At 43.6% G+C, this 47,013-nt stretch carries 40 protein-coding genes (1 of these 40 cut by a window edge); 14 read left to right on the top strand and 26 right to left on the bottom strand.

Annotated features, from left to right (window positions below):
- Nucleotides 1-230: 230 nt before the first annotated feature.
- The gene (locus MWG72_RS08510) at nt 231-587 is read right to left on the bottom strand and encodes a hypothetical protein (protein WP_005251954.1); all 357 of its coding nucleotides are present in this window, start codon (nt 585-587) and stop codon (nt 231-233) included.
- 777 nt (nt 588-1,364) lie between these two features.
- Between MWG72_RS08510 and MWG72_RS08505 the strand changes: the two genes are divergently transcribed.
- A complete protein-coding gene (locus MWG72_RS08505) occupies nt 1,365-2,564 on the top strand; it encodes a PilT/PilU family type 4a pilus ATPase (RefSeq protein ID WP_247143765.1) in 1,200 nt (399 codons plus the stop codon).
- A 78-nt stretch (nt 2,565-2,642) separates the two neighbouring features.
- Here the strand turns inward: MWG72_RS08505 and MWG72_RS08500 are convergent, their stop codons facing one another.
- The 10 genes from MWG72_RS08500 to MWG72_RS08455 form a co-directional block, all read right to left on the bottom strand.
- Nucleotides 2,643-3,818, bottom strand: coding sequence for an MFS transporter (locus tag MWG72_RS08500; protein WP_247143763.1), 1,176 nt, complete (start codon nt 3,816-3,818; stop codon nt 2,643-2,645).
- Nucleotides 3,819-4,058: 240 nt separating this feature from the next.
- On the bottom strand, nt 4,059-4,433 hold the full coding sequence (gene gcvH, locus MWG72_RS08495; protein ID WP_004731147.1) for a glycine cleavage system protein GcvH: 375 nt from the start codon (nt 4,431-4,433) through the stop codon (nt 4,059-4,061).
- Nucleotides 4,434-4,515: 82 nt separating this feature from the next.
- The gene (locus tag MWG72_RS08490) at nt 4,516-5,544 is read right to left on the bottom strand and encodes an AraC family transcriptional regulator (RefSeq protein WP_004280421.1); all 1,029 of its coding nucleotides are present in this window, start codon (nt 5,542-5,544) and stop codon (nt 4,516-4,518) included.
- 449 nt (nt 5,545-5,993) lie between these two features.
- Nucleotides 5,994-7,847, bottom strand: coding sequence for an ABC transporter ATP-binding protein (locus MWG72_RS08485; RefSeq protein ID WP_247143762.1), 1,854 nt, complete (start codon nt 7,845-7,847; stop codon nt 5,994-5,996).
- Nucleotides 7,848-8,073: 226 nt separating this feature from the next.
- Nucleotides 8,074-9,327: a mechanosensitive ion channel family protein gene (locus MWG72_RS08480; protein ID WP_034619144.1), complete on the bottom strand. Its 1,254-nt coding sequence runs from the start codon at nt 9,325-9,327 to the stop codon at nt 8,074-8,076.
- A 187-nt stretch (nt 9,328-9,514) separates the two neighbouring features.
- On the bottom strand, nt 9,515-10,051 hold the full coding sequence (locus MWG72_RS08475; RefSeq protein ID WP_216986065.1) for a DUF2058 domain-containing protein: 537 nt from the start codon (nt 10,049-10,051) through the stop codon (nt 9,515-9,517).
- Nucleotides 10,052-10,066: 15 nt separating this feature from the next.
- A complete protein-coding gene (locus MWG72_RS08470) occupies nt 10,067-10,741 on the bottom strand; it encodes a YoaK family protein (protein WP_247143761.1) in 675 nt (224 codons plus the stop codon).
- 42 nt (nt 10,742-10,783) lie between these two features.
- Nucleotides 10,784-11,980 carry a serine/threonine transporter SstT gene (gene sstT, locus MWG72_RS08465; protein ID WP_247143760.1) on the bottom strand — a complete coding sequence of 399 codons (1,197 nt, stop codon included), beginning with the start codon at nt 11,978-11,980 and terminating at the stop codon, nt 10,784-10,786.
- A gap of 326 nt (nt 11,981-12,306) precedes the next feature.
- Nucleotides 12,307-14,055 (bottom strand): SulP family inorganic anion transporter, encoded by a 1,749-nt coding sequence (locus tag MWG72_RS08460; RefSeq protein ID WP_247143758.1) that lies wholly within the window; start codon nt 14,053-14,055, stop codon nt 12,307-12,309.
- Between the two features lie 229 nt (nt 14,056-14,284).
- Nucleotides 14,285-14,602 carry an ArsR/SmtB family transcription factor gene (locus tag MWG72_RS08455; RefSeq protein ID WP_005266304.1) on the bottom strand — a complete coding sequence of 106 codons (318 nt, stop codon included), beginning with the start codon at nt 14,600-14,602 and terminating at the stop codon, nt 14,285-14,287.
- A 281-nt stretch (nt 14,603-14,883) separates the two neighbouring features.
- Between MWG72_RS08455 and cysK the strand changes: the two genes are divergently transcribed.
- The 4 genes from cysK to MWG72_RS08435 all read left to right on the top strand — a co-directional run bounded on the left by cysK (nt 14,884) and on the right by MWG72_RS08435 (nt 19,448).
- Nucleotides 14,884-15,882, top strand: a complete 999-nt coding sequence (gene cysK / locus MWG72_RS08450) for a cysteine synthase A (protein ID WP_247143757.1) — start codon at nt 14,884-14,886, stop codon at nt 15,880-15,882.
- A gap of 186 nt (nt 15,883-16,068) precedes the next feature.
- Nucleotides 16,069-18,768, top strand: coding sequence for a heavy metal translocating P-type ATPase (locus tag MWG72_RS08445; RefSeq protein ID WP_247143766.1), 2,700 nt, complete (start codon nt 16,069-16,071; stop codon nt 18,766-18,768).
- Complete coding sequence (gene cueR / locus MWG72_RS08440; protein ID WP_180086967.1) at nt 18,765-19,175, top strand: Cu(I)-responsive transcriptional regulator; 411 nt, start codon at nt 18,765-18,767, stop codon at nt 19,173-19,175. The genes MWG72_RS08445 and cueR overlap by 4 nt, the downstream gene beginning before the upstream one ends.
- 78 nt (nt 19,176-19,253) lie before the next feature.
- Nucleotides 19,254-19,448, top strand: a complete 195-nt coding sequence (locus MWG72_RS08435) for a heavy-metal-associated domain-containing protein (RefSeq protein WP_180086968.1) — start codon at nt 19,254-19,256, stop codon at nt 19,446-19,448.
- 94 nt (nt 19,449-19,542) lie between these two features.
- Here MWG72_RS08435 and MWG72_RS08430 read toward each other — a convergent pair whose 3' ends face one another.
- Nucleotides 19,543-20,148 (bottom strand): TetR/AcrR family transcriptional regulator, encoded by a 606-nt coding sequence (locus MWG72_RS08430; RefSeq protein WP_180086969.1) that lies wholly within the window; start codon nt 20,146-20,148, stop codon nt 19,543-19,545.
- 499 nt (nt 20,149-20,647) lie between these two features.
- Between MWG72_RS08430 and MWG72_RS08425 the strand changes: the two genes are divergently transcribed.
- Together MWG72_RS08425 and MWG72_RS08420 are read left to right on the top strand one after the other, a co-directional pair.
- A complete protein-coding gene (locus tag MWG72_RS08425; protein WP_247143756.1) occupies nt 20,648-22,429 on the top strand; it encodes an acyl-CoA dehydrogenase C-terminal domain-containing protein in 1,782 nt (593 codons plus the stop codon).
- Between the two features lie 83 nt (nt 22,430-22,512).
- Complete coding sequence (locus MWG72_RS08420; protein WP_247143755.1) at nt 22,513-23,682, top strand: thiolase family protein; 1,170 nt, start codon at nt 22,513-22,515, stop codon at nt 23,680-23,682.
- A 190-nt stretch (nt 23,683-23,872) separates the two neighbouring features.
- Here the strand turns inward: MWG72_RS08420 and MWG72_RS08415 are convergent, their stop codons facing one another.
- Nucleotides 23,873-24,940, bottom strand: a complete 1,068-nt coding sequence (locus MWG72_RS08415) for a zinc-binding metallopeptidase family protein (protein ID WP_004731123.1) — start codon at nt 24,938-24,940, stop codon at nt 23,873-23,875.
- Nucleotides 24,941-25,346: 406 nt separating this feature from the next.
- Between MWG72_RS08415 and MWG72_RS08410 the strand changes: the two genes are divergently transcribed.
- Together MWG72_RS08410 and MWG72_RS08405 are read left to right on the top strand one after the other, a co-directional pair.
- Entirely contained in the window at nt 25,347-25,793 is a 447-nt protein-coding gene (locus MWG72_RS08410) for a GNAT family N-acetyltransferase (protein ID WP_247143753.1), read from the top strand.
- 477 nt (nt 25,794-26,270) lie between these two features.
- Nucleotides 26,271-27,158, top strand: a complete 888-nt coding sequence (locus tag MWG72_RS08405; RefSeq protein ID WP_005100202.1) for a DMT family transporter — start codon at nt 26,271-26,273, stop codon at nt 27,156-27,158.
- A gap of 64 nt (nt 27,159-27,222) precedes the next feature.
- On the opposite strand, the gene pcaD is transcribed toward MWG72_RS08405, so the two are convergent.
- The 12 genes from pcaD to MWG72_RS08345 all read right to left on the bottom strand — a co-directional run bounded on the left by pcaD (nt 27,223) and on the right by MWG72_RS08345 (nt 38,426).
- The gene (pcaD, locus tag MWG72_RS08400) at nt 27,223-28,002 is read right to left on the bottom strand and encodes a 3-oxoadipate enol-lactonase (RefSeq protein ID WP_247143752.1); all 780 of its coding nucleotides are present in this window, start codon (nt 28,000-28,002) and stop codon (nt 27,223-27,225) included.
- 68 nt (nt 28,003-28,070) lie between these two features.
- Nucleotides 28,071-29,276 (bottom strand): 3-oxoadipyl-CoA thiolase, encoded by a 1,206-nt coding sequence (pcaF, locus tag MWG72_RS08395; protein ID WP_004731114.1) that lies wholly within the window; start codon nt 29,274-29,276, stop codon nt 28,071-28,073.
- A 136-nt stretch (nt 29,277-29,412) separates the two neighbouring features.
- Nucleotides 29,413-30,069: a 3-oxoacid CoA-transferase subunit B gene (locus MWG72_RS08390; protein WP_005246228.1), complete on the bottom strand. Its 657-nt coding sequence runs from the start codon at nt 30,067-30,069 to the stop codon at nt 29,413-29,415.
- 19 nt (nt 30,070-30,088) lie between these two features.
- Nucleotides 30,089-30,760 carry a 3-oxoacid CoA-transferase subunit A gene (locus MWG72_RS08385; protein WP_004647044.1) on the bottom strand — a complete coding sequence of 224 codons (672 nt, stop codon included), beginning with the start codon at nt 30,758-30,760 and terminating at the stop codon, nt 30,089-30,091.
- A gap of 37 nt (nt 30,761-30,797) precedes the next feature.
- Entirely contained in the window at nt 30,798-32,018 is a 1,221-nt protein-coding gene (gene benE, locus MWG72_RS08380) for a benzoate/H(+) symporter BenE (protein WP_005251919.1), read from the bottom strand.
- Between the two features lie 58 nt (nt 32,019-32,076).
- Nucleotides 32,077-32,862 (bottom strand): benzoate diol dehydrogenase BenD, encoded by a 786-nt coding sequence (gene benD, locus MWG72_RS08375; RefSeq protein WP_004731107.1) that lies wholly within the window; start codon nt 32,860-32,862, stop codon nt 32,077-32,079.
- 17 nt (nt 32,863-32,879) lie between these two features.
- The gene (benC, locus tag MWG72_RS08370) at nt 32,880-33,896 is read right to left on the bottom strand and encodes a benzoate 1,2-dioxygenase electron transfer component BenC (RefSeq protein WP_247143751.1); all 1,017 of its coding nucleotides are present in this window, start codon (nt 33,894-33,896) and stop codon (nt 32,880-32,882) included.
- Between the two features lie 93 nt (nt 33,897-33,989).
- Nucleotides 33,990-34,481, bottom strand: a complete 492-nt coding sequence (gene benB, locus MWG72_RS08365; protein ID WP_247143750.1) for a benzoate 1,2-dioxygenase small subunit — start codon at nt 34,479-34,481, stop codon at nt 33,990-33,992.
- Nucleotides 34,478-35,866, bottom strand: coding sequence for a benzoate 1,2-dioxygenase large subunit (gene benA / locus MWG72_RS08360; protein ID WP_247143749.1), 1,389 nt, complete (start codon nt 35,864-35,866; stop codon nt 34,478-34,480). Before benA ends, benB begins: the two co-directional genes overlap by 4 nt.
- Before the next feature lie 71 nt (nt 35,867-35,937).
- Nucleotides 35,938-36,858: a catechol 1,2-dioxygenase gene (gene catA, locus MWG72_RS08355; RefSeq protein ID WP_005100210.1), complete on the bottom strand. Its 921-nt coding sequence runs from the start codon at nt 36,856-36,858 to the stop codon at nt 35,938-35,940.
- Nucleotides 36,859-37,012: 154 nt separating this feature from the next.
- Nucleotides 37,013-37,303: a muconolactone Delta-isomerase gene (catC, locus tag MWG72_RS08350; protein ID WP_004647036.1), complete on the bottom strand. Its 291-nt coding sequence runs from the start codon at nt 37,301-37,303 to the stop codon at nt 37,013-37,015.
- Between the two features lie 13 nt (nt 37,304-37,316).
- On the bottom strand, nt 37,317-38,426 hold the full coding sequence (locus MWG72_RS08345) for a muconate/chloromuconate family cycloisomerase (RefSeq protein WP_004647035.1): 1,110 nt from the start codon (nt 38,424-38,426) through the stop codon (nt 37,317-37,319).
- Between the two features lie 115 nt (nt 38,427-38,541).
- Here MWG72_RS08345 and MWG72_RS08340 point away from each other — a divergent pair, with 115 nt between their 5' ends.
- The 3 genes from MWG72_RS08340 (at nt 38,542) to MWG72_RS08330 (ending at nt 42,484) form a co-directional block, all read left to right on the top strand.
- Nucleotides 38,542-39,453 (top strand): LysR family transcriptional regulator, encoded by a 912-nt coding sequence (locus MWG72_RS08340; RefSeq protein ID WP_247143748.1) that lies wholly within the window; start codon nt 38,542-38,544, stop codon nt 39,451-39,453.
- Between the two features lie 229 nt (nt 39,454-39,682).
- Entirely contained in the window at nt 39,683-41,056 is a 1,374-nt protein-coding gene (locus tag MWG72_RS08335) for an MFS transporter (protein ID WP_005246252.1), read from the top strand.
- A gap of 108 nt (nt 41,057-41,164) precedes the next feature.
- Nucleotides 41,165-42,484: a DcaP family trimeric outer membrane transporter gene (locus MWG72_RS08330; protein WP_247143747.1), complete on the top strand. Its 1,320-nt coding sequence runs from the start codon at nt 41,165-41,167 to the stop codon at nt 42,482-42,484.
- A gap of 48 nt (nt 42,485-42,532) precedes the next feature.
- Here the strand turns inward: MWG72_RS08330 and MWG72_RS08325 are convergent, their stop codons facing one another.
- On the bottom strand, nt 42,533-43,954 hold the full coding sequence (locus MWG72_RS08325) for an aminotransferase-like domain-containing protein (protein WP_247143746.1): 1,422 nt from the start codon (nt 43,952-43,954) through the stop codon (nt 42,533-42,535).
- A gap of 379 nt (nt 43,955-44,333) precedes the next feature.
- Between MWG72_RS08325 and MWG72_RS08320 the strand changes: the two genes are divergently transcribed.
- Nucleotides 44,334-45,971: a long-chain-fatty-acid--CoA ligase gene (locus MWG72_RS08320; protein ID WP_247143744.1), complete on the top strand. Its 1,638-nt coding sequence runs from the start codon at nt 44,334-44,336 to the stop codon at nt 45,969-45,971.
- A 298-nt stretch (nt 45,972-46,269) separates the two neighbouring features.
- Nucleotides 46,270-47,013: the 5' portion of a flavin reductase family protein gene (locus MWG72_RS08315; protein WP_247143742.1), read on the top strand. It continues 279 nt past the right edge of the window; the window shows 744 of its 1,023 coding nt (coding positions 1-744); its start codon is at nt 46,270-46,272; the stop codon falls past the right edge of the window.

Here is a 47,013-nt window from a genome sequence, read left to right as displayed (position 1 = left end):
CAGCAGCACGGACCTGGGTAATACGATGATCTCTAACGTCTTGCAGAACTGCAAGACGTTGAATTTCTTTATCAGACATAGTGATCAGCATTTATATTTTATATCCAGTCCATGGTGATAAAAACCATCATAAACCAGACATTTTTATTGGTGAGAATATAGACACTTTAAATGGGTTCTAACAAGGGCCTTTCGTATAATCGCCATTATGTTAAATGGCACTAAGCATATTAATTTTGTCTATATTTACGATTATCAAATATGTTCATAAATATTAATGTAAAGAATACCATGAGGGCATATTGCAAACTAAAAGCAATAGCAGAAATATAAGGATGTGCGAAACTGTTTAAGTAGGTAAGAGTATCGCCTTTGCGCCATTCTTTATATGGTGGGAGAGGCTCATCATTAATAATAAACCAAGTCAGGTTCATTAGGCCTAAAGTAAAACAGAAAAATACAATGCCAAGCCAGCCATTGATAGACTGCTGGTTCTTATTTAATGTTGCATAATGCTGACGTATTTGTCTTACATATTTGGCTGGTAGTGGGTGTCTTAAATAATTAATAACAATAAGCCCAATCACGAAAAAATTACATATTGCAAAATAGTCATTTAGAAACTTATGTTGGCTTGAAATCGAAGAGTCAATTGTGGTCGGAAATAAGCCCTGAAATGAGAAATCAAAACTGACTATGACTAATGCGATTACAGTGGGTACAAGATAAAAATAATAAAATGGTGCTGTAACATCTAAATAATATAAAAAAGCTGATTTTTTTTCATAGTTTTTGGTGATTTCGTTTAAGTTTTCCTAAAATTAACATAATACACGTTATACGAAATTCTCTATTTTATTTTATATAAATCATATTTTTATAATCAAATAAAAAGCCTAACTTAGCTGAATCGGGCTTTTTTAATAATTTACCAAGTTTCACGCCTGTTATTTGAGCAAAGTTCCACGATTTTGTTCAATTTTCATAAACATTATCCTATTTTTCATAATTCATTATTACATCTAATAGAACCGAAATTGGTACATAAAAAATAGGGGAGTTGGTAATCATAAAGAAAGAAAAATAACATTCTATATGTCGCAAATGACAAATAATGAATCGTCTAACAGAATTCAACCTTTAAAATTACAATCCTATTTTTTTGGCAGAGTTGCTTTAAAAAGCTTGAATACTTCTACTTAATTTAATTTTTATTGAAGTAGGTCACATAAATATTAAAAAATATTTTCTTTATAAATCAAATATATTTGAGCATATTTATAAAACGCTGCACAATCAAATTAAAATATTTGGCATAAATCTAAGATCAAGGTTTGTGCAGTTGTGCATTTCCGGGGGAAAAGATGTTCACGGCAGAATTGTTGGACGAAGCAAAAAAATTCATGCATCACATGCTGACTAAAGTGGTGGAATATGGCGGTTCAGATTTATTTATTACGGCTGATTTTCCACCGAGTATTAAACATCAAGGCTTAATGAAACCTTTTGGACAGCAGGAACTCACAGCTGAAAAAACCAAGCTGTTTGCCTACAGTCTGATGAATGATAAACAGCGTAAAGAATTTGAAACTGAACTTGAGTGCAATTTTGCCATCACCGTGCCAGGTGTTTCCCGTTTTCGGGTCAATGTGTTTGTACAACAACTTAATGTTGGCATGGTGATTCGTACCATTACTGCAGAAATTCCAAATTTCCAGAAGCTGAAATTACCGGAATCTCTGAAACATGTGATTATGGAAAAACGTGGACTGGTATTGGTAGTCGGAGGAACAGGTTCCGGTAAATCAACTTCACTCGCAGCCATGATTGACTATCGAAATGAAAATTCAGCCGGGCATATCATTACCGTAGAAGATCCGGTTGAATATGTGCACAAGCATAAAAAATCCATGATTACTCATCGTGAAGTCGGAGTGGACTGCCATTCCTGGCATAATGCGCTGAAAAATACCTTGCGTCAGGCACCAGATGTGATTCTGATCGGCGAAATTCGCGATACTGAAACTATGGAACATGCGATTGCTTTTGCGGAAACTGGCCATTTGTGTTTGGGAACTCTGCATTCCAATAATGCCAACCAGACTTTGGATCGGATTATCAACTTCTTCCCTGAAGAACGCCGGAATCAGTTGTTGATGGATTTGTCATCCAATATGAAGGCAATTATTTCACAGCGTCTGATTCGGACTCAAGATGGTAAAGGCCGTCGGGCAGCGATTGAAATCATGCTGAATACGCCTTTGATTTCCGACCTGATCCTGAAAGGCGAGTTTCATGAGCTGAAAGCCATTATGGCTAAATCCCGTGAACTGGGCATGCAGACTTTTGACCAAGCCTTATTTGATCTGTATAACCAAGGCGCCATTTCCTATGAAGAAGCTTTGCGTAATGCCGATTCTACCAATGAGTTACGCCTGCAGATCAAGCTGAAAAGTAACCGACAGGACAGTACTGCACCAGCTAGTGAAGCAACCCAATTCACCATGATGCAAGATCCAAAAGCGGATGAGAAAGAAGCAGAGAATACTTCGGTGTCAGAATAAACATTTACTCAAAAAATCACAGGCAGAATTTTCTGCCTGTTTTTTTTATTGATCTTATTTATTATTCAATCCATAAAACTAGACGGTTTTACGTTGCACCACCAGCTTAAAATAAATAATACTGCTTAAGGTTAAAATACCGCATAGTATAAAAGCAAATTGATAACTGTAAGCTGCAATGATGGCACCAATCAGCAGTGAACCGATGGCAATCCCCAGATCATAAAAAGTATAAAAAGTTGAGGTTGCATAGCCAATTCGATGCTTGGGCGCACGTTGAATCGCCAAGGTTTGAATACACGGTTGCACACTGCCAAAGCCCACGCCAACCATGACTGCAGCCAGCATGAATCCCCATAAGGTCTGAATCTGGCTAAGTAAAAATAAACCCAAACTAAAAGCCAGCAATGCCGGATAAATCACATACTGCGGACCTTTACGATCATAAATTTTTCCGGTGATCGGCCGTAGGCTCATCATGGAAATGGCGAAAACCACAAAGAATAAACCCGCATAGGCCATTAAATCCTTGCTGGCTGCAAATGGCGCGATAAAGGACATAATGCTGGCATAAGAAAATGAAATTAGCATAGCCAGTACCGCGACAGGCAGCACTTTCTTTTCCACAAAATCATTCAGCTCAAGCGATGTTTTGTTGTTGGTATTTTCGATGATTTTTTCAGGCTCTTTGACCGGAATCAAAAAACAGAAGGCAAATCCAATAAAAACCAAGGTGATCAACAGCATGCTGACCTGAAAATAAGACCAGTGTTCAATCAGGCTCAAGCCTATAAATGGACCTAAAACAATCCCCAGATTAACCGACATGACAAAATAGCCCATGCCTTCGCCTTTACGTTGCTCCGGAATAAACTGGTTCACCACAGGCACACAAACTGTAGTCAAGATACTGAACCAGATGCCGTGTAAGAAACGGATGATAAACAGAATCGTGAGCTGATCTGCCAACAGATAAGTAAGTGAAAATAAGCTAAAGAACACTTCAGAAATAATCAGGGTTTTACGCACCCCGAATTTTTCGATAATTAAACCGCTAAAAGGTCGCACTGCAATGGCAGACACCATAAACAAGGTCATGGCCAGACCTGCCTGAGTCAGGTTGCCGCCTAATTCTTTTAAGATGTATATTGGCAAAATTGTGGTTTGTGCAAAATAGAAAATAAATAAAAATAGGTTGTTGGCCAAACAAAGCACAAATGACTTGGTCCATAGTGGCGCTGCAATGGCGTTCATGATTTTCCTAAAATGATATGCTGTAAGACGCTGGGCTCAGCATGGGAAATTATTGTTATAAATAAGCGCGAGCTATCTAGGAGCGAAGGAGATATGAGCAAGACTTTAAGAAAAATAAGTGAAAAATACAATGATATTTCATGATAAATGCATGAAATTTAATTTGAACTAGGAAATGCAACGCTTGATCTTTAATAAAAAAATCAGCCCGGAGGCTGATTTTTTTAAAGTTAAAAGGGCTTAGAGGCCAGCTTCATATTCTGTATTGGAAAGCAGCTTTTCGACATCTGCCATATTGTCTGGCTTGATTTTATAGATCCAGCCTTTGCCGTATGGGTCATCATTAATAAAATCAGGATCATCTTCAAGATCAGGATTGATTTCAACCACTACACCAGACACCGGCGCATGAATATCAGAAGCTGTTTTTACTGATTCAACCACGCCAGCTTGTTCGCCTGCAGTGATATGTGAAGCAAGATCTGGTGCTTCGACATAAACCAAATCACCTAACGCATCCTGTGCATGGTCGGAAATACCGGTCACAACAAGATCACCCTCAATGCGCACCCATTCATGTGTACTTGCGTACTTTAATTCTGCAGGATGATTCATTGATAACTCCTTAAAAATCTTAAGATCATTTTTGACATGTTTTATACATTCTTTTTAAGAAAAACAAAAGGCTTATGCTCCCTTATAAATAAGGATCTTTGCGCCAGTTGCTCGGGCTGCGACCACTCCAGCGTTTAAACGCCCGGCTAAAATTGGCGACATCACTATAGCCCAGTTCATCGGCAATCTGTTCCAGAGTGAAATCTGTCCGGGACAATAACGAGGTGGCATGCCGGTAACGCACTTCATCGACCAGGGTAGAAAATGAGGTGCCTTCAGCGGCGAGTTGACGTTTTAAGGTGCGGTCAGACATGTGTAAGCGATCCGCCACACTTTCAATACTCAGATAATGCTGCTCGGCATGGGTCAAGATATCTCGGACGCGCATCGCAATCCGATGCCGTTCGCCCAAGGCAGAAAGTTCCGTTTCACACTGGTTAATCGCAATCTGGCTGGCAATCGGATCGGCGTGCACCAGCTTATTCATCAGGTAACTTTTATCAAAGCTCAGAATTAAATGCGGTTGTTCAAAACGGAACTGATGCGTTGGAAACTTCGCCATAAAGCGTTCAAAACCTTCCGGCTTCTTAAAATCGAAGTCGATTTCTCCCGTGGCATCGGTAACGCCTGTAATGGCTTTGGCCATACTGATCAGACCAATCATCAAGGCAATGGAAATTTCGGTGCGCAGCGGTTCAAGCTGAATATCGGTTTGCAGCTGTACCGTGGCTTTGGCACCAAAAGTCGAGAAAAACAGTTGCAGGAAGGGTAAACGAAGTTGAATAAATCGATTCGCCAGTACCAGCGCATCGGTAATATTATTCGCCGTCATAATCGCATAGCCAATAAAGCCATGAATCGAGATCCGCATCTGTGTGCCGAGATGATAACCCAAGGTCGGCTCTCCGGTCAGTTTCAGGGCATATTTGACCAGTTCGTTGGCGACAGGGGTTGGAATACGAAAATCAGGATCTGCCAACTGTTCACTGGTCAGGCTAAAAGGTTGGAAAAGCGATTCATTGTTATAACCCCAGCGGGAAATGACATCGAGAAGCAGGAGACCGTAAACACCTGGAATTCCTTGGTCTTGGCGTGGAGCAATTGTTTTCATGCGCGATCCGTTGCACTCATTCAAATTTTTTTATTTATAAATAGATATTGGCATGAAGCCGCCAAATTTTTCATTAAAATTGTTGGACAAAATTTTGGCGATTGTGACTCTGCCACTGGCAGATTAGCCTGAATTCAGCATTAAAATCAATTTAAACCACATAATTTTATTGATGAAATTAAAATTATTTTATTGAACCGGACACATCTCTGCATTGGCTAACTAAGGACAAGGAAATTGCTTAAGCATTGAATAGGACTTCTTCAGAGAGCTTTCAGAACTAGAGAGTTATGTCATTTCATTAAAATACCAGATAGATGGCAACTTGCTGTTCATCTGTAGAGAAAATTTTAAAAAGAGAGGTCTGGCAAAGTTTTCCTTTTTCCAGACCTGTTCAATATTAAGGACGAGCAAATGATCAGAAGTTTTGAAATCTTCTACAGATCATATTATTCATGATCTTTTGATGCTTTGACCTGTTGCTGAATCAGCATGCCGCCAGTTTGACGCTGCCAAAGCTGGGCATAGATACCATTCAATGCCACCAGTTCATCATGCGTGCCTTGCTCGGCGATTCGACCCTGATCCAGTACAATCAGACGATCCATCTGGGCAATGGTCGACAAGCGATGCGCAATGGCAATCACGGTTTTACCTTGCATTAAGTCGTCCAGACTGTTCTGAATGGCGGCTTCGACTTCAGAATCCAGCGCACTGGTCGCTTCATCCAGAATCAGAATCGGCGCATCTTTCAGGAATACACGTGCAATTGCAATTCGCTGACGCTGTCCGCCGGAAAGTTTCACGCCACGTTCACCGACATAGGCTTCATAGCCTTTTTTGCCACGCAAATCCGTCAGATTGGGAATAAACTCTTCCGCTTTGGCTTTACGTACGGCTTCAAACATTTCTTCATCAGTCGCATCTGGACGACCATATTTAATGTTTTCCGCGACAGTGCGATGTAGCAGTGAAGTATCTTGAGTCACTAATGCAATGTTCTTGCGCAAACTGTCCTGAGTGACCTCATCAATATCCTGACCATCGATTAAGATACGACCCTGATTGATATGATAAAAATGCAGCAACAGTTGAATCAAGGTAGATTTCCCGGCACCTGAACGGCCGACAATACCAATTTTTTCACCTGGGCGAATGGTCAGATTAAACTGATCAATCACGTTTTTATCATTATAGGCAAAGCTGACATTTTCGAATTTAATTTCACCGTGATTGAGCTGTAGCTCTTTGGCACCCGGTTTATCTTCAATGGCAATTTTGCGGCCTAAAGTTTTCATACCATCCTGAATGGTACCGACATTTTCAAACAGGGCAGAGGTCTGCCACATCATAAATTCGGCAATACTGTTCAGTTTCAGTACCATTGCTGTAGTTGCAGCAATAATGCCCAGCTCGGCCTGACCTTCCATCCACAACCAGATCGCAGTACCCAGTACGCCGCCATATAACACTACACTCAGCAGTAAAATACTGATTTCGTATTGGGCACCCAGACGCATCTGTTTATATACCGTTACCATAAATTCCTGCATAGAGGTCTTGGCATACTGACTTTCACGGCCGGCATGAGCAAACAGCTTCACGGTCTGAATATTGGTATAGGCATCCGTAATACGCCCGGTCATGACGGCACGGGCATCCGCTTGAGCATTGGAAATTTTGCTCAAACGTGGAATGAAATAACACGCTGCACAGATAAACAAGGCTAGCCAGACCATCAATGGAATGATCAGCAAGGGTGAAATCGCACCCAAAACAATATTGATGGTGATGAAATAAATCAGCACATAAGCCAGCATGTCACCCAGAATGACCCAGAATTCGCGCACTGCCAGAGCGGTTTGCATGACTTTGGCAGATAATCGTCCGGCAAAATCATTGTGGAAAAAATCCAGGCTTTGTTTCATCAGTAGATTATGAAAGCGCCAGCGTAAACGCATCGGGAAATTACTGTACAAAATTTGATGCTTGATCAGGGATTGTGCACTGGCGAAAAAAATATTGGCCAGCAGAACAATACTCAGCAAGGTTAAATTACTGGTATGTTGCTCCAGAAAAGTATCTGGTTGGCTTTTACTCAGCCAGTTCACCAGCTCACCAATTTTTGAATACAGTAAGGCTTCTAAGCTGGCAGCCCCGGCGGTACAAAGCACCAGAATCAGCAAATAACGGCGGACTCCATAGGCTGCCTGCCAGACAAATGGAAAAAACTTGGTCGGTAAAGGTTGGTTCAGATTTTTGGTGGGATAGGGGTCAACCAGTCTTTCAAGCCATCGAAACATTATCATACTCTTATCATGCATTTTGCTTTTCGGGAATTATAAAGGATTCTGTTTTTTTAAGCCCGTAATTGGGTGAAATTGCCATAAAATGATTCAATCAATTAAAACTTAGATTATAAAAATTAAACTAAAGCCAGATTTATGCCAGTGAGGTTTTAAACATCTCATCAAATAAAAAAGCCTGAAATGCAGCAACACCTCAGGCTTGGTATTGGATGACTTGTGTTTAAGTAATAATAGAAGACGGTTGAGTAAATGCCTCTTTTAAATCAAGACCTGAAGGCGCTTGATAGACCTTTAATCCAAATTCCGGAATAATCGCCAGCAGATGATCCATGATATCCGACTGGATATTTTCATACTCCACCCAGGCGGTGGTATTAGTAAAGGCATAAATCTCTAATGGTAAACCCTCACTGGTTGGCTGCAATTGGCGCACCATCAGGGAATGATTTTTACTAATGCCCGAATGCTGTTGTAGATAAAACTCTACATAGGCACGGAAAGTTCCCAGATTGGTGAGACGGCGCTGGTTATATTGCGAATGATGGCTCAGTTGCAGATTAAATTGTTCCAGTTCCTCTGACTTGGTATTTAAGTATTGATCCAACAGAATAAAATTTTTCAGCTTGTTCTGTTCTTCAGCCGACATAAAATGCACGCTGCTTTGATCAATATGAATCGAGCGCTTGATCCGGCGTGCACCGGCTTCCTGCATGCCACGCCAGTTTTTAAAGGTGTCCGTCACCAGTTTATTGGTCGGAATCGTGGTCACTGTTTTATCAAAGTTCTGTACCGTAATGGTATGTAATGACATATCAATGACATCGCCGTCCGCATTCAGCGAGGGCATTTCGATCCAGTCGCCAATCCGCACCATGTCATAAGATGAAATCTGCACTGACGCCACCAGTGACAAAATGGTATTTTGAAAGACCAGCATCAACACCGCGGCCATGGCACCGAAGCCAGCCAGCAAGGTAAAGACATCTTTTTTCAGGAAAGTGCCGAGAATCATCAGGCCACAGACAATAAAGATAATCAGTTTGACCAGCTGCAAATAACCTTTAATCGGTTTGTTACGTGACTTGGGATTACGCTGATAGACCAGGTTAAAAATATTCAGTAATTCACCAAGAGCCAGGGCAATCGTCAGGAAGATAAAAGCCTGTGCCCCCATTTGCACAAAGGACTCAACCTTGTCAGATAAATGCGGTACCGTGGTAATCCCGTTCATGATCACCACTGCCGGAACAATATTGGCAATCCGGCGAATCACGCTATGCTCAGCAAAAATCTGATTATTGGCAAAAGGCATTCTGGAAATCAGTTGACGTATTCCGCGTACCACAATCTGTTTGGCAAATAGATTGGCAAGAATCGCCAGTAAAATCACAATACTCAGTGAAGATAGCATTTCCAGCCATGGGTACTGATTTGCCCATTCTTGAATATTCCGAATAAAATTAAACTGTTCCAAACGATCTTTCTCTTCAATCAGAAATTTAGATCAAGTTTATAGGTTTGGATCAGATTTTTTAATATTGGATAACTTTTTAAAACATATCTATTGGTCAGAATCATTCAATAAAAGTGCATAAAAATGAAAAAACCGGCGAATTCGCCGGTTTCTGATCTTCAATATTTCAGTAATGATAGCGCGATGCTTACCACATCAAATCATCAGGAATTACATAAGCTGCATACGGATCTTCTTCATCAGTGGTTTCTTCATTTTTCTCTGAATTATTCACAATAATAAAGCCCTGCATTTTCGCATTGATACGATCTGCCAGAGCTTTAGGCAAGAAAGCATAGCTGTCATTTTCACGGGCAATCACTAGACTGCCTGCCACCAGCGCATTATAGATTTGCTGATTTAAATAGACTTTCTTGATTTTACTGTCATCAATAAACTGATACACCGCATCGCCATCAGTATCACGGATTTTGTGCTGATTGATCATTTGCATAATTGCAGCTTTCAGCTCTTTTTCCTGCAACTGGGCTTTTTTCTCTTGCTCAATGGCCTGGTCTTTGGCCATTTTTTGCTGTTTGTCTTGTTCAATCTTGGCCTTGATTTGAGCCTCAGTGCTGTCACCGGTGCGTTTTTCATGCACAGCCTGTTTAGACAGTTTTTTGGCTTTTTTATTATCGACCAATCCTGCCTTTAACAATTGTGCCTGCAATGCATTTTTAACCATGAGAATGTCCAGATATTAGTCGTGTTGATGTCGATAACGTAAATAAATCACCCAATAGATGAGACTGAGAACCAGACTCAGTACTGCCGGGATCAGGAATGCATTTAATTTTAAATAAGGATATAGCCAGCTGGCAAGAATGCCACCGCTTAAAAAACCGAGCAAAATAAGCAGATGCAAAACCACGCGTCGTGATTCTACCTCCAAACCGCGCAAACGGTAGCCCATCGCCAAGCCGAGGTCGGTCAGTACGCCAGATAAATGCGTGGTGCGAATAATGGCGCCTTTATAGTGGCTAACCATGGCATTTTGCACACCCATGGCAACACAGGCCCATAACAAGGCGTAGCGCGGGAAATAGGGCAATAATAACCAGCAGATCAAAATAAAAATAGCCACCAGGCTTAAAGGGTAACCATAAAGCTGCCCCAGGCGAAAGTGACTATTTCCAAGAATCAGTCCGCTATAGGATGAACCAATGACATAGCAGAGTGTGACCAAAAAGAGATACAACATCTGTTCTGGTTGCCAGTTCAGTAGGGCCATAGCCAGCATGCTGACATTGCCGGTCATATGTGAAACAGACTGGTGCAGTACCGTCACCAGACCCAAGACGTTAATCATGCCGGCATTGACCGCAAGAAAAAACGCCCCTAATTGTATCCAGGTAGGTAAACGCTGTAATGGCATAACAACATCATTGGCTAAACATATTGATTAATCAATATAAAATCAATTTGATGCGCGGTCTACTGCTGCAGTAAATAAAACATCAGTCGATGAGTTTAGCGCGGTTTCAGTAGAGTCCTGCAATACGCTGATGACCATACCAATCGCAACGACTTGCATGGCGATATCCGAAGAGATCCCGAACAGGCCGCATGCAACTGGAATCAGTAACAATGAACCGCCTGCAACACCAGAAGCACCACATGCCGAGACGGTTGCCACCACAGAAAGAATCAGCATGGTACTAAAGTCCACGCTAATGCCCAAGGTATTGACTGCTGCCAAGGCGAGAACCGTAATAGTCACTGATGCACCACCCATATTGATGGTCGCTCCCAGAGGGATGGCAATGCTTGAAGTCGATTCTTTAACACCCAGACGTTTCGCCAAGTCCAGATTGACCGGAATGTTGGCTGCTGAACTACGGGTAAAGAAGGCGGTAATGCCACTTTCACGTAAGCAGGTGAACACCAGTGGATAAGGATTTTTGCGAGTAACGGCAGCAACAAGCAACGGATTGATGACCAGTGCAACAAACACCATTGTGCCTAACAATACAGTCAACAAATGTACATAGCTCGTCAGCGTGTCCAGACCAGATTCAGCAAAAGTGACTGCCACCAGACCAAAAATACCCACAGGCGCGAAATTGATCACCAGACGGATCACATAATTAACCGCAAAGGCCGCATCATTTAAAAGCGTTTTGGTACTATCAGATGCATGACGGAAGGCAATACCCAAGGCCACTGCCCAAGCCAGAATACCAATAAAGTTTGCTTCAGCAATCGCAACGACCGGATTGGTAACAAAACTGAGCAGTAAATTCTTCAGGATTTCTACCAGACTGCCAGGTGGCTGTAAGTCAGCTTGTGCAGCGATATCCAGAAACAGCGTACTTGGAAATAAGATACTCGCAACCACGGCGCTCAGTGCAGCAAGGAACATACCCACTGCATACATGATCATAATCGGTTTGATGGGGGTGTTGGATTGACCCACCTTAAAATTCGCGATAGAAGCTAAAACTAAAATGAAAACCAGAATCGGTGCAACAGACTTCAAGGCTTTAATAAACAGGTCGCCCAATAGGCTTAATGAGGGAGTAGCTTCGGGAAATACCACAGCCACACCCACACCTAAAATAATGGCGATGATGATTCGAGAGACTAAGCTCATGCGCATAAGGGCAGAAAACATAATGTTGCCTTGTGAAAATTACGAGGGCTAAATTTGGGAAAAAGTTGCGTTATTTTATACTTAATTTAAACAAGGCTTAAAATATATTTTCATATAAAAACCAAGATATTGATATTATTGATGTATTCTAAAATTAACGGGTTTAAAACATTGCTTATATTGAAGAAAAACTTCCTAAAAGGATTAATAAATCATCACTTTTAAAATTATATTCATGAAATAAATATCAAAGTTAAAGAGATAAATTCAAATTATATTTGAAAATTTAGAAAAGGCTCACTTATGGCCGGTTGGAATCTCCGGCCATAATTTAAGTATCTGCTGTTCTAAATCGTATAATCTTTATACTGCTCAAAGATCTCTGGTGCTAGGTCCTGAATCGCCTGAAAATGCGTCAAATAAATCCGACCGCTCAGATGCGTCATCAATTTAGAAGCTTGCAGTTTGTCCATAACCGGGCCTTTGACTTCGGCAAAATGCAGACGAATATCCAGTTTGGCCAGTTCTGCATTTAAATCTTCCAGCATTTCCAGGGCACTCAGATCAATCGCACTGATGCTGGAACAGTTGATAATCACATGTTGTAGCTTGTCATTCAGGCTGATCTCATTGATCAGATAACCTTTGAAGCTATTGGCATTCAGAAACGTCAGATTCTCATCAATCCGCAGTGACAGCACCCGATCGGAGGTACTGACCTGATGCCGCTGAATGTTGCGAAAATGCTGGGTTCCTTCCACTAGACCGACAACCGCAATATGCGGACGGCTGATTCGCCATAGCATCAGCACAAAGGTCGAGACGATCCCAATAATCAAACCGGTGGAAATATCAATCAGAACAACGCCGAGAAAAGTAATCCACATGGCAAGACCATCTGCCTTGGAATAACGCCAGGCATCAAAAAATGGCTGGAAATTAACCAGCTTCCAGATGGAAACAATAATCGTCGCGGCCAGAATGGTCAGCGGCAGATCTTCAAAAAATCCGGTAAAGAACAGGCTCACGAAAATAATCAGAATCGAGGATAAAACACCGGCCATAGGTGATTTGGCACCGGCATCGGCATTCACCACCGTCCGCGACAGGCTGCCCGTTACCGGAAAAGCTGAACTCACGCCTGCACTGATATTGGCCAGACCGAGCGCGATCAGTTCCTGATTACTGTTTAAATGACTGCGTTGCTGTAAGGCTGTCGCTTGAGCAATCGACAAGGATTCCACAAAGCTGATCATGGCGATCATGCTGGCACCTGGTAACAAGGTCATCACCAGTTCCCAGTTCCAGTGTGGAAAGGACAAGGGCGGAAAACCGGAAGGAATTGCACCGACGGTTTTAATGCCCTGAAGCTTTAAATCCAGAAAGACAATCGCCGCAATCCCGAGGCATACCAGAATCAGGGGCACCGCACGGACTAAAAAATCTGTAGAGCCGATCCGGCTTTGTACAGCCTGAGATTTTAATAACTTGGGCAGATAGATCAGCAGACCCATAGAAAGCAGGCCGAAAATCAGGCTCGGCACGTGCAGCAACGGGAAATATTGCAGCAAACTGCTGACAAACTCCGGAAGATTATTGGCTTTTAAAGGAAGATCGACCAAAAACTTTAACTGCCCAAACGCAATCAATAAGGCAGAGGCAATAATAAAGCTTTGAATCACGGGATGACTGATCAACTGGATCAGAAAACCAAAACGGAATAATCCCAAAAGCAGGGAAATAATCCCGACCATCAGTGCCAATAAGGTCGCAGCTTCGATATAGACCGGTGAGCCGACTTCAAAAAGTGGATTGAGCGTAGCAAAAGTCATCATGGAAATGATGGCTACCGGGCCAATCGATAAAGTCGAACTCCCACCGAGCAGGGCATAAATGATCATCGGCAGGATGCTGGCATATAAACCCATGATCGGCGGCAATCCTGCCAGCATGGCATAGGCCATCCCTTGAGGCACCAGCATTGCCACCACAATCAGGGCAGCCAGCACATCAGACTTAAATTTGACCGGCGTGTAGTGGCTTAACCATGCCCAGGCAGGCAGTCTATGCAGAAGTTTAGACTTGGAATTTTGCATAAAGAGGTCTAAATCACAAATATAGATATATTATGCACAAATTCTGCTAAGAAGTCTTAGCTGATCTAGATTCTTGATGAATCATGTTTAAAATGAAACATCTGGGTCAGTCACGTATCATTTCAAAAACCCTATTTTAAAGTTCTATGATCGTGATTGAATGGTGTAGAACGATATCAATAAGAGTTTAAAGAAAACTCCTCTTGATGACTGAAAAAAGAAAGATTCTTTATTTAGCTGAATTGCCGCAATACAATTGATAAAGGGTATTTAAGACCACAATCAAATTTTGATCTTTAATTGAATAATAAATCTGTTTGCCGTCGCGCCGGGTATCTACCACATCGCTTTTGCGCAACATCATGAGCTGCTGGGAAAGTGTCGGCTGTTTAATCTCAGTTATTTCCTCAATTTCTGAAACATTCAGTTCCGCTTGAGACAGATGACATAAAATAAGAAGACGGTCGGTATTGGCCAGAGATTTTAAAATGCCAACGACCTGTTCTGCTGAATCGCGCATAGTCGTGATTTCAAAATCGGTTTTCATTCAATATGTCCATTATAAAGTTACAGCCCGCTAATTATACGGGTCTTAGCCCGTAATACCTTGCTAAAAACAGTTAAGTTTTATGGTTTTTAATGAATTGAATTATCAATTAAAATTATATTTTAAATATTGATAGATAAGATAAATTTATTGCATAGTGCAGAAAGTATTTTAGTTCACATTCGTGCAATGAAGTGCAAGTTTCATCAAACATCTACAAAGCAAAAAAATGCTTGTATGATGTTTAAGCGACTTGAACCAATAACATCAGGGATATCATCATGAGTACAGATTCAGCTTTTCCAACACCGAATAATTTAGGTATAGCGGTTTATAGTAATAATGCAGACGCGATTGGAAATACACCGCTTGTTCGTATTAATCGTGTGATTTCCGCTCCGGCCACGGTACTTGCGAAAATTGAAAGCCGTAATCCGGCATTCTCAGTCAAGTGTCGTATTGGTGCCGCGTTGATTAATGATGCTGAAAAATCTGGCAAGCTCAGATCCGGTATGCATATTGTCGAGCCAACCAGCGGCAATACCGGTATTGCATTGGCTTTTGTTGCGGCAGCCAAAGGTTATGACATTACTTTGACCATGCCTTCAAGCATGAGTATTGAACGCCGTAAGGTGGTGAAAGCATTGGGTGCCAATCTGATATTGACTGATCCGGCCAAAGGCATGAAGGGCGCGATTGAAGAAGCACAACGTCTAGTCAATGAAAATCCTGAACTGTACTACCTGCCACAACAGTTTGAAAATCCGGCCAACCCTAAAATTCATGAAGAAACCACGGGTCCAGAAATCTGGGAGGCGACTGCGGGCAATGTCGATATTCTGGTCGCAGGTGTCGGAACGGGTGGAACCATTACTGGTATTTCACGCTACTTTGAAAAGGTAAAAAATAAGCCTTTATATTCAGTGGCGGTGGAACCCGCTGAGTCTGCGATTATTGGTCAGGCCAAACGTGGTGAAGACATTACACCTGGACCACACAAAATTCAGGGGATTGGTGCCAACTTCATTCCAGGCAATCTGGACCTAGAACTCGTTGATGAAGTGATTGCCATTAATAGCGCAGATGCAGTCGAGTGGGCACGTAAAACGGCAGCTCAGGAAGGTATCCTGGTCGGTATTTCAAGTGGCGCGGCTATGGCAGCCGCGGCACAATTGGCGGCTCGCCCTGAAAATGCCGGTAAAAATATTGTGGTGATTTTGCCAGACGGTGGTGAACGTTACCTGTCTTCGATCTTGTTTGAAGATATTTCTGCCGAATAACATTGATGCATTTTATATTTTAAATACTGCCATACAAGCCCGAAGTCATCTTCGGGCTTTTTTATTGGGTAATTTTAAATCGCAGCAGGACGCTGCATTATTTTTAAAATAGTCAGATGAAGGACTTGACCTTACCATGATGGGAATGTTTAAGCTATAAGCTCAACAGTGAGTTGAGGCATGGAGATGGGTATGGCAGAACAAGATAGCAACCGCTTATATGAGCAGCAGGTGCAGATTGGCGGTATGACCTGTGCCTCCTGTGTCGCTCGCGTGGAAAAAGCCTTGAAAAAAATTGAAGGCGTGGTCGAGGCGTCTGTCAATCTATCGACTGAAAAAGCTTTTATTAAAAGCCAGCAGCCGATTGCTGCCGCTGCGCTGGTTCAAGCAATTGAAAAATCCGGTTTCGATGTACCGACGCAACAGTTTGATTTGAACATTGAAGGCATGACCTGTGCATCCTGTGTGGCTCGCGTAGAAAAAGCCCTAAAAAAAGTGGAGGGCGTGCTGGATGCACAAGTGAATCTGGCCACTGAAAAGGCGCATGTGAGTGCGATCAATTCTGTGCCATTGTCCAAGCTGACTCAAGCCGTGCAAAAAGCCGGTTTTGATATTCAGAGCGATCGCATTGAACTGGCTATTGAAGGCATGACTTGCGCTTCATGTGTGGCACGTGTGGAAAAAGCTTTATTAAAAGTAGAAGGTGTCAGCGAAGCACAGGTCAATCTGGCCACCGAAACTGCCTGGGTGAAGGCCTCGCATGCCCAGATTCCGGCCTTGATTGCTGAGGTGGAGAAAGCCGGTTATCAGGCCACCATAAAATCTGGTAGGGATATGTCGACAGATAGCCATGATGCTTTTCAGGAAAAGAAAGCCAATGAAACGGCACAACTGAAACGAGATTTATGGCTTGCAGTCATTCTGACAGCACCTGTATTTATTCTGGAAATGGGCTCGCATCTGATTCCGGCATTTCATCATTTTATTGCCCATACGCTGGGAACCCAGAACAGCTGGTATCTGCAGTTTGTACTGACCACTTTGGTGCTGATTATTCCGGGACGGCGTTTTTATCAGCATGGGATTCCGGCACTATTGCGTCTGGCACCGGATATGAACTCGCTGGTGGCCGTTGGAACCATTGCCGCATATGGCTTTTCCTGTATTGCGACCTTTTTTCCGGAGCTGTTACCGCAGTCCACTGTGCATGTGTATTTTGAAGCGGCCGCCGTTATTGTCGCGCTGATTTTACTGGGGCGTTATCTGGAAGCCAAAGCCAAAGGTAAAACCTCGGAAGCGATTCAGTATCTGGTGGGCTTGCAACCGAAAACGGCACGGGTAGAACAGAATGATCACTGGGTTGATCTGGCAATTTCCGATGTGCAACAAGGAATGTTGATTGAAATCCGTCCGGGTGAAAAAGTCGCTGTCGATGGTGAAGTCGTTACCGGACAAAGTTATATTGATGAAGCGATGATTAGCGGTGAGCCTTTACCCGTGGCCAAACAGGCCGGTGATCAGGTGGTCGGCGGTACGGTAAACCAGAACGGAACCTTGCAAATCAAGGCGACTAAGGTCGGCCAAGATTCGGTACTGGCGCAGATTATTCAGATGGTGGAACAGGCACAAGGCTCAAAACTGCCGATTCAGGCTGTGGTCGATAAAGTGACTTTATGGTTTGTGCCGGCTGTTATGGCACTGGCGGCCTTGACCTTTATGGTCTGGTTCCTGTTTGGGCCTGAGCCGAATCTGACCTACGCCTTGGTAAATGCAGTCGCCGTACTGATTATTGCTTGTCCATGTGCGATGGGACTGGCAACTCCTACCTCAATTATGGTCGGCACTGGCCGTGCAGCAGAACTGGGCGTGCTATTCCGTAAGGGTGAAGCTTTACAGTTGCTGCAACAAACCAAAGTCGTCGCGCTGGATAAAACCGGAACCTTAACTGAGGGAAAACCACTGCTGACCGACTTTGAAGTCACTGCAGATTTTAATCAGCAGACCGTATTACAGCTCGTCGCTTCAGTGGAGGCCAAGTCAGAACATCCGATTGCCCACGCCATTGTTCAGGCTGCTCGTGAGCAAGAACTGGAACTGAGTAAAGTGACCGATTTTGATTCGATCACTGGTGCAGGGGTAAAAGCACAGGTTGCTGGTCAGCAGCTGCATATCGGTGCAGAACGTCTGATGCAGGACTTGGGCTTAAATGTCGATCTGTTTAGAGCCACTGCACAAAAGCTCGGTGATCAGGGTCGTAGTCCTTTATATGTAGCGATTAATCAGAAACTGGCTGCGATTATTGCAGTAGCCGATCCGATTAAACCAACTACTTATAGCGCGATTCAGGCCTTGCATGACCAAGGTCTTAAAGTGGCGATGATTACTGGTGATCATCAGCATACCGCGCAGGCGATCGCCAAACAGTTGAAAATCGATCAGGTGATTGCGGAAGTTTTGCCGCATGAAAAAGTCGATGCAGTACGACAACTCCAGCAGCAATACGGCGTGCTCACTTTTGTTGGGGATGGAATCAATGATGCACCGGCATTGGCCCAGGCCGATGTCGGTATGGCGATTGGAACCGGTACCGATGTCGCGATTGAAGCAGCCGATGTGGTGTTGATGTCAGGCAATTTACAGCATGTGGCTACAGGCATTGGTTTAAGTCAGGCGACCATGCGCAATATTAAACAGAACCTGTTTTGGGCCTTTGTCTACAATATTGCCTTAATTCCGATTGCCGCGGGTGTGCTTTATCCATTTTGGGGTATATTGTTATCGCCAATGTTTGCCGCAGGCGCGATGGCATTGTCCTCCGTGTTTGTCGTCAGCAATGCCTTGAGATTAAAAGCCTATCAACCGGCACAGTTTAAGGAGTCAGTATGATGAATATTGGTCAGGCAGCAAAACGTTCTGGCATCTCTGCGAAAATGATTCGTTATTATGAAGATATTGGTTTGTTGCCGGCTCCGAAACGCAGTGATACAGGTTATCGGGTTTATAGTGACGCGGATATTAAAACCTTAAGCTTTATCCAGCATGCACGTGAACTTGGATTTTCTTCAGAGCAGATGAAAGAATTACTCGGTCTGTGGTTGAACAGCTCACGCCAGAGTAGTGAGGTCAAACAGCTGGCACAAAAACATATCCAGTTTTTACAACAGAAAATTGCCGATATGCAGCATATGCTATTAATTTTACAGCAATCGGTTGAGCAGTGTGCCGGCAATGAACAGTCCGATTGCCAGATTTTAAAACAGATTGAACAGGGTGTCGTTCCTGAACAGCACTGACCAGATCTGCAATTCAACTCAGATTAAATATAGTCTGCCGAATCAGATAAACTTTAAATTGATCCTATGGAGCTAAACATGAAATTCCGTATTGAAAACATGACCTGTGGTGGCTGCGCGCGCAGTGTCACGGCTACGATTAAAGATCTGGATGAGAATGCCACTGTGAATATTGATGTGGCCACTAAGCTGCTTGAAGTTGAATCGACAGCCAGTGAGTCTGAGATTGTTGCAGCTTTAACTGAAGATGGTTTCCCGCCTGTGGCAGCCTGATCATTGTCGTGTTAGATCGCGCTTAATGATCGTATGAAATTATACAGCCAAATAAAAAATGCCTGATCGAATCAGGCATTTTTTATTATAGTGATTATACCGATGAGATTTTATCTGGCGTCATGAGTGCCTGATTAATATACAGCTTAATCAGACGTTCACGTGACCCAATCGCTTTTTGGTAATTGGTCGAATTTAATAACAGCGAAGCGCCATAGGTGACTGTCCAGATATAAGACAAATAATCGCGAATCGACATAGCACTTTCTAAAGCCACCAGATAATCATGGGTGATGTCTTTAATCCGGATAATTCGTTCTTCACGAATACGATAAAGCTCCTGAAATAACTCTTTCATATTTTTTTCGTTATTGGTTAAACGCTCTTCAATGACATGCAACAGGATGGTTCGGTTTGAATTGAGCATGTGATAGAGCATATATTGTGAAACATAATTTTTAATATCGTTATTATGCTTTTTTGATATTTCTAGAATTCTTTTTTCATTCAGAATAATCAGTTCTAAATATAACTGGTTCTTGCTTTTAAAATGTTTGTAGATGGTTCCTTTTGCGATGTCCAGTTCACTGGCCAGCTCACTCAGGGTAATGTCCTGATTATTATCCAGTAGCAGGCTTTCCGCCATGCTGAGGATCTTCTCTTTACGAAGAAGGAAGTTCTGCTGTCTTACAGTCGTCATCTTCTTGGTCCATACTTTTCGAAAAAGAACCTTTCAAGGATATGCAATTTTGCACGCGATGGCTATAAAACTAAGGTCGTGATATTTATCTCATTTTGTATATTTATGCAGCAACTGCTGACAAATAAAAATAGCGATGCTAAGCAGACAGAAATATTGTCAAGAAAACTGAACCCTAGAGATCAACTTTGCTAAATAAAATTCCATTTTCAGTATAATTATTTTATTGTTTCAGCGCACGAAGCTAAATCCTTCGACTGTTTTAAGCTCATATTTATCAGGGTTTAGTACGGAAAGTAGATCAATATTAAGCTGGCATATTCAGTCACTCATACTGAACATGAAGACGTGATTTTTAAGGCAACTTTATGAATCTAGATATAGATTTAATACTGCAAGAATTGGATATCACGATTTTAAAATCGCCTGTTTGGATTCTAATGAAAATTAGAAAATATTTGGCAACAGGATTGAGTATCACCCTTTAAGGAATTTAAAAATGCCGATTTATAATGCGCCGCTAAAAGACATGGAATTTATTTTAAATGATGTATTCCAAGCTGAACAATTTTGGCAAGGTAATGAAAATCTTGCACATTTAGATATGGCGACGGCAAATGCAATTCTGGAAGAGATGGCCAAATTTTCTAAAAATGTCATTCTTGACCTGAATCGTCCTGCTGATGAAGAAGGTGGTGCTCAGTTTAAAAACGGTGAAGTGACGACACCAAAAGGTTTTAAAGAAGCTTTCAGACAGTTTGCCGAAGGTGGCTGGGTGGGCTTGGGTGCTCCTGAAGAATGGGGTGGGCAAAACATGCCGAAAATGCTCACGGTTCTGGCGGATGAAATGATCTGGAGCACCAATCCATCTTTCATGCTTTATCCGTTATTAACGGTGGGTGCAGGTATGGCGATCAGTGACCGCGCCTCACAGGAACAGAAAGAAACTTATTTACCAAAATTCTATACGGGTGAATGGTCGGGCACTATGTGTCTGACTGAACCACATTCCGGCACAGATCTTGGCATTATCAAGACCAAAGCTGAACCGAATGAAGATGGTTCGTACAATATTACCGGTACCAAAATTTTTATTACCAGCGGTGAGCATGATCTGAGTGAAAATATCATTCATCTGGTGCTGGCAAAAACTCCGAATGCACCAGCAGGTTCACGTGGTATTTCATTATTTATTGTGCCGAAATTCCTGATCAATGCCGATGGTTCACTGGGTGAGCGTAATACAGTAGCTGCCGGTTCGATCGAACATAAAATGGGAATTAAAGGCTCGGCGACCTGTGTCATGAACTTTGACGGCGCCAAGGGCTATATGGTTGGTAATGAAAATGAAGGTCTGGCCGGCATGTTCGTGATGATGAACTACGAACGTTTATCTATGGGGATTCAGGGCATCGGTGCAGCAGAATTTTCCTACCAGAATGCAGCACAATATGCGACGGATCGTTTACAGGGCCGTGCATCAACTGGTGCAAAATCTCCAGAAAAATCAGCCGATTCGATTCTGGTACATGGCGATGTACGCCGTATGCTGCTCAATGTACGAGCCAACAATGAAGCTTCGCGTGCGTTTGCAGTGTATGTGGGTCAACAACTGGATATTACCAAATACTCAACCAACCCTGAAGCCGTGCGTAAAGCGACTGACCGTGTGGCCTTGTTGACGCCAATCGCCAAAGCTTACTTAACCGACAAGGCACTGGATTCTGCACTGGAAGCACAAATGTGCTTCGGTGGTCATGGCTATATCCGTGAATGGGGCATGGAACAGTGTATTCGTGACCTGCGTATTTCACAGATTTATGAAGGCACCAATGGCGTGCAGGCGATTGACCTGATTGGGCGTAAAACCACCAAATGTAATGGTTCTTATATCGCGGAATATATTGCTGAAATCCGTGAATTTGCACAAAGTCTAGATGATTCATTGACGATTAAAACGGTGACATTAGAGACCTGTCAGCAACTCGAAGACATCACCAGATTCATCGTCGAGCAGTCTAGACTGAATCCTGATTTCGCTAACGCGATTGCTGTCGATTATTTACATGCGGTAGGGTTGCTCAGCTTTGTCTATATGTATGCGCGGATTAGCAAAGCCGCTGCAGCCAAAGACGACAGCTACTTCCAGAACAAACTGGTACTGGCCAATTACTATGTGGCCAAAGTACTTCCGGATTTGAGTGCACGAATTCAACGTATTCAGGCCGGTGCGGAACTGGTCATGCAGTTGCCTGAAGACTATTTTACCGCACAGGCTTAAACCGCAATGATTGCGAAGGACCAACACTGTAGAGCTTCGGCTGTGCAGTGTGGATAACAATGATGAAAAAGGATGAAACTAAAATGATCGTAATTGTAGATGCAGTACGTACCGCGATGGGCGGTTTTCAAGGTTCACTTTCAAGCTGTACCGCGCCGGATTTGGGTGCTGTGGCAATTAAAGAAGTGGTGGCACGTGCAGGATTGGCGGCCAATGATATTGATGAAGTGATCATGGGCTGCGTACTGCCAGCCGGTTTAAAACAGGGTCCGGCACGTCAGGCCATGCGTCAGGCAGGTCTACCGGATTCAACTGGTGCGACCACCATCAATAAAATTTGTGGTTCAGGCATGAAAGCCGTGATGCAGGCAGCAGATGCGATCAAGGCCGGTTCAGCAGAGATTGTGGTTGCAGGCGGGATGGAGTCGATGTCAAACGCACCCTATTTAATGGACAAGGCACGTGCCGGTTTCCGCATGGGACATGGCAAAGTCATTGATCACATGTTCCAGGAAGGTCTGGAAGATGCTGAAACAGGTCTGTCGATGGGAGTTTTGGCTCAGGAAATGGCGGATAAAAAAGGCTATACGCGTGAGCAGCAGGATGACTATGCGATTGGCTCATTAAATAAAGCCGTGACCGCCGTCCAGCAAGGCTTCTTTAAAGATGAAATCGTGCCGGTCACTGTCAGCAGCCGTAAAGGTGATATGATAGTAGAGCAGGATGAGCAACCTTTAAATGCCAAGGCTGATAAAATTCCAACTCTGCGTCCAGCGTTCAAAAAAGACGGCACCATTACTGCGGCAAATGCCAGTTCAATTTCAGATGGTGCTTCAGCATTGGTGATCACCTCGAGCGAAATTGCTGCACAGCGTAACTTAAAACCGCTAGCTAATATTCTGGCCTATGCCAGCCATTCGCAGCATCCGTCAGAATTTACTATTGCACCTGTTGGTGCGATTGAAAAAGTCCTGAAAAAAACCGGTTGGGATGCTCAGGAGGTTGACCTTTGGGAAATCAACGAAGCGTTCGCCATGGTCACTATGTTAGCCATTGATGGCTTTAAGCTTGATCCAGCAAAAGTGAACATTAATGGTGGTGCTTGTGCGCTTGGTCATCCATTGGGTTCTTCTGGCTCTCGTATTATTGTGACCTTGATTCATGCCTTAAAACGTACTGGCGGCAAGAAAGGGATTGCGTCCTTATGTATCGGTGGTGGTGAAGCGACTGCGATTGCTGTGGAACTGATTTAAGCACATCCTAAATCGTATATTCAGGTAGCAAACTCAATACTGATTCATTCAAAAGTTGCTGCTCTTGGTTCGCCAGGAGCAGGGATTCTTTAAATCATATTAATTTTTAAAATACACAATAAAATCAATATTTTCAGACTTTGCTGATCCGATTCCATCTATATTTTTACTATAAAAATTACTTTTTAAATTATTTAAAAACTTTTTCTAGCACATGCCGGTGAATAAATCGTAACTTGTCTTTTACTGCTTCGCTCAGCTTGAACGGGTAGGCATCTTCCAGGCCCATACAACGGTTTAAGGCATTCAGATTAAAGGTCAAGGTGACCCAATTTTCTAGAATGTGTTCAAAATCCTGTCCACCAATCGGGCATTCTTTAAAATCCATACTGGCCAGATAGCTGCCATTTCCTTCGACACGCATACCACCATAGTAGGCAGTTTCCAGTGTTTCCATCATATGCAGATAATGTGCCCAGGTTTCTGCCCAGTCTTCCCAGGGATGGGCGGTGGCATAAGCACTGATATACTTTTCCTGCCAGTTGATTGGTGCGCCTTCGTTATAATGGCGTTCAAGTGCCTTGCTGTAGTCTTGCCGCTCATCGCCAAAATACTGACGGAATTCATCTAGCAATTCCGGATGCATATGTTGCATGAGCGCAAAATAATAATGGCCGCTTTCATGGCGAAAATGACCTAATAAAGTCCGGTAGTTTTCACCCATATTTACACGTGTAGTTTCCCGATAAACTACATCGGCTTCAATTGCATTTAGGGTAATGACCCCATTGGCATGACCAATTAAAACAGGCTTATCTTCTTGGGGCAGGAGAAAATCAAAACGCAGACCAAATGGATCATCTTCAGACTTTTTAGGGCGTGGCATCATGTTCATGCGCTGGGCCAAATACAGGAATCGACGTTTGGCTTCTTCCAGTCGAAACCAGTAAATCAGGTTTTCGGAATTTTCCAAATCAGGAATGACATGGGTCAACTGACAGGATTCACAAAATTCCTCATCTTCATCGCTGGGAATCATCCAGTTGCATACCTGATAATTTACATAATTGTGACAGGGTTTATAACTGGCATGCTGGTAGTTTTTGGCGATTGGAACCCATCGCTCAGCACTCTGTTTTTCGAATGCGCATAGCTCTTTTTCCGAAGCGATATAACCGATCGGTGACAGACAGTGATCACAAACTGATTTGTAAAAAAACAGCTGTTGCTTGCAGACGGCACATTCAAAATGTTTCATTAAACTCCCTGTAGGGAAGCGAACGACCTAAAATGTTTATCGATGATGAACACGAAAAAAGGTTCAGAATGCCTACCTAAATTTCTTCCTGATAAAGAAACATCATAAAAATTTCATTGAAAATTCTATATGGATGAATTGTAAATATAGGCTGCTTGATATTAAATGAAACATCAATTGAATCTTTGTTTTAATAAAAAAGTATAGTTAAACAAGCTTTTAAATAAATAAATTTTTAAATAGAGTGAGTTGCCATCTTAAAAACACGGACAAGGCGTATTGAAGGATATTACCAAATATTCCGACTGGTTTTTAAATTTGGGGGAAGTCCATTCAAGAACAGCTAACTTTTAAGAATAAAAAATTTTTAATGTGAGCAAGCTAATAAAGAGGAATTAAAAAAAACATGAAAATTAGAAAAGCCAATCTTCAGGATACTCGTGCCATTGTCGATGTGATTGCACCCTTTGTCGATGCCGTGATCAGTTCGGAAGAAGGTCGCCAGCGCTTTCAGCCTGAGATGATCCAGACCATTTTCGAGCGTCCGGACATTCATTATTTTGTGGCAGAAATCGATCATCAGGTGATAGGCGTCGTGGCTTATATGGAACCTGCACACTTCATGCATTTTTTCCTGAACCAAGTCTATCAGGGGCAGGGTTATGGCCGCCGGCAAATGTGGCACTTTTTAGAAAGCGAGATCCGCCGTCAAGGCCATTCAATTATTACGGTAAAATCCAGTCTTTATGCCTTGGATATTTGCAAGCGCTTTGGTTTTGTGGAAACGGGAAAATACACGGAAGAACATGGAATCCGTTTTATCCCGATGCGAAAGGATTATCCAGATTTTTAAAAGAAAATTAAAAAAACTGTTAGGCACAATTTTATATTCCAAAATTTTCCAAAAAAATGGTCATTTTCTGACTGTTTTATAGGTGATTTCACCTATAACAATGTGCCATTACTTGAGATAGCATCCGGCGATCTGGTACAGGGGTATTCGTCTTCACTGATGAATACTTGTTGTTATTGCATTTCATATTGGAGCCAAGTAGAAAAGAGTTCAATTACACTTCAGGTCTAATTACATACTTTAAACATATAGAATAAATACACACTGTACACATCAGCCTAGGAAGGTTTGACTAAGCAAAATTAGTACCATTTTCACGTTTTAAAATGACTGGCAGATCACATTGCATTTTTTCAGCTGGAATCTTTCCAAATTAAGCCAAACTTTCTGCTATTGGCCAGCATCCTATTTTTAATTAGTCAGTCCTTTTGTTAAGACATAGAATTAATTCATTTTTGTAGTAATAGCGATCAGTAGATGGCATTCAGCTGGATTTTTTTCACTTTAATTGCTGCATTTATGCAGGCTTGGCGCAACGCCTTTCAAAAACAGCTCAGCACCACGGTCGATGTGTGGGGAGTCACCCTGGCACGCTTTATTTTCGGTTTGCCATTCGCTGCGCTTTACCTGAGCAGCCTGTATTATTTCAAGCCAGTTGAAAGTGTGATTCACTTCACGCCCAAGTTCTGGGTCTATGTGGTGATTGCGGGTTGCAGTCAGATTTTAGCTACGGCACTGATGGTGCAACTGTTCAAGCAAAAAAATTATGCCGTTGGGGTGGGGCTGGCGAAAAGTGAAGCCATTCTTGCAGCCATTATTGGCGTGACCTTTTTAGCGGATCATTTGTCATTCCTGGCCTGGATTGGTGTGGCGCTGGGCGGATATGCGGTATTTTTATTGAGTAAAGGCCAACAGGTCAGCGGGTTTTCAGCGAGAACATTGGCGATCGGGATTGGCAGTGGATTAAGTTTTGCCATTACCTCGCTTCTGGTACGCGAAGCCAGTCTGGAATTAAGCACTTTACCCACCTTGCATCGTGCGGCCTGGGTGCTGTTAATGGTGATCAGTTTTCAGTGCCTGAGTATGCTGCTTTACCTCAGCCTATTCAGTCGCCAGACTTTAGTGGCCATGTGGCAGCGTCTGGGCTTAACTTTTAAGGTGAGTGTGTGCAGTTTTATGGCATCACTCGGCTGGTTTACTGCCATGAGCATGATGAGTGTGCCGGTCGTGAAAACCTTAGGACAAATTGAGATTCTGTTTAGTATGCTGATTTCGGCATATTTCTTTAAAGATAAACTGGCACGTGCGGAGCATTGGGGACTAGGCTTGGTAGTGATTGCGGCGATTCTAGTGATCTGGGCCTAATCTGAACGAATATTGAGAAGATAAAAAAAGCCACTTCGAAAAGTGGCTTTTTCTTTGCATCTGTTTAAGCGGCAATAAATTTCTGAACTGCCTGATTAAATGCTTCAGGTTGCTCGATGTTGGAAATGTGCGAGGCATTGATTTCAAACAACTGGCTTTGTGCAATTTCAGCTTGCATGGCTTGACCATCTGCAACCGTCGTTACGGGGTCTTGCTGACCGGCCACAATCAGTACCGGCACTGAAATGGTTTTGATCTGTTCGCGTAAATCCGCCTTAGCCAAAGCTTCACAACAACTCGCATAACCTTCCGGGCTGCCAGCTCCAAGGTCGTTTGAAAGTTCTGCAACAATTGCTGCATTGCTTTGGATAAAGGGATCGGTAAACCAGCGTGATGCTGCAGTAGATGCAATCGGCGCCAGACCTTGTTCACGTACCAGTGCGGCACGTTCCAGCCAGGCCTGTTCCTGACCGATCTTGGCAGCAGTATTGCAGATAATCACGTGGCTAAAACGTTCGGGCTTGTTGATTGCTAACCATTGACCGGTTAAACCACCCATTGAAATACCACAGAATGCAGCTTTTTCAATTTTTAAATGATCAAGTAAGTTTACAACATCCTGACCTAACTGTTCCAAGCTATACGGACCTTGCGGTGCAGATGAAGCCCCATGACCACGAGTGTCATAACACACAACAAAATAATCTTGCTGGAAAAATTTAATTTGTGGTTGCCACATGCTGAATTTGGTGCCTAGTGAGTTAGAAAAAACCAGGGCAGGTTTACTGGCATCACCAAAGGTCTGGTAATTGATCTGGGCATCGTTGGATGTAAATGTTGGCATTTTTTAAAATCCTTAATCCTCCCTCGATCCCTCCTTTGGGAAAGGAGGGAAGAAAGAGCATTTAATAATTAAACACGTTCAATAATCAAAGCGATGCCTTGACCGACACCAATACACATTGAACAAAGACCATATTTACCACCGGTTTGTTCCAGCTGGTTCAGTGCTGTAGTTACAAGACGTGCACCAGATGCACCGAGTGGATGACCCAAAGCAATTGCACCACCATTCGGATTGACTTTCTCTGAACCATCTTCAATGCCAAGGTCACGAGTACAAGCCAAAGCTTGTGCTGCAAAAGCTTCATTCAGCTCGATCACATCCATCTGCTCTAAAGTAAGACCGGTTTGCGCCAGTAATTTCTTGATAGCAGGTGCAGGACCAAAGCCCATGATACGTGGTTCAACACCCACAACCGTTGAGCCAATAATTTTGGCACGCGGTTTTAAGCCATGTTGAGCAATTGCTTCATCAGACGCGATCAACAGGGCAGCTGCACCATCGTTAATCCCTGAAGCATTACCCGCCGTTACCGTCCCCTCTGCTTTCACCACAGGCTTCAGTTTTGCCAGAGCTTCTGCAGTGGTAGATGCACGCGGATGTTCATCAGTATCGACAACCACCGGATCGCCTTTACGCTGTGGAATCACTACAGGAATAATTTCATTTTTATAGAAACCTTTGGCCTGTGCTGCTGCAGTACGTTGCTGGCTGGTCAAGGCAAACTTGTCCTGGTCTTCACGGTTGATGTTGAACTGTTCCGCCAGATTTTCAGCCGTTTGCGGCATGGTTTCTACGCCGTACATTTCTTTCAGTTTCGGATTGATAAAACGCCATCCCATGGTGGTGTCTTCAATCTTCTGGCTACGGCCATACGCCGTTTCTGACTTACCCATCACGAATGGGGCGCGTGACATGCTTTCTACACCACCAGCAATAATCAGATTCGCTTCACCGGCTTTAATCGCACGTGCTGCCATTGCGATGGCATCCATCGATGAACCACACAGGCGGTTCACGGTCGTCGCTGGCACCTGATAAGGTAAGCCTGCAAGCAGAGAAGACATACGACCGACGTTACGGTTGTCTTCACCGGCCTGATTGGCACAGCCATAGATCACGTCATCGACCTGTTCCCAGTTCACACTTGGATTGCGCTCCATCAACGCTTTAATTGGCAGCGCACCTAAGTCATCTGCACGGACAGGCGCGAGGCCACCGGCATAACGACCGAATGGAGTACGGATGGCATCGATAATATATGCGTTTTTCATTGTGTATTTGCTCACATATTTAAAAGAAGAAAACTCCTCCCTTTTTAAAGGGAGGTTGGGAGGGATTTAATGAAGTAATTTTATTCTTCAAAAAATCCTCCCTAAATCCCTCCTTTAATAAAGGAGGGACTTCCCCTTAATTTGATTGAGTCGCATCAATCAGTTTGGCACCAGTCATTGACTGCAATTCTTCAAATGACAGACCTTCAACTTTCTCAATCACTTTCATCCCTTCAGGGGTGACATCAATCACGCAAAGGTCGGTATAAATACGGTCGACACATTTCAGGCCAGTAGCCGGATAAGATAATTCAGCCACAATCTTTGGCTCGCCTTTTTTGGTCACGTGATCAGTCGTAATAAAGACTTTTTTCGCGCCAACAGCCAGATCCATTGCACCGCCGACTGCTGGAATTGCATCTGGAGCACCAGTATGCCAGTTAGCCAAGTCACCATTTTCAGCGACCTGGAAAGCACCCAATACGGCGATGTCTAAATGACCGCCACGCATCATGGCGAAAGAATCACCATGATGGAAGAAAGAACCGCCTTCAAGTAAGGTCACGAATTCTTTACCGGCATTGATCAGCTCAGGATCGCGGTCTTCTTCAGCAGGAGGAGGACCGAAAGCCAACAGGCCATTTTCAGAATGCAGGAAGACGTCTTTATCGCTTGGCAGGTAGCTTGAAATCTTGGTCGGTAAACCAATACCGAGGTTTACATAGGCACCATCAGGAATGTCTTGTGCCACACGTTCAGCGATCTGGTCACGGGTCAGTTTGCTATAGCTCATTATTTATCTCCGATGCCAATTATTGTGCAGGTTTAACTTGAACAACATGTTGAACAAAAATTCCCGGGGTGATGATGTGCTCTGGATCCAGTGCACCCAGTTCAACCACTTCTGATACCTGAGCAATGGTCACATCTGCTGCCATCGCCATAATCGGGCCGAAGTTACGCGCAGATTTACGGTAAACCAGGTTACCCCAACGATCGCCTTTAGAAGCTTTAATTAAAGCAAAGTCAGCTTTAATCGGATTTTCCAGGACAAAATCTTTGCCTTCATAGTTCAAGGTTGGTTTGCCTTCAGCCAGCAACGTACCAAAACCGGTAGGGGTATAGATTGGACCTAGGCCCATACCCGCCGCCTGAATACGGCAAGCCAGATTACCTTGTGGCACCAGTTCCAGTTCAATTTTTCCAGCACGATACAATTCGTCAAATACCCAGGAATCAGACTGGCGTGGGAAAGAACAAATAATCTTGCGAACAGCACCAGCTTTAAGCAGTTTCGCCAGACCATAATCGCCATTACCAGCATTGTTGTTGACAATAATCAGGTCTTTAATACCCAATTCGATCAGACCATCAATCAGTTCAGCAGGCTGACCCGCTGTACCGAAACCACCGATCATAATGGTAGAACCGTCCTTGATCTGGGAGAGTGCTTCTTTCAATGATAATGAACTTTTATCTATCATAATCTGGTCCTTACATATCCTAAACTGATGGATGTCTTTAAACTCGTTTTGAATCTGATGCTGTAACCGGAACTGCGTTACGGTTTTTCTGTGACAGCAGAAAATGTGCTACCAGGCCAATGCAAATTCCCCAAAAGACTGAACTCAGCCCCAAGAAATGCATGCCGGAAGCAGTCGCTAAAAAGGTGATCATTGCTGCATCACGTTGTGATTCTTTGCCCATGGCCACGGAAATATTGGTAGCAATCGCACCCAGCAATGCCAGTCCTGCCAAAGCCGCAATCAACTCTTTGGGCATCAGGCTAAACAGCATGACAATGCTGCCGGCAAATAAGCCGCCTAAAATATAAAAAAGCCCATTGGCCACGCCGGCGATATAACGCTTTTCTTTCAGCTCGTGTGCGTCTTTGCCTAAACACAATGCAGCCGTGATTGAAGCCAATACGATGGTAATTCCACCAACACAGGCCACTGCAAGCGAGGCAATACTGGTTGCACTGATAATCGGCTTGGCGGGCATGTCATAGCCACTGAGTTTGATAATCGCCATTCCCGGTAAAAACTGGCCAGATAGGCTGACCAGAATCAGGGGAAGGGCCAGATTCAGGGTGGAACTCCAGGTCCATTCCGGTGCAATAAATTGCGGAATCGCCAGACTGAAATCTGCCGTGACCGGGTTAATCTTGCCCAGCAGCATGCTTAAAACCACACCGGCAATCAGCACCCAGACCATGGCATAACGTGGACTGAAACGCTTGGCCAGCAAAAATACCGCCAGCATGCCAAAGACGATATAGGGCATGGTATCGGTCGCGGTGAACAGCCCTAAACCAAACTGCAGTAAAATCCCTGCCATCATCCCGGCAGCCACTTCCTGGGGAATCCAGGACAGCAACTTGTCGAAATAACCGGTAATCCCAATGAAAAAAATCACCACGGCAGAGGTGATATAGGCAGCAACCGCTTCATTGAGCGAAATGTCGGGAAACAGCGTGACTAATAAAGCCGTTCCGGGCGCAGACCAGGCGGTGACGACAGGTATTTTGTATTTAATTGATAAAAAGATACCTGCGAGCGCAGCACCAATAGAAATTCCCCAAATCCATGAAATCATCATGTCCGGGGAAACTTGGGCTTGCTGCGCCGCCTGGAAAAAAATGATCAGTGGCCCCGAATAGGAGATCAGGACTGCTAAAAATCCTGCAACAGTGGCTGAAATGGACCAATCATTTTTTAATGTCTGAAACAGGGTGTTCATTGGTGATGTGCCTCCTTGCGTCGAACCATGAGCCTGTTAAAAATCGTGATGATCAGGATTAGCCCTGATCACCACCACCGACCGGTACCACTGTACCTGTCATATAAGATGATTCATCCGAAGCCAAGAATACAATTGCATTCACTTGCTCCTGAATCGTACCGTAGCGTCCCATGAAAGTACGGTCAATGGTCTGATCAACCACTTGCTGCATCCATTGTTTTTCAGATTCAGTCAGTGGATTGGCATTGCGCGGTACTTTACGTGGTGGTGCTTCAGTACCACCTGTCGCGATTGCATTGACACGGATTCCGTCTTTAGCATGTTCAAAGGCAAGGGAAGCGGTCAGGCCGTTCACACCACCTTTGGATGCCGAATATGGCACACGGTTAATGCCGCGTGTCGCAATAGAAGACACGTTTACAATGGTACCTTTCTGATTTTTAATCATTTCCGGAAGAACTGCGCGGCAGCACCACAGTGTCGGGAACAATGAACGGTTCACTTCCTTGATAATTTCCTCTTCAGAAAATTCTTCGAAAGGTTTCATCCAGATCGCGCCACCGACGTTGTTGATGAGCACATCGACACGACCATAGGTTTCTAGCGCTTTTTCAACGACTGATTGAGCACCGGCAAACGTTTCCAGATTGGCTTTGACCGTAATCGCATCACCGCCAGTCGCTTCAATTTCAGCCAGAACTTCTTCTACATAAGGGGAAAGGTCAGCCATGACGACTTGGGCACCTTCGCTCGCCACTTGCAGCGCGACACCGCGACCGATGCCTTGCGCGGCACCCGTCACGATTACAACTTTATTTTCAAATCTTTGACGGTTAGACATTGAACAAATTCCCTCTATTAGTTAGCAGAGAATTTTTCAAACAGGAAGCTTGCAGGTTTAACGCCTTCAGCATCTAACCAGCCGCGAACCGCTTCTACCATTGGTACTGGACCACACAGGTAGACATCTACATCACCGTCATTCAGCCATTCATTTTCGATATGACCGGTCACATAGCCTTTACGCTCATGTGCAGATTCTGGGTTAGCAACCACTGTGCGGTATTCAAACCACGAGAATTTGTCTTGCAGTTCATTCAGCTTTTCAATTGCGACTAGGTCAAAGTCATTGGTCACACCAAATACTAAACGCACTGGATGTTCAGACCCTTTTTCTTCCAGTACCTGTAACATCGACATGAATGGTGCAATGCCTGTACCACCCGCCAGCATCAAGACAGGACGAGTCACATTACGTAGGTAGAAGCTACCAAATGGACCGGTGAAAGTCATTTTGTCACCCGCTTTTGCATCAGCGCTGAGGAAACTCGACATTTTGCCGTTCGGTACATTACGTACTACGAAACCAGTCAGACGGTTACCCGGTTTTGAGCTGAATGAATAAGAACGGGTCTCTGTGGTGCCTGGAATTCCGACATTGACATATTGACCTGCCAGGAAGTGAATGTCCGGTTGACCTTCATCTAACTGGATGTCAAAAGTAATAGTCGAATCAGACAGATTTTCGACACGCGCCAAAGTACCCTGGAATTCATGAATTTCAGTTTTGCAGACTTCTGAAGAGGCTTGGATCTGGAACACCGCATCTGAAGTCGGTTTACACTGACAAGCCAGAATAAAGCCTTCAGCGGCTTCTTCAGGCGTTAAAGCATCTTCAATATAAGTTTCTTCAGGCATGTCATAAGAACCTGATTCACAAAACGCACGACACGTTCCACAAGCACCATCACGGCAGTCCAAAGGAATATTGATCTTTTGACGGTAAGCTGCATCAGACAGGGTCTCGCCTTGGGCAACAGAAATAAAACGTGTAACGCCATCTTCAAATTGAAGTGCAACATTGTGGTTTGACATGGCTGAATATCCTATATAAATCTTTGTAACTGGACCTTTCAGCCAATTTTCCATCTGGCTGAAAGGTTTTACCTGGCTGTAATAAAAACAGTCTTAAAGGTGATAGATGTCGATAACCTGATTGATGTAATCATTTTTCAGTACCACGTATTTGCTTAAAATTTGTGGTTTATCGCCTGAAAAATCGATTTCATAACGTGACATACCGAAGTAGCTATAGCTGTTTTTGTAACGGAAACTCAAGGTATTCCAGTTAAAACGTACAGTGACCTTGTCGCCATCACGTTCAACAAGTTCAATATTGCTGATGTTATGGCTGGTACGGGTATCCGGCATGGTTGCAGATGAACGTTCAGTCTTGATACGGAACACACGGTCTTCTAAACCTTGACGGTCTGGATAGTAAATCAACGAGATTTCAGACTGTGGATCTGTGGTCAGCTTGTCATCATCATCCCAGGCTGGCATCCAGAAAGACGCAGTAGGGGCATAACACGTCAACCAGTCATCCCATTGTTCATCATCTAAAAAGCGGGCTTCTTGATACAGGAACTGCGCAATTTTTTCTAAAGTGATGTCGCTCATGCGTTTTCTCCTTCAGTAGATGCTGCAATTTCTTTTTCAGTTGCAATGCCTTTTTTGATCAGTTCTAACCAGTACTGGTGCTGAGCCAGGTATAGACCTTCATCTTCAGTTTTAATACCAGACAGTTTTGGTTTTAACCCAATTTCGTTGGCAGCATCGTCCGGGCCTTGGATCCAGTGTTTAGAACCACGGCACATGTCGTTCCATTCCAGCGCGATACCGGCATAACCTGCCTGACAAGCACGGAATTCTTCAAGATCGTCTGGGGTTGCCATACCTGAAGCATTGAAGAAATCTTCATACTGACGGATACGACGGGTACGGGCTTCCGGCTCTTCGCCTACAGGCGCGATACAGTAGATCGTCACTTCAGTCTTATCGACAGAAATCGGGCGCAGCACACGGATTTGTGAACCGAACTGATCCATGAAGTAAACGTTTGGATAGATACACAGGTTACGTGAACGTTCGATCATCCACTTCGCCATAGCTTCGCCATATTGCGCAATGTATTCATCTTTCTTGGCAAAGTTAGGACGGTCTTCCGGGTTAGCCCATTGCGTCCAAAGCAGCATATGACCGTGTTCAAAGCCGTAAGAACCACCGCCTTGTTTGCCCCATGAACCTGCGCTCATGGCACGGATGTTATCGCCAGCTTGTTTTTCTTTACGTTGCTGAGTCGTTGCAGCATAGTTCCAGTGTACAGCAGACACGTGATAACCATCAGCACCGTTTTCAGCAGTCAACTTCCAGTTACCTTCATAGGTATAAGTCGAAGCACCACGTAAAACTTCCAGACCTTGCTCAGACTGATCCACGATCATGTCAATGATTTTGGTCGCTTCGCCCAGGTATTCTTCCAGTGAAGGAACATCTGGATTTAAGCTACCAAACAGGAAGCCTTTATAGCTTTCAAAACGGGCAACCTTTTTCAGGTCATGTGAACCGTCTTTGTTAAAGCAGTCTGAATAACCCGCTTCAGCCGGATCTTTGACTTTTAATAACTTACCTGAGTTATTGAACGTCCAGCCATGGAATGGGCAAGTATAAGTTGCTTTATTGCCTTTCTTGTTACGGCATAATTGTGCACCGCGATGCGAACAGGCATTGATCATGGCATTCAGTTCACCTTGACGGTTACGTGCAATGATGATCGGCTGACGACCAATATAAGTAGTATAGAAGTCGTTATTGTTTGGAATCTGGCTTTCATGTGCTAGATAAACCCAGTTGCCTTCAAAGATGTATTTCATCTCAAGGTCAAACAGGGCCTGGTCTGTAAATACTGAACGGTGTAGTTTAAATTCACCAGATTCATAATCATCAACCAGTAATTCGTCAATGCGGTCTAAATGGCTGGTGTTAATTACGGGAATACGAGGCATGTCCTTTCTCCGACTTTCCAAGGGGGAAGTCAGCGGGATATATCTCAAGGCATATCCCGCTTCTTAATGTATTAAGCGCTAGCGCGGCGACGATCAACTTCAGTAGAAGGTGCGTCTTGTTTCTCTTTCACAAGTTCAATATCAAATTGAATGTGTTTGAAAGGACCGTTGAGACCACGTTTTGCAATTTCAGCTTCATCAGTCACGTCAACCGCAGTTGCCACCAAGCCTTCACGAGTCGCGAATGCAAAGTCATCCCACAGGTATTGGTCGCCTTCAATATTGAATTGAGTAGTCAGCTTGCGGTAACCCGGTGCAGATACGAAGTAATGTACGTGCGATGGACGGTTACCGTGACGGCCTAATTTGTCCAGTACAAACTGAGTTGTACCTTCTGGAGGGCAGCCATAACCTACTGGCATTGTAGTCAATGCAGTATATTGACCATCTGCAGCGGTAATGATGCTGCGACGCAAGTTAAAGTCAGACTGTGACTTGTCAAAGAATGAGTAGTTGCCCAGGCTGTTTGCATGCCAGATTTCAACTTTAGCACCTTCAACACGGTTGCCGTCAGTATCCGTCACTGTACCTTCAATGATTAAAGTCGGGATTTTGCCTTCTTCAGAACCATCATCCATACGTGCAAAGCTTACTGTTTCAGGTGCACCAGCGACATAAAGTGGGCCTTCAATCGTACGTGGCGTACCGCCAGTAATACCTGCTTTAGCATCCGCTTCATCAGCACGTAAGTCTAGGTAGTGTTCCAGACCCAAACCTGCAGCCAATAAACCTAATTCGTTCGCTTGACCGGCATCAGTAAAGTATTCCAGACCTTTCCACAGTTCTGACTGAGAAATATCAAGATCTTCGATAGCCTGGAAAAGGTCACCCAATAAACGCACAACAACTTGTTGTACACGTTCATCTACAGGACCTGTCGCTGTATCAACGTTCATTTGCTTAACTAATGCATCAATTTCTTGGCGATTCATACTATTGCTCCTAAAGTATGTCTTTCATCTTTTAGTGGCGCACTTTTTTAGCTTTCATTGGCTGGCTAAATCTGGCTGGCCACAATCCTTGTTGAGGTACCCTCTGTTTTCGATTCGGAAGGGGAATCCGGTGACTCCCAATCCGCTCATTCAATCAACTGTCGTCATCTCGAACTGAAGATGGGTGACGGTTTAATGCCATTACTTCAATGTTCATATAAGGATAGAGAGGCAAGCCTTGTAACAGGTTGTGCAACTCTTCATTGCTTTCAACATCAAAAATACTGATGTTTGAGTACTGGCCTGTGATGCGCCAGATATGACGCCATTTGCCTTGACGCTGCAATTCCTGTGAATAAGCCTTTTCAACAGCCTTAATTTCGTTTGCCTGTTCAACTGGCAGATCACGTGGAATGTTTACATCCATACGTACGTGGAAAAGCATGGGTTTCTCCTAATTACTGACGACGCAAGTTGTCAATCTTGTTTTCATCCAACTCAATCCCCAGACCTGGACCTTTCGGAATCTCAAGTTCAAAGTTTTGATAGTTGAGCGGGGTTTTCAAAATATCTTCAGTCAGCAGTAGAGGACCAAACAGCTCGGTACCGAACGCCAGACTTTCAAAAGTAGAGAACACATGTGCCGAAGCAATCGTGCCCACCGGGCCTTCCAGCATGGTGCCGCCATACAGATCAATACCTGCAAGTTTGGCAATCTTGCCTACTTCGCAACCTTCAATCAGGCCACCCGACTGGGCAACTTTGACTGCAAAAACAGATGAACCGTTTTGTTTGGCAATCTCATACGCTGAGTGCGGGCCCATTAACGATTCGTCTGCCATGATGGCAACATCAAAACGTCGGGTCAGACGGCGCATAGCGTCCAGGTTATCAATTGCACATGGCTGTTCGATCAGATCAACACCGCCATCTTGCAATAACTGGATGCCTTTAATCGCTTCCAGTTCTGACCAGGCACGGTTCACATCGACACGGATCGAAACGTCTTTGCCTAAGGCTTTCTTAATTGCCAGCACATGTTCAACATCTTCTTCTACCGGACGAGAACCGATTTTCAGTTTGAAAATGTTGTGGCGTTTTGCCGCAACCATTTTCTCTGCTTCAGCAATATCTTTTTCGGTATTGCCAGAAGCCAATACCCAAAGAACTGGAATACTGTCACGTAAGCGGCCACCGAGGACTTCGCTTAATGGCAAACCTAAACGTTGTGCCTGAATGTCTAAAAGTGCAGTCTGAATCGCACATTTAGCAAAACGGTTACCATTAATATTCTTTTTGATTGCTTGTAATGTCTGTGCAACATTTAAACCGGATAATGTTTTTAAAAGAGGCGCAAAATAAGTTTCAATATTAACTTTTACGCTTTCCGGGCTTTCATCACCATAACCTAAGCCACCGATAGTTGTTGCTTCACCCCAACCGATGTAACCATCTTCAGTGGTGATTTTGACCAATACCAGGGTCTGGGTTTGCATCGTCGCCACTGCCATCTTGTGAGGGCGAATGGTTGGAATTTCTACCAGCAAGGTTTCAACTGACTTATACATAATACGGGTTCACATTCTTGCTTTAATGCTTTGACTTGATATACCTTAAAAGAATAATGTTGATTGGTCTAAGATCGATTTAGCATTTTTTTATACTTTAAAGGTATTCAAAGCCATGGAACTCAGACATTTGCGTTACTTCGTTGCCGTCGTCGAAGAACAAAGTTTTACCAAAGCGGCAGAAAAACTGTTTATTGCTCAACCACCTTTGAGCCGACAGATCCAAAATCTAGAGCAAGAGCTCGATATTCAGCTATTTGAGCGTGGTAGCCGCCCGCTAAAAACCACTGAAGCCGGTCAATTTTTCTATCAGCATGCTGTTAAACTTTTGTCTAATGCTGAAGAAATAAAATCGATGACCAAGCGGATTGGCATCGCGGATCGCACTATTAGCATTGGTTTTGTCGGATCTTTATTATTCGGTTTACTATCGCGTATTGTGTTTCTATTTAAGCAGCAACACCCCCAGCTCAAAATTGAGATGGTTGAAATGAATACTTCAGAACAGATTCAGGCACTTAAAGAAGGGCGAATTGATGTCGGCTTTGGACGCTTGAGAATTTCAGATCCGGCAGTGAAACGGGTGTTGCTGCGTGAAGAACGCCTAGTAGTGGCGGCTCATTCAAGTCATGTACTGGCTCATCGTGAAAATATACATTTATCTGAACTGGTCGATCAGCATCTGTTCTTATATCCGAATACTGGAAAGGCAAATTTCTCTACCCAAGTTCGTGGCATATTTTCCGAGTATGGTCTGGAACCGAAAAATATCCGGATTGTCCGTGAGTTACAGCTGGCACTGGGCTTTGTCGCTGCCGGAGAAGGCGTCTGCATCGTGCCGGAAAGTGCGCAAAACATTAAATTAGCCCATCTCAACTTTGTACCTCTAGCAGATGCTTTTGCAGTGAGTCCTGTCTTTATGGCCATGCGCAATATGGATGAAAGCGAATACATTCGTTACCTGTTTGATGCGGTATATCAAGTCTATGATCTTGAAGCGCTAAAATACGATCGATCGGTATTTTAATCGCTAAAAATTGTGCGAATGATATAGCGCCAAAACCTATGAGGACGTGATAAAAACAACCTGTTTTAGAAAACTTCATGATTGAATAATATATTTATTAATTAATTGAATAGTTTAATTTTACCCAGACCTTATAGGTATAAAGCCATGCCTATTCAGTTTTAGACATTTTTTCCTATTTTCTGCATTGTGAGCAGCATAAGTTGAACTTCACAATTAGGAGGTGGAGATGTCTACAAATAAAGTGAATATAAATACGCTGATTGATGAAGCGAAATTCACACCCTTTCACTGGGGTGTTTTGATCTGGTGTTTGCTGATCATTATTTTTGACGGTTATGACCTGGTCATCTATGGAGTGGCGTTGCCGCTACTGATGCAAGAATGGTCGCTAAGTGCGGTACAAGCGGGAATGCTGGCCAGTACTGCCTTATTCGGGATGATGTTCGGTGCCATGAGTTTCGGAACCTTGTCCGATAAACTTGGCCGTAAAAAAACCATCATGATCTGTGTGGCCATTTTTAGTGGATTTACTTTTATCGGTGCCTTTGCTACATCACCAGTCGAGTTCGGAATTTTACGTTTCCTGGCTGGCCTTGGAATTGGCGGTGTCATGCCTAACGTCGTGGCATTGATGACCGAATATGCGCCTAAACGTATCCGCAGTACGCTGGTTGCCCTGATGTTTAGTGGTTATGCCATTGGCGGGATGACTTCTGCGTTATTAGGTGCATGGTTGGTGCCACAATTTGGCTGGAAAATCATGTTCCTGCTTGCAGGCGTTCCATTGCTCATCTTGCCGATTCTATGGAAATATCTGCCAGAATCCCTGATGTACCTGACCAATAAGCAACAAACGGCTCAAGCACATACTATTATTCAGAAAATTTCTCCGACACAGGTCATCACCAGTGACACCCAGTTTGTACTAAATGAAGTACAAAAAGGGGATGAGGCACCATTAAAAGCACTCTTTCAACAAGGCCGTAGCTTCAGTACCTTTATGTTCTGGCTGGCATTCTTTATGTGCCTGTTGATGGTCTACGCCTTGGGTAGCTGGTTGCCAAAACTGATGATTCAGGCAGGATACTCGCTGGGTGCAAGTATGATCTTCCTGTTCGCCCTGAATATTGGCGGTATGGTAGGTGCCATTGGTGGTGGATATCTCGCAGATAAATTCCATATCAAAAAAGTGCTGACTATCATGTTCTTATGTGGTGCCATTGCATTGATTCTGCTTGGCTTTAACAGTCCGCAATTCGTTCTATATACCTTGATTGCTGTGGCAGGCGCTGCAACGATTGGCTCACAAATTCTGCTCTATACCTTTGTGGCGCAGTATTATCCGTCGACGGTACGTTCTACCGGTATGGGCTGGGCATCAGGTATTGGACGTATTGGTGCAATTGTTGGGCCGGTACTCACTGGTGCTTTATTAACCATGAATTTACCGCATCAAATGAACTTCTTTGCAATTGCGATTCCTGGCGTAATCGCTGCGCTGGCAATTTTCCTGGTGAACTTAAAAACTTCCGTAGATGGCCAAGCCCTTGCAACACCTGATGTGAAGCCGAATCCATTGGCAAAAGAAGCGACACATTAAGTTAGATTTCAATCAATAAAGATAATATTCCCAATGATATAGATCGCCATCGTAACGGGTGGTGATCTGTTGCTAGAATCGAAACGCATAATAAAAAGCGAGTTTAGGATGAACACGACACAATTACTTAATCAACCAACAATCACATTCAAGCGCACAGTTCTGATGAGCATGATGGCAATGAGTTTAGGGGGCATCAGCTTATCGACTCAAGCACAAACCTCAGCTCAGTCGAATCAGCAGGAAATTGAACAACTGCGCCAGGAAGTTCAGGCCTTACGCGCACTGGTTGAGCAACAGCAACGACAGACGGCTGTGGTCACTGCACATGTTGCAGCAACACCTGCTCCAGCAAGCAAACCCGTAATGAAAATTGCCAGTGGTGCCGAATTTAATCTTTATGGAAATATTCGTGCCGATGCCTCTTATCAGGCTGAAGGTGGTTCAGCAGCACGTATGTATAACCAGATTAATGCGGTACCTTTAGAAGGTGTCGGTGAGCGTAGTGATGAATTTAAATCTACTCTGGCTGCAACCCGTTTAGGCATGGATTTTAAAGCACCAGTCGGTGCTGGAGATAAAGCTTTAAGCGGTAAAGTTGAAGTGGATTTTCTGGGCGGCGCAAGCTTTGATAACTTGCGTATCCGTCATGCTTATATCAGCTATGCCAACTGGTTGATCGGTCAAACCTGGTCGAACTTTGCAGTGCCAGATTATATTCCGGAAACTGTAGATGCATTGGTTTATGCTGGCGGTTCAATTAAACGGACGCCACAAGTTCGTTATACCAGCACCATCAGTCCTGAAACCAATCTAGTATTTGCAGTAGAAGATCCTAAAGATGCAACCATTACTGGTATTAAACAACGTCTACCTGCTTTAACGGCACGTTTAAATCATAAATTTGCTGATAATCTTACAGTCAGTGCCCGTGCGATGGGGAATGAAAAGCGTGTCAATGAAGATGAAAAAACCGCATGGGGTGTAGGGCTTGGTGCCAAGTATGATGTTGTGCCGGGTACAACGCTCAAAGCTGACTATTACCATGTCAAAGGCGATAGCAGCTTTGTATCTTATGCAAATACGGGTGTGATTACCGCTGCAAATGGCGATTTATTACAAAGTGAATTTGATTCAATTTCAGTCGGCTTAACTCAGCAGTTTAATGATAAATTGCGCGGCACATTGGGTTATGGCTATATGAATTTTGATGAAGATCAAGCTTATATCAATGCAGTCACTGACAAGACCAAAGCCAATAAAGACTTATGGCAAGCGTGGGCCAACGTGTTCTATAGCCCAACCAAGCCTTTAAGTTTCGGTCTGGAATATGTTTATGGTGAACGTGAGGCATTAGGTGCAGCCGCAAATGGCAGCACTACAGGTGAAGACAACCGAATTAATGCGGTTGCTATTTACAACTTCTAAGACTTCTTTCAATGAGAGAGTCTGATCTGTAACAGAAGCGTGGATGAATTAATCCGCGCTTTTGCTATTTTGGAGAATGGTTTCTGCCAGCAGATTGACTGCATCTTCAATCTTGGCTGTCCATTCAAACGAACAGTTCAGCCGAATATAATGTTGGCTGGCAGGCTCAGGCTTAAACAGCAGTGCAGGGGCAATTGAAATATGCTGTTGAAGCAATTGTTCATAGAGCTGCTGGGCATCGACTTCTTTAGGTAATTCAATCCAGAGAAAATAACCACTGGAATAATAGTAAATTTCACAGATGCTTCCCAAACGTGCTTTAAGTTCTTGATAAAATTTCTTTTTATATTTTTCCAGATGCTGCCTTAAATGCCGCAAATGTTTTTCATAATGATGATGTGAAATAAACTCGACCAGCGCATTTTGAAGTAAGGGACTGACTGTTAAAGTGCTCATGAGCTGTAAGTGCTGAATGGCATCGGAAAATGGACCCGCATACACCCAGCCGACGCGTGCGCCCATCCCCAGCGTTTTCGAAAATGAGGCGCAGTGCAAAACCATCTGATGTTGATCAAAATATTTAACGGGTAGCGGTTTGGATGAACCATAATTTAATTCCTGATAAACATCATCTTCGATTAAATACACCTGATATTCATACAAGAGTTCCGCAATTCTTTGTTTGATTTCAGAACTGACGGTAAAGCCAATCGGATTATGGGCATTCAGCATCAGCCAGCACACCTTGATCGGATACTGTTTTAAAGCCTGTTCAAATGATTCCAGATCAAAGCCAAACTGTGGATGTTCCGGAATCGTAATCACCTGTAATCCCAGACGCTCGGCTGCCTGCCAGGCACCATAAAATATGGTTTGCTGTAGCAGAATAAAATCACCGGGTTGGGTTAAGGCCTGTAAAGACAGATTCAATGCTTCTAGTGCACCGGATGTAATGACAATGTCATCTTGATTGCAGGTAACTCCTTGTAATTGATAACGGTTGGCAATCAGTTGCCGCAAGTTCTGATTGCCGGGCGGCATATGATTCTGGTTGTTATAACTGCTTTTTCTTTTGGCCTGCTGCGCCAGAATCTGCATAAATTTGGCGTTATATAACAGCTCTGCATTGGGAAAGGCAGAACCAAAAGGCACAATCTCTGCTGACTGAGTCGATTTTAAATAATTAAATACCACCGAATTGATTTGAATTTTAGGATTTAAACCAATCTGGGCGGACTGTTTGCTATTGAGCAGAGCTTGAGTGTGTTCTGCAACGTAATAGCCCGATTTGTCTTTGGCATAGACCAGACCTTGTGCTTCAAGTTCCTGGTAAGCATTGAGTACCGTCATCAGGCTATAACCAGATAATTGGGTCTGTTCGCGAAGTGAAGGCAATTTTTCATGTGCCTTCCATACACCGTTTTCAATCATCTGACGGATATTCTGTGCCAGTTTTTCAGACTTATACATACACTTTCTTGAACTAAAACTGTTCTAGTTATTTTGATTTATAGCACATTTTAAGGTACTTAATATAACAAAAGGGAGGAAGAGGAGTGTTGTCATTCTATTTTTTAAGCTTGAGTCTTGATGCACGACAATTAAAGTGAAAATCAGATCTCAGATTTTCTGTGTAAATTTTATCTCTACGTAAATCGTATTCCCATTTTTATACGCCTCAGTCACTTGGCTTAATTTGTCACAATTCGATACTTACAAAGTTAGATTTCCTTGCTAAATTCGATCCACATGATGATAAAAAGTAAGTTACGGTTTCAGATCGAGCCATCATGCAACTATAACAACGATACGCAAATACGGACCAATAACAAGCACAAAGGAGTGGAGAATGCTCGGAAATATGATGTTTCAGCCTTTACTGATCAGCAGCATGATTGAACATGCAGGACGCTATCATGCCGATACCGAGGTAATTTCCAAAAATACCGATACCACTATTACAGTGACCAATTGGGGAGAAATTCATCAAAACTCGAAACGTTTTGCCAATGCATTACAACAACTCGGCTTGGCGCAGGGAGATCGGGTCGCGACCATTGCCTGGAATAATCATCGCCATTTAGAGTCTTGGTATGCCATTTCTGGCAGCGGCTTAGTCTGTCATACCATTAACCCGCGCTTATTTCCGGAACAGCTGATTTTTATTATGAATGATGCTGCGGATCGCGTGGTGCTGTTCGATAAAACATTTGTCCCTTTAATTAAAGCCGTGAAAGCGCTGTTGAGCTCAGTCGAGCATTTTATCTGTCTGGATGCAGCTGATCCGGCAGTTAGAGAAGCGATTCCAGAAGTACAATTTTATGATGATCTGATTGCCGGCCAAAATGCAGAATTTGAGTGGCCAACACTTGATGAAAACTCGGCAAGCTCTCTGTGTTATACATCAGGAACCACGGGAAATCCCAAAGGTGTGCTATTTAGCCATCGATCTACGGTATTACATAGCTATGCCATCATTTTACCTGACTCATTAAATGTCTCGGCTGCCGACATTATGTTGCCTGTGGTGCCGATGTTCCATGTAAATGCGTGGGGCACTCCGTATGCCGCTGCAATGGTCGGATGCACTTTGGTTCTTCCTGGACCGGGTCTGGATGGCACCAGTCTGGTTAACCTGATTGATACTTATCAGGTTTCGGTAGCACTTGGCGTACCGACCATCTGGCAAGGTTTGATTGCAGCCGCAAATCAGTTAGGTTCCAAACTGGAAAGCCTAAAACGGAATGTAGTGGGTGGATCTGCATGTCCACCGGCCATGCTAAGAGCGTTCAAAGAACAGTTTAATTGTGAAACGATCCATGCTTGGGGCATGACGGAAATTAGTCCATTGGGTACAGCGAATCAGCTCAAGACCAAACATTTGCATCTCTCTGATGAAGAAAAATTACAGATTCGGCTGTCCCAAGGCCGTCCGCCATTCGGGGTTGACCTACGTTTGACTGATGCAGAAAAAGGGACGCATGAAATTGAACGTGATGGACAGACCACAGGAAATTTACAGGTCAAAGGGCATTGGGTCATCAGCCATTATTTCGGCAAGGAAGAGTCTGCACTGACTGATGATGGCTGGTTTGATACCGGCGATATTGCTACGCTGGATCAGGATGGCTTTATGAAACTCAGTGATCGTTCTAAAGATCTAATCAAGTCTGGCGGAGAATGGATTTCATCGGTGGAGCTGGAAAATATTGCCATGGGACATCCGGAAATTGCGATGGCTGCCGTGATTGCCGCCCAGCATCCTAAATGGGATGAGCGCCCGGTATTGATTGCCATTAAAAAGCCGGACAGCCAGCTAAGTGAAACTGATCTGCTGGATTATTATGCGGACAAGGTAGCCAAATGGCAGATTCCAGACCGAGTCGTATTTGTTGATGCGATTCCACTCAGTGGTACTGGTAAAATGCTGAAAAAAGATCTGCGTGAATTATATGGGACTATTCTTTTGGAGCAGGCAGCAGGTTAAAGCGTCATTTAATCTAAAAATCCCAACATGAAGTCAAAAAACTGATCTCGAATAGAGGTCAGTTTTTTTATGTATAGGCTAAGCAGCGTTGTCAGTTTAAAAATGCTTTTTCTCAATCCATATCGCCTTGATTGCTACTTTTAGACGATATTGTCCGACAAAAATTCATATTATATGGCTTAGGCACATAATTTGACCTGTATTGACATGGTCTCAATATGAGAATTCTTTATCCTGAGCAATATAATAATTAGACAGTTGTACATTAATAAAACTGTCTGCGGATAAGGGGATAAAAATGACAAGCATGCCAACCTATCAGCCGCATTGGATCCGGGAAGATTTCATTGATTTTATTGGTGAAAAAATCCATCCAACTTGGGCAATCAAAAAAGTTAAGGCTGCCGTTATGGGCATTCAAGCCATCAGCTCTGACTTTTTCAAGATTCACTTACGTCCAAATCATAATTTTAAAGCCAAGTCATTTCAGGCCGGCCAGAATATTGCAGTGACTGTCGGACTGGATGGCGTACGTCATCAGCGACATTATTCTGTGGTGACGGTATTGAAAAATGGTGATCTGATCATTGCGGTTAAACAGCAGGGCAAAGTGTCACGTGCCTTAAGCCTGATGCAAATTGGTGCCGTGATCGAAATATCACAGCCGCAAGGCGAGTTCACATTGCAAAAATCCACGCAGCCGATTTTATTCCTGGCTTCAGGCAGTGGGATTACGGCCATTTATTCCTTGCTGCAAAAAGCAGTGATCCAGTCTCTGGAACAGATCGACCTGATTTATTTCACTCGAGATGATGCCTTTCATGCTGAACTGAAAACCTTGGCTCTCATGCATCCAAACTTGAAATATCACCATTTCAATACCGTGGAACACCAGCAGCATCTGACGCAGAGCTTATTGCAAAAGCTGGTGCCAGACTTTGCAGAACGAAAAATTTACGCCTGTGGCTCAGCCGGGATGATGAAGGCTGCACTGAAAATCGTCGATAAACTAGAATTGAAATCCAATTTTCATTCGGAATAT

The sequence above is a fragment of the Acinetobacter lwoffii genome (assembly GCF_022967985.1).
GTDB lineage: Bacteria > Pseudomonadota > Gammaproteobacteria > Pseudomonadales > Moraxellaceae > Acinetobacter.
The sequence above is the reverse complement of the archived record's forward strand: the minus strand, read 5'-3'. Positions and strand labels throughout refer to the sequence as shown.

Bases quoted from the DNA above. Each gene is read 5' to 3' on its own strand.
- MWG72_RS08420 (WP_247143755.1), top strand. From the start codon at position 22,513: ATGATCGTAATTGTAGATGCAGTACGTACCGCGATGGGCGGTTTTCAA.
- MWG72_RS08445 (WP_247143766.1), top strand. From the start codon at position 16,069: ATGGGTATGGCAGAACAAGATAGCAACCGCTTATATGAGCAGCAGGTG.
- benB (WP_247143750.1), bottom strand. From the start codon at position 34,481: ATGAGCGACATCACTTTAGAAAAAATTGCGCAGTTCCTGTATCAAGAA.
- MWG72_RS08455 (WP_005266304.1), bottom strand. From the start codon at position 14,602: ATGAAAACCGATTTTGAAATCACGACTATGCGCGATTCAGCAGAACAG.
- MWG72_RS08485 (WP_247143762.1), bottom strand. From the start codon at position 7,847: ATGTTTCGATGGCTTGAAAGACTGGTTGACCCCTATCCCACCAAAAAT.
- MWG72_RS08405 (WP_005100202.1), top strand. From the start codon at position 26,271: ATGGCATTCAGCTGGATTTTTTTCACTTTAATTGCTGCATTTATGCAG.
- MWG72_RS08345 (WP_004647035.1), bottom strand. From the start codon at position 38,426: ATGTATAAGTCAGTTGAAACCTTGCTGGTAGAAATTCCAACCATTCGC.
- MWG72_RS08325 (WP_247143746.1), bottom strand. From the start codon at position 43,954: ATGTATAAGTCTGAAAAACTGGCACAGAATATCCGTCAGATGATTGAA.
- benE (WP_005251919.1), bottom strand. From the start codon at position 32,018: ATGAACACCCTGTTTCAGACATTAAAAAATGATTGGTCCATTTCAGCC.
- MWG72_RS08425 (WP_247143756.1), top strand. From the start codon at position 20,648: ATGCCGATTTATAATGCGCCGCTAAAAGACATGGAATTTATTTTAAAT.
- benA (WP_247143749.1), bottom strand. From the start codon at position 35,866: ATGCCTCGTATTCCCGTAATTAACACCAGCCATTTAGACCGCATTGAC.
- MWG72_RS08430 (WP_180086969.1), bottom strand. From the start codon at position 20,148: ATGACGACTGTAAGACAGCAGAACTTCCTTCTTCGTAAAGAGAAGATC.
- MWG72_RS08415 (WP_004731123.1), bottom strand. From the start codon at position 24,940: ATGAAACATTTTGAATGTGCCGTCTGCAAGCAACAGCTGTTTTTTTAC.
- gcvH (WP_004731147.1), bottom strand. From the start codon at position 4,433: ATGAATCATCCTGCAGAATTAAAGTACGCAAGTACACATGAATGGGTG.
- MWG72_RS08500 (WP_247143763.1), bottom strand. From the start codon at position 3,818: ATGAACGCCATTGCAGCGCCACTATGGACCAAGTCATTTGTGCTTTGT.
- MWG72_RS08435 (WP_180086968.1), top strand. From the start codon at position 19,254: ATGAAATTCCGTATTGAAAACATGACCTGTGGTGGCTGCGCGCGCAGT.
- MWG72_RS08340 (WP_247143748.1), top strand. From the start codon at position 38,542: ATGGAACTCAGACATTTGCGTTACTTCGTTGCCGTCGTCGAAGAACAA.
- MWG72_RS08460 (WP_247143758.1), bottom strand. From the start codon at position 14,055: ATGCAAAATTCCAAGTCTAAACTTCTGCATAGACTGCCTGCCTGGGCA.
- MWG72_RS08390 (WP_005246228.1), bottom strand. From the start codon at position 30,069: ATGAGCTATAGCAAACTGACCCGTGACCAGATCGCTGAACGTGTGGCA.
- MWG72_RS08490 (WP_004280421.1), bottom strand. From the start codon at position 5,544: ATGAAAACAATTGCTCCACGCCAAGACCAAGGAATTCCAGGTGTTTAC.
- catC (WP_004647036.1), bottom strand. From the start codon at position 37,303: ATGCTTTTCCACGTACGTATGGATGTAAACATTCCACGTGATCTGCCA.
- cueR (WP_180086967.1), top strand. From the start codon at position 18,765: ATGATGAATATTGGTCAGGCAGCAAAACGTTCTGGCATCTCTGCGAAA.
- MWG72_RS08330 (WP_247143747.1), top strand. From the start codon at position 41,165: ATGAACACGACACAATTACTTAATCAACCAACAATCACATTCAAGCGC.
- MWG72_RS08410 (WP_247143753.1), top strand. From the start codon at position 25,347: ATGAAAATTAGAAAAGCCAATCTTCAGGATACTCGTGCCATTGTCGAT.
- MWG72_RS08505 (WP_247143765.1), top strand. From the start codon at position 1,365: ATGTTCACGGCAGAATTGTTGGACGAAGCAAAAAAATTCATGCATCAC.
- cysK (WP_247143757.1), top strand. From the start codon at position 14,884: ATGAGTACAGATTCAGCTTTTCCAACACCGAATAATTTAGGTATAGCG.
- MWG72_RS08475 (WP_216986065.1), bottom strand. From the start codon at position 10,051: ATGGTTAAAAATGCATTGCAGGCACAATTGTTAAAGGCAGGATTGGTC.
- MWG72_RS08320 (WP_247143744.1), top strand. From the start codon at position 44,334: ATGCTCGGAAATATGATGTTTCAGCCTTTACTGATCAGCAGCATGATT.
- pcaD (WP_247143752.1), bottom strand. From the start codon at position 28,002: ATGCCAACATTTACATCCAACGATGCCCAGATCAATTACCAGACCTTT.
- catA (WP_005100210.1), bottom strand. From the start codon at position 36,858: ATGAATCGCCAAGAAATTGATGCATTAGTTAAGCAAATGAACGTTGAT.
- benD (WP_004731107.1), bottom strand. From the start codon at position 32,862: ATGTCTAACCGTCAAAGATTTGAAAATAAAGTTGTAATCGTGACGGGT.
- sstT (WP_247143760.1), bottom strand. From the start codon at position 11,980: ATGTTTTCTGCCCTTATGCGCATGAGCTTAGTCTCTCGAATCATCATC.
- MWG72_RS08385 (WP_004647044.1), bottom strand. From the start codon at position 30,760: ATGATAGATAAAAGTTCATTATCATTGAAAGAAGCACTCTCCCAGATC.
- MWG72_RS08335 (WP_005246252.1), top strand. From the start codon at position 39,683: ATGTCTACAAATAAAGTGAATATAAATACGCTGATTGATGAAGCGAAA.
- pcaF (WP_004731114.1), bottom strand. From the start codon at position 29,276: ATGAAAAACGCATATATTATCGATGCCATCCGTACTCCATTCGGTCGT.
- MWG72_RS08470 (WP_247143761.1), bottom strand. From the start codon at position 10,741: ATGCCATTACAGCGTTTACCTACCTGGATACAATTAGGGGCGTTTTTT.
- benC (WP_247143751.1), bottom strand. From the start codon at position 33,896: ATGTCAAACCACAATGTTGCACTTCAATTTGAAGATGGCGTTACACGT.